At 66.9% G+C, this 56093-nt stretch carries 52 protein-coding genes, 2 tRNA genes, 2 other RNA genes and 1 pseudogene (1 of these 57 running past the window's edge); 39 read left to right on the forward strand and 18 right to left on the reverse strand.

The features are described from left to right. Positions 1-548, forward strand: a pseudogene (locus LY44_RS17765) (sialate O-acetylesterase); the annotation flags it as partial. Between the two features lie 657 nt (positions 549-1205). On the opposite strand, the gene LY44_RS00010 reads toward LY44_RS17765, so the two are convergent. Continuing rightward, positions 1206-1281, reverse strand: a tRNA-Phe gene (locus tag LY44_RS00010). Between the two features lie 654 nt (positions 1282-1935). Between LY44_RS00010 and LY44_RS00015 the strand changes: the two genes are divergently transcribed. The 5 genes from LY44_RS00015 (at position 1936) to LY44_RS00035 (ending at position 9249) form a co-directional block, all read left to right on the forward strand. After that, positions 1936-3051 (forward strand): sulfate ABC transporter substrate-binding protein, encoded by a 1116-nt coding sequence (locus tag LY44_RS00015; RefSeq protein ID WP_055209408.1) that lies wholly within the window; start codon positions 1936-1938, stop codon positions 3049-3051. Positions 3052-3250: 199 nt separating this feature from the next. Further along, positions 3251-4330 (forward strand): efflux RND transporter periplasmic adaptor subunit, encoded by a 1080-nt coding sequence (locus LY44_RS00020; RefSeq protein ID WP_055209406.1) that lies wholly within the window; start codon positions 3251-3253, stop codon positions 4328-4330. Further along, complete coding sequence (locus LY44_RS00025; RefSeq protein ID WP_055209404.1) at positions 4327-5385, forward strand: efflux RND transporter periplasmic adaptor subunit; 1059 nt, start codon at positions 4327-4329, stop codon at positions 5383-5385. Before LY44_RS00020 ends, LY44_RS00025 begins: the two co-directional genes overlap by 4 nt. Beyond that, positions 5382-8465: an efflux RND transporter permease subunit gene (locus LY44_RS00030; protein ID WP_055209402.1), complete on the forward strand. Its 3084-nt coding sequence runs from the start codon at positions 5382-5384 to the stop codon at positions 8463-8465. The genes LY44_RS00025 and LY44_RS00030 overlap by 4 nt, the downstream gene beginning before the upstream one ends. 274 nt (positions 8466-8739) lie before the next feature. Further along, a complete protein-coding gene (locus LY44_RS00035; protein ID WP_146707183.1) occupies positions 8740-9249 on the forward strand; it encodes a hypothetical protein in 510 nt (169 codons plus the stop codon). Positions 9250-9314: 65 nt separating this feature from the next. Here the strand turns inward: LY44_RS00035 and rpmG are convergent, their stop codons facing one another. From rpmG to gatC, 7 genes are all read right to left on the reverse strand, one after another. Continuing rightward, positions 9315-9482, reverse strand: coding sequence for a 50S ribosomal protein L33 (gene rpmG / locus LY44_RS00040; protein ID WP_011750518.1), 168 nt, complete (start codon positions 9480-9482; stop codon positions 9315-9317). Between the two features lie 130 nt (positions 9483-9612). After that, on the reverse strand, positions 9613-10323 hold the full coding sequence (locus LY44_RS00045; protein WP_055209398.1) for a DUF533 domain-containing protein: 711 nt from the start codon (positions 10321-10323) through the stop codon (positions 9613-9615). A 178-nt stretch (positions 10324-10501) separates the two neighbouring features. After that, positions 10502-10906, reverse strand: an RNA gene (gene rnpB, locus LY44_RS00050) — RNase P RNA component class A. 161 nt (positions 10907-11067) lie between these two features. Then, positions 11068-11757, reverse strand: coding sequence for an N-acetylmuramoyl-L-alanine amidase (locus LY44_RS00055; protein ID WP_055209396.1), 690 nt, complete (start codon positions 11755-11757; stop codon positions 11068-11070). Next, the gene (locus LY44_RS00060) at positions 11754-12431 is read right to left on the reverse strand and encodes a hypothetical protein (protein ID WP_065118339.1); all 678 of its coding nucleotides are present in this window, start codon (positions 12429-12431) and stop codon (positions 11754-11756) included. The genes LY44_RS00055 and LY44_RS00060 overlap by 4 nt, the downstream gene beginning before the upstream one ends. A gap of 12 nt (positions 12432-12443) precedes the next feature. Next, positions 12444-13922 carry an Asp-tRNA(Asn)/Glu-tRNA(Gln) amidotransferase subunit GatA gene (gene gatA, locus LY44_RS00065; protein ID WP_055209392.1) on the reverse strand — a complete coding sequence of 493 codons (1479 nt, stop codon included), beginning with the start codon at positions 13920-13922 and terminating at the stop codon, positions 12444-12446. Continuing rightward, positions 13919-14206 carry an Asp-tRNA(Asn)/Glu-tRNA(Gln) amidotransferase subunit GatC gene (gene gatC / locus LY44_RS00070; protein ID WP_055209390.1) on the reverse strand — a complete coding sequence of 96 codons (288 nt, stop codon included), beginning with the start codon at positions 14204-14206 and terminating at the stop codon, positions 13919-13921. Before gatC ends, gatA begins: the two co-directional genes overlap by 4 nt. A 114-nt stretch (positions 14207-14320) precedes the next feature. On the opposite strand from gatC, the gene LY44_RS00075 reads away from it, so the two are divergent. Continuing rightward, on the forward strand, positions 14321-15013 hold the full coding sequence (locus LY44_RS00075; protein ID WP_055209388.1) for a metal-dependent hydrolase: 693 nt from the start codon (positions 14321-14323) through the stop codon (positions 15011-15013). Between the two features lie 304 nt (positions 15014-15317). Further along, positions 15318-15416: signal recognition particle sRNA small type (ffs, locus tag LY44_RS00085), an RNA gene on the forward strand. A gap of 42 nt (positions 15417-15458) precedes the next feature. On the opposite strand, the gene LY44_RS00090 is transcribed toward ffs, so the two are convergent. Beyond that, positions 15459-16583, reverse strand: coding sequence for a hypothetical protein (locus tag LY44_RS00090; RefSeq protein ID WP_055209384.1), 1125 nt, complete (start codon positions 16581-16583; stop codon positions 15459-15461). 266 nt (positions 16584-16849) lie between these two features. Here LY44_RS00090 and LY44_RS00095 point away from each other — a divergent pair, with 266 nt between their 5' ends. The 8 genes from LY44_RS00095 to LY44_RS00130 all read left to right on the forward strand — a co-directional run bounded on the left by LY44_RS00095 (position 16850) and on the right by LY44_RS00130 (position 23208). Then, a complete protein-coding gene (locus LY44_RS00095; protein WP_055209382.1) occupies positions 16850-18619 on the forward strand; it encodes a DNA polymerase III subunit gamma/tau in 1770 nt (589 codons plus the stop codon). Positions 18620-18708: 89 nt separating this feature from the next. Further along, positions 18709-19053 (forward strand): YbaB/EbfC family nucleoid-associated protein, encoded by a 345-nt coding sequence (locus LY44_RS00100; protein WP_023922022.1) that lies wholly within the window; start codon positions 18709-18711, stop codon positions 19051-19053. 14 nt (positions 19054-19067) lie between these two features. After that, positions 19068-19667, forward strand: a complete 600-nt coding sequence (gene recR, locus LY44_RS00105) for a recombination mediator RecR (RefSeq protein ID WP_055209380.1) — start codon at positions 19068-19070, stop codon at positions 19665-19667. Beyond that, a complete protein-coding gene (locus tag LY44_RS00110) occupies positions 19667-20014 on the forward strand; it encodes a TfoX/Sxy family protein (protein ID WP_055209378.1) in 348 nt (115 codons plus the stop codon). The genes recR and LY44_RS00110 overlap by 1 nt, the downstream gene beginning before the upstream one ends. Before the next feature lie 74 nt (positions 20015-20088). Next, complete coding sequence (gene fzlA, locus LY44_RS00115) at positions 20089-20754, forward strand: FtsZ-binding protein FzlA (RefSeq protein ID WP_055209376.1); 666 nt, start codon at positions 20089-20091, stop codon at positions 20752-20754. Between the two features lie 159 nt (positions 20755-20913). Next, the gene (gene queG, locus LY44_RS00120; protein WP_111395935.1) at positions 20914-21930 is read left to right on the forward strand and encodes a tRNA epoxyqueuosine(34) reductase QueG; all 1017 of its coding nucleotides are present in this window, start codon (positions 20914-20916) and stop codon (positions 21928-21930) included. Positions 21931-21967: 37 nt separating this feature from the next. Next, the gene (locus tag LY44_RS00125; RefSeq protein WP_055209372.1) at positions 21968-22918 is read left to right on the forward strand and encodes a DMT family transporter; all 951 of its coding nucleotides are present in this window, start codon (positions 21968-21970) and stop codon (positions 22916-22918) included. Positions 22919-23013: 95 nt separating this feature from the next. Next, positions 23014-23208 (forward strand): hypothetical protein, encoded by a 195-nt coding sequence (locus LY44_RS00130; RefSeq protein ID WP_055209371.1) that lies wholly within the window; start codon positions 23014-23016, stop codon positions 23206-23208. Positions 23209-23548: 340 nt separating this feature from the next. Here LY44_RS00130 and LY44_RS00135 read toward each other — a convergent pair whose 3' ends face one another. Then, positions 23549-24418, reverse strand: a complete 870-nt coding sequence (locus LY44_RS00135; protein ID WP_055209369.1) for a branched-chain amino acid aminotransferase — start codon at positions 24416-24418, stop codon at positions 23549-23551. A gap of 148 nt (positions 24419-24566) precedes the next feature. On the opposite strand from LY44_RS00135, the gene LY44_RS00140 reads away from it, so the two are divergent. The 5 genes from LY44_RS00140 (at position 24567) to LY44_RS00160 (ending at position 28733) form a co-directional block, all read left to right on the forward strand. Then, positions 24567-25067, forward strand: a complete 501-nt coding sequence (locus LY44_RS00140) for a MarR family transcriptional regulator (RefSeq protein ID WP_055209367.1) — start codon at positions 24567-24569, stop codon at positions 25065-25067. Further along, positions 25067-25777: a response regulator gene (locus LY44_RS00145; RefSeq protein ID WP_055209365.1), complete on the forward strand. Its 711-nt coding sequence runs from the start codon at positions 25067-25069 to the stop codon at positions 25775-25777. Before LY44_RS00140 ends, LY44_RS00145 begins: the two co-directional genes overlap by 1 nt. Positions 25778-25971: 194 nt before the next feature. Next, positions 25972-26547, forward strand: a complete 576-nt coding sequence (gene petA / locus LY44_RS00150) for a ubiquinol-cytochrome c reductase iron-sulfur subunit (RefSeq protein WP_055209364.1) — start codon at positions 25972-25974, stop codon at positions 26545-26547. 12 nt (positions 26548-26559) lie between these two features. Continuing rightward, positions 26560-27873 (forward strand): proton-pumping cytochrome bc1 complex subunit PetB, encoded by a 1314-nt coding sequence (petB, locus tag LY44_RS00155; protein WP_055209356.1) that lies wholly within the window; start codon positions 26560-26562, stop codon positions 27871-27873. A gap of 17 nt (positions 27874-27890) precedes the next feature. Next, a complete protein-coding gene (locus LY44_RS00160; protein ID WP_081024419.1) occupies positions 27891-28733 on the forward strand; it encodes a cytochrome c1 in 843 nt (280 codons plus the stop codon). Between the two features lie 99 nt (positions 28734-28832). Here the strand turns inward: LY44_RS00160 and LY44_RS00165 are convergent, their stop codons facing one another. Next, positions 28833-29459 (reverse strand): TetR/AcrR family transcriptional regulator, encoded by a 627-nt coding sequence (locus LY44_RS00165; protein WP_055209354.1) that lies wholly within the window; start codon positions 29457-29459, stop codon positions 28833-28835. A gap of 139 nt (positions 29460-29598) precedes the next feature. On the opposite strand from LY44_RS00165, the gene LY44_RS00170 reads away from it, so the two are divergent. From LY44_RS00170 to LY44_RS00215, 11 genes are all read left to right on the forward strand, one after another. Further along, positions 29599-30042: a tellurite resistance TerB family protein gene (locus tag LY44_RS00170; RefSeq protein ID WP_055209352.1), complete on the forward strand. Its 444-nt coding sequence runs from the start codon at positions 29599-29601 to the stop codon at positions 30040-30042. Between the two features lie 131 nt (positions 30043-30173). Continuing rightward, the gene (locus tag LY44_RS00175) at positions 30174-30971 is read left to right on the forward strand and encodes an ABC transporter ATP-binding protein (protein ID WP_055209350.1); all 798 of its coding nucleotides are present in this window, start codon (positions 30174-30176) and stop codon (positions 30969-30971) included. Between the two features lie 35 nt (positions 30972-31006). After that, positions 31007-31726, forward strand: coding sequence for a transporter substrate-binding domain-containing protein (locus tag LY44_RS00180; protein ID WP_055209348.1), 720 nt, complete (start codon positions 31007-31009; stop codon positions 31724-31726). A 90-nt stretch (positions 31727-31816) separates the two neighbouring features. After that, positions 31817-32698: an ABC transporter permease gene (locus LY44_RS00185; RefSeq protein ID WP_055209346.1), complete on the forward strand. Its 882-nt coding sequence runs from the start codon at positions 31817-31819 to the stop codon at positions 32696-32698. Next, on the forward strand, positions 32695-33528 hold the full coding sequence (locus tag LY44_RS00190) for an ABC transporter permease (RefSeq protein ID WP_055209344.1): 834 nt from the start codon (positions 32695-32697) through the stop codon (positions 33526-33528). The genes LY44_RS00185 and LY44_RS00190 overlap by 4 nt, the downstream gene beginning before the upstream one ends. 4 nt (positions 33529-33532) lie before the next feature. Then, complete coding sequence (locus LY44_RS00195) at positions 33533-34864, forward strand: glutamine synthetase family protein (RefSeq protein WP_055209342.1); 1332 nt, start codon at positions 33533-33535, stop codon at positions 34862-34864. 197 nt (positions 34865-35061) lie between these two features. Further along, positions 35062-35748, forward strand: coding sequence for a type 1 glutamine amidotransferase (locus tag LY44_RS00200; RefSeq protein ID WP_055209340.1), 687 nt, complete (start codon positions 35062-35064; stop codon positions 35746-35748). A 2-nt stretch (positions 35749-35750) separates the two neighbouring features. Further along, positions 35751-35921, forward strand: a complete 171-nt coding sequence (locus tag LY44_RS17770; protein WP_160320028.1) for a hypothetical protein — start codon at positions 35751-35753, stop codon at positions 35919-35921. 38 nt (positions 35922-35959) lie between these two features. Then, complete coding sequence (locus tag LY44_RS00205; RefSeq protein WP_055209338.1) at positions 35960-37327, forward strand: glutamine synthetase family protein; 1368 nt, start codon at positions 35960-35962, stop codon at positions 37325-37327. A gap of 3 nt (positions 37328-37330) precedes the next feature. Further along, positions 37331-38638, forward strand: a complete 1308-nt coding sequence (locus LY44_RS00210) for an NAD(P)/FAD-dependent oxidoreductase (RefSeq protein ID WP_055209336.1) — start codon at positions 37331-37333, stop codon at positions 38636-38638. A 92-nt stretch (positions 38639-38730) separates the two neighbouring features. Further along, entirely contained in the window at positions 38731-39915 is a 1185-nt protein-coding gene (locus tag LY44_RS00215) for a DegT/DnrJ/EryC1/StrS family aminotransferase (RefSeq protein ID WP_055209334.1), read from the forward strand. 157 nt (positions 39916-40072) lie between these two features. Here LY44_RS00215 and LY44_RS00220 read toward each other — a convergent pair whose 3' ends face one another. Both LY44_RS00220 and rlmB read right to left on the reverse strand, forming a co-directional pair. Further along, positions 40073-40492, reverse strand: coding sequence for a CoA-binding protein (locus tag LY44_RS00220; protein WP_055209332.1), 420 nt, complete (start codon positions 40490-40492; stop codon positions 40073-40075). 202 nt (positions 40493-40694) lie between these two features. Beyond that, positions 40695-41489: a 23S rRNA (guanosine(2251)-2'-O)-methyltransferase RlmB gene (gene rlmB, locus LY44_RS00225; RefSeq protein WP_055209330.1), complete on the reverse strand. Its 795-nt coding sequence runs from the start codon at positions 41487-41489 to the stop codon at positions 40695-40697. A 107-nt stretch (positions 41490-41596) separates the two neighbouring features. Here rlmB and LY44_RS17775 point away from each other — a divergent pair. The 5 genes from LY44_RS17775 to LY44_RS00245 all read left to right on the forward strand — a co-directional run bounded on the left by LY44_RS17775 (position 41597) and on the right by LY44_RS00245 (position 49494). Further along, a tRNA-Tyr gene (locus LY44_RS17775) sits at positions 41597-41680 on the forward strand. Between the two features lie 93 nt (positions 41681-41773). Next, entirely contained in the window at positions 41774-42751 is a 978-nt protein-coding gene (locus tag LY44_RS00230) for a hypothetical protein (RefSeq protein WP_055209328.1), read from the forward strand. A gap of 178 nt (positions 42752-42929) precedes the next feature. Beyond that, the gene (locus LY44_RS00235) at positions 42930-44213 is read left to right on the forward strand and encodes an O-acetylhomoserine aminocarboxypropyltransferase/cysteine synthase family protein (RefSeq protein WP_055209326.1); all 1284 of its coding nucleotides are present in this window, start codon (positions 42930-42932) and stop codon (positions 44211-44213) included. A 166-nt stretch (positions 44214-44379) separates the two neighbouring features. Continuing rightward, on the forward strand, positions 44380-47451 hold the full coding sequence (locus LY44_RS00240; protein ID WP_111395936.1) for a hypothetical protein: 3072 nt from the start codon (positions 44380-44382) through the stop codon (positions 47449-47451). Between the two features lie 147 nt (positions 47452-47598). Then, on the forward strand, positions 47599-49494 hold the full coding sequence (locus LY44_RS00245) for a cation:proton antiporter domain-containing protein (protein ID WP_055209777.1): 1896 nt from the start codon (positions 47599-47601) through the stop codon (positions 49492-49494). Between the two features lie 84 nt (positions 49495-49578). Here the strand turns inward: LY44_RS00245 and LY44_RS00250 are convergent, their stop codons facing one another. The 5 genes from LY44_RS00250 to LY44_RS00270 form a co-directional block, all read right to left on the reverse strand. Beyond that, positions 49579-50088 carry a CarD family transcriptional regulator gene (locus LY44_RS00250; RefSeq protein ID WP_055209778.1) on the reverse strand — a complete coding sequence of 170 codons (510 nt, stop codon included), beginning with the start codon at positions 50086-50088 and terminating at the stop codon, positions 49579-49581. A gap of 377 nt (positions 50089-50465) precedes the next feature. Beyond that, positions 50466-50804, reverse strand: a complete 339-nt coding sequence (fdxA, locus tag LY44_RS00255; protein WP_055209779.1) for a ferredoxin FdxA — start codon at positions 50802-50804, stop codon at positions 50466-50468. 340 nt (positions 50805-51144) lie between these two features. Next, positions 51145-51441 carry an RNA-binding S4 domain-containing protein gene (locus tag LY44_RS00260; RefSeq protein ID WP_055209780.1) on the reverse strand — a complete coding sequence of 99 codons (297 nt, stop codon included), beginning with the start codon at positions 51439-51441 and terminating at the stop codon, positions 51145-51147. Positions 51442-51444: 3 nt separating this feature from the next. Continuing rightward, entirely contained in the window at positions 51445-54339 is a 2895-nt protein-coding gene (locus LY44_RS00265; RefSeq protein ID WP_055209781.1) for a helicase-related protein, read from the reverse strand. An 18-nt stretch (positions 54340-54357) separates the two neighbouring features. After that, positions 54358-54918 (reverse strand): tetratricopeptide repeat protein, encoded by a 561-nt coding sequence (locus LY44_RS00270; RefSeq protein ID WP_055209782.1) that lies wholly within the window; start codon positions 54916-54918, stop codon positions 54358-54360. 63 nt (positions 54919-54981) lie between these two features. Between LY44_RS00270 and LY44_RS00275 the strand changes: the two genes are divergently transcribed. Both LY44_RS00275 and LY44_RS00280 read left to right on the forward strand, forming a co-directional pair. Beyond that, entirely contained in the window at positions 54982-55269 is a 288-nt protein-coding gene (locus tag LY44_RS00275) for an SCP2 sterol-binding domain-containing protein (RefSeq protein WP_013068502.1), read from the forward strand. Beyond that, positions 55266-56093, forward strand: the 5' portion of a protein-coding gene (locus LY44_RS00280; protein WP_223230696.1) for an alpha/beta fold hydrolase. Its footprint extends 111 nt past the window's final position; only the first 828 of its 939 coding nucleotides appear in the window; it begins with the start codon at positions 55266-55268; the stop codon falls past the right edge of the window. Before LY44_RS00275 ends, LY44_RS00280 begins: the two co-directional genes overlap by 4 nt.

Genomic DNA, 56093 nt, shown 5'->3' on the forward strand with positions numbered 1-56093 from the left:
CGAACTTGCTGCCGCAGGTGTTTTGGGATCCGACGGACGCCTACATCCACATGACGGGGGCGGGATATTGGGAGGCCTCCGATCTTGCCTGGGACGCCTACGCAAACGGTGGCGGCTCGGCGGCTGTGGGCGAAGGATGGCAATATGACCGCGAAAACACCGGCGGGTTCGTTTTCGGCCAGTCCCTGCCGCTGGCCGGGTATTTCGGCGCCTTCGTCAAGGACTGGGCGGGGGCATCGTTGCTGGCGATCGTCAACAACAGCACCGACGGCGCTGCCCGCGCCCGATTGCAGGCGCGGGTTGGCGCCAAGTCGGTCAACCTCGAATGCGATCCCGGCAGTGGCGGGCGCCTTGTCTCGACGGACGATTACTGGGAGCTGATCGCCGCGGGTCTGACGCTGGCGGTGTTTCAGGCTCCGGCGGCCGACAACCAGACCAGTGCCACGCTGCTGACGAAGATCGGAGGGGTCACCGTGACCAAGAAAGTCAAGATCGGCGCGGCGGACAGTGGCGGCGCCGGGTATCGCATGCTGCGCATCGACAACTGAGGGGCATGTCTGGCGGTGGCGCCTGATGGCAGGTCTGGGCGGTACCCGCAAGGCTATGCGGCGGGCGCATAGCTTGAACGCATTGCCCGTTTCCGGTGCCAGGCGCGGCCAAAGCGCCGCCTCTGCATGGATTCACCGCGTAAGCCACTGATATTAAATAACTTTGCACTAGGCGCAACAAGATGCGTCAAAAGTGCAAAGTTTCCGCCGCGCCAATGTCGCGACCGCAACGCAAAATCCCAATAAAATAAGGCTTGAATGGGGTTTGCACCGGAGCGTACCGAAGTGACGTGGATAGGAGATCAAGCCTCATGTAGCGATGGCACCGTCATCACCGCGCGGCACAAAGTGCAAAGTTCGAGCGCACGCTGGAAGCCCATAGCAATCATAACGCTATGATCTATCGACACAAATCGTCTGTTACCGGCTATTCCCAGCTGTTCCCGGTTTTTGTCCGATGTACCGGGTGTTTTTGTCGGGTGACAAGACGGCGCAGGCGCACCACGCTACCATCTGCCTATCGAGAGGTATCCGCACATGACGCAAGAAGACCTAGCGAGCGCGGAATGTAGCCCAGATGTAGCCCAGAACCCGGTGAGCACAATAATGCAGCCTCAGCGCTAAAAAAAATTTTGCTTTGTTTTCGTGGGTTTAAAGTGGTGCCCAGAGCCGGAATCGAACCAGCGACACGCGGATTTTCAATCCGCTGCTCTACCAACTGAGCTATCTGGGCACCGGGCCTGCTCGACAAGATCATCAAGCCGGTGTTGGTGCCGGGTTACTAGACGAGGGCGCCGGGACTGTCCAGAGGGTATCGTCACTTTCTTGTGCAAAAAATCGACCGCTCTCAACCGCGCGCGGGCGAAACCGGGACGGAACCTGTCGGAGGTGGCAATGGCGGCTTCCGGGTCGTCACGCCCCCATGTCGTCAAGTCCCAAAGCCGCGTGGAAGATCGCTTCTGCCCCGCCCCCCTTCCGGCGTCTCGCCGTTGCCCGACGCCCCGGCCCCCGCCATCGCGGCCTGCGGGAGGTTCACCGCCCTGAGGCCCGACCTCGCCACCTCCGTTGCCAGATGGTCCCGACCCGTCGTCGCGTCGGGCCAGAGCCCCTCAGGGCGGAGAATAAAATTCCAAAAGCACGACAAAATAAGGCGTGATTATTCCCTTGATAATCACGACTTCACCGGTGGATATTATACGCATCACGCCGATCACCCGCCGGAAAGGAGATGCCGATGATCCGTCCTGTTCAGACCGCTCCCGCCGCAAGCCTGCGCGCGCCGATGCGGGAAATGACCTGCCTCGGCCCGCGCCATCCGGGCCCCCACGCTCCGGGTCCGATCCCGTCCCGCCCGCTTCCGCACCCCCTTTCCTGATCGAGAGACCCCATGCTCACCACGATTTCGCTGTCCCGTCACATCACCGCCCAGGGCCAAAAGACCGCCGACCATGCCGATGGCCGCGTCACCATCGCCGATGGCGCCCGCCGCCTGACCGGCTGGCCGATCGCCCGGATCGCCCGCACCACCAGCGCGCTGGTGGCGCTTTTGCTGGCGGGCCTTGCCGGGGCGCCGCAGCTGCAGGCCGAAACCCTGCTCAACGTCAGCTACGACCCGACGCGCGAACTTTACCGCGAGGTCAACGAGGCCTTCACCGAACACTGGACCGCCGCAGGCCATGACGCGCCGAAGATCGAGACCTCGCATGGCGGCTCGGGGGCGCAGGCGCGCGCGGTGATCGAGGGGCTGAACGCCCAGGTCGTCACCCTGGCGCTGGCCTCCGACATCGACAAGATCGCCAAGGCGGGCAAGCTGCCCGCGGACTGGCAGGGCAAGCTGCCGCACAATTCCTCGCCCTATACCTCGACCATCGTGTTTCTGGTGCGCGAGGGCAATCCGAAGGGGATCACCGACTGGGGCGATCTGGTCAAGGAGGGGGTCGAGGTGATCACGCCCAATCCGAAGACCTCGGGGGGCGCGCGGTGGAACTATCTGGCCGCCTGGGCCTGGGCGGAAAAGAACGGTCAGGATCCGAAGGCCTTCCTGCAGGATCTTTTCGCCCATGTGCCGGTCCTTGACAGCGGCGCGCGGGGGGCGACGACGACCTTTGCCCAGCGCGGCATCGGCGATGTGCTGCTGGCCTGGGAAAACGAGGCCTACCTGTCGCTGAAGGAACTGGGCGAGGATCAGTTCGACATCGTCGTGCCCTCGGTCTCGGTTCTGGCCGAGCCGCCCGTGGCGCTGGTCGAAGGCAACATCGCCAATGACGCCCAGAAGGAACTGGCGACGGCCTATCTGGACTTCCTTTACAGCCCCGAGGGCCAGGCGATCGCCTACAAGAACTTCTACCGCGCCTGGGATGCCTCGAAAGCCGATCCGGCCGATGTGGCGCGGTTCCCGAAGCTCGAACTGGTGGACATCGCGCATTTCGGCGGCTGGGCCAAGGCGCAGCCCGAGCATTTCGGCGACGGCGGCCTCTTCGACCAGATCTACACCGCGAAATAAGCCCGGCCCCGGCCCGGCTTGCGGCCCGGCTTGCGGCGCCCCTTGGGGGGCGCCTTCGGTTTTGTCGCAACGGCATGGGGGCTTGCGCGCATCAACGCTTCCTTGTCGGTTTTCCTGCCCTATGATCGCGCGAACGTTCGGCAAGAGCGTCCCGAATCAATCCGTCCGACGCCCGGAACCGCGACAAAAGGGAGAGACGATGCGCAAGACGGCGTGGCAAGGCCCCGCCCTTCCGGTCCTTGTGCTGGCAGGCCTGATCCCCTTCGCCCCTCCCCTGTCCGCCGAAACGCCGCTGGCGGTCGAGGTCGTGACCGCCCATACCGCGCCGGTCTTCGTGCATTTCGAGCTGTCGGGCAGCATCGAGGCGGCCGAGGCGGTGCCCGTGGGCTTTCGCGCCGGCGGGCGGATCGTCGCGCTGAAGGTGCAGGTGGGCGATCAGGTGCAGGCAGGCCAGGTGCTGGCCGAGCTGGACCCGACCCAGGCCGCCGCGACGCTGCGCGGCGCCAAGGCGCAGGCCGATGCGGCGGCGGCGATGCTGACCCAGGCGGAACAGGCGCGGAGCCGGGCGGCAGAGCTGACCCAGCGCGGCGCGGCGACCCAGGCCGCGCTGGATGCCGCGACCGAGGCGGCGCTGTCCGCCCGCTCGGCCCAGGATCAGGCCCAGGCCGCGCTGGCCAAGGCCCGGCAGACGCTGACCGATTGCACCCTGACCGCCCCCGCCGCGGGGATCGTCACCGCCCGCTCGGCCGAGCCCGGCCAGATCGTCGGCGCGGCGCAGACGGTGCTGACGCTCGCCCGCGACGGCGCCCGCGAAGCCGTGCTGTACGTTCCCGATTTCCCCGCGCTCGACCGCTTTCGCGACCGCCGCGTGACGCTGCGCCCGGTCGAGGGGACCGGCCCCGTCATGGAGGCGGTGGTGACCGAGATCGCGCCCCTCGTCGCGGGCGCCACCGGCACCGTGCGGGTCAAGGGCAAGCTGCGCGAGGACGCCCCCGCCCCGGGGCTGGGCACCGCGATCGTCGCCGTGCTGGATCTGCCGCTCGGCTCGGCGATGGGGCTGCCCTGGACGGCGCTGGTGACGAAGGATGGCGGCCCCGCGGTCTGGACGATCGATCCGAAAACCCGGCGCGCCACGCTGCGCCCGGTGCGGATCTCGCGCTATACCGACCGCGGCATCGATGTCGCCGAGGGCCTCTCCGAAGGGGCGCTGGTCGTCGCCCGCGGCGCGCATCTGCTTTACCCCGGCCGCGCCGTCCGGCCGACGGAGACGACGCCATGATCCGCCCGCTCTCGCTTCTCCTGCTGGCGCTTGCCCCTGCCATCCCCCCTGCCCCCGCGCTTGCCGAGGCGCTGGTCCGCCCGGTGGTGTCGGAAATCGTCACCGGCTCGGCGATCGCCACGCGCGATTTTCCCGGCGTGATCGCGGCCGAGGTGGAAACCACGCTCGGCTTTCAGACCGCGGGCCGGATCGAGACCCGGCCGGTCAATCTGGGCGATGCGGTCACGGCCGGGCAGGTGCTGGCGACGCTCGATCAGGTGACGCTGGCCGAGGATGTCGCCGCCGCCGAGGCCGGTCTGCGCGCGGCCCGGGCCGAGGCGGATTTCGCCCGGCAAAGCCTTGAGAGGGCACAGGAATTGCAACGCCGCGGGGTGGCGCCGCTGGCCACGCTCGAAGCCGCCGCGGCCAAGGCCGCCGCCGCCCGCGCCGCGGTCGACCGCGCCCGCGCCGATCTGAGCCGGGCGCGCGATGCCGAACGTTTCGGCCGCATGAGCGCGCCTTCGGCGGGCGTCGTCAGCCAGATCCTGGCCGAGCCCGGCGCCGTCGTCACCCCGGGCACGCCGGTTCTGCGTCTGGCCACCGCCGCCGGGCGCGAGGCGGTGATCGACGTGCCCGACGAGATGCTGGCCGTGCTGCCGAAAGACGCCCGCTTCACCATCGAGACCCGCGGCGACGGCCCGCAGACCCTGCCCGGGCGGCTGCGGCTGATCGAGCCGGTCGCCGATGCCTCGACCCGGGCGCATCGGCTGCGGATCTCGCTGGAGGGCGGCGGTCAGGCGCTGCGGCTGGGCACGCTGGTCACCGCGCGGCTCGATCTGCCCGAGGCGCCGCTTCTGACCCTGCCCTTGGCCGCGATCCGCCCCGACACCGACCCGCCGCAGGTCTGGCGCCTTGGCCCGGACCGGCGCGCCGAAGCGGTGCCGGTGACGCTTGGCCAACGCCTTGACGACCGTGTCGTGATCACCTCGGGCCTGACTGCGGGCGACGAGGTGGTGATCCGCGGCATCCGCTCGATCACGCCGGGCCAATCTCTCGGACCAAGGGTATCGCCATGAAGTTCAACCTGTCCGACTGGGCTTTGCGGCATCGCTCGATGGTCTGGTATCTGATCCTCGTCTCGCTTGTGGCGGGGGTTCTGGCCTATCGCGACCTTGGCCGCGAGGAAGACCCCTCCTTCACCATCAAGATCATGATCGTCACCGCGATCCTGCCCGGCGCCGCCGCCGAGGAGACGCGCGAACAGGTCACCGACCGGATCGAGAAGAAGCTGCAGGAACTGCCGAACCTGAAGTTCACCCGCTCGGAAACCTTTCCGGGCCGCGCCGTGGTGCAGCTGGAACTGACCCCCGAAACAAGGGGCGAGGCGGTGACGCGCACCTGGCAGAAGGTGCGCAACATGATGGCCGACATCCGCCCGGATTTCCCGGCGGAATTCGCGGGGTTCTATTTCAACGACAGTTTCGGCGATGTCTATGGCTCGATCTATGCCTTCACCGCCGACGGGTTTTCGCCGCAGGAGGTGAAGACCCGGGTGGAAAAGGTCCGCTCGGCGGTGCTGACGCTGAAGGCGGCGGGCAAGGTCGAGCTGATCGGCACGCAAGACCCTGTTGTCCATGTCGAATTTTCCGCCCGCAAGCTCGCCGCGCTGGGGCTGGATCAGGCGCAGGTGCTGGGAACCCTTGCCGCGCAGAACGCCATCGTGCCCTCGGGCGTGATCCGCACCGCCGACGAGCTGATCGCGGTGCGGATGTCGGGGCGCTTTGCCGATGCCGCCGAACTGGCCGCGGCGCCCTTGCGGGTGGGCGAGATCTTCTTTCGGCTCTCCGATGTCGCCACCGTCCGCGCGGGCTTTGCCGACCCGCCCGACACCCTCTTTCGCTACAACGGCCAGCCCGCAGTGGGGCTGATCATCGGCATGAAACAGGGCGCCAACATCCTTGAGTTCGGCGCCGAGCTGACCGCGGTGATGGACCGGGTGGCGGCCGAATTGCCGGTCGGCATCACCCTGCACAAGGTCGCCGATCAGCCGCAGGTGGTCGAGCAATCGGTGAACCATTTCCTGCGCGCGCTGGCCGAGGCGGTGGCGATCGTGCTTCTGGTCTCGTTCGTCTCGCTCGGCTGGCGGGCGGGACTTGTGGTGACGATGTCGATCCCGCTGGTGCTGGCGCTGACCTTCGTCATTCTGGAGGCGATGGGGGTGACGCTGCAGCGGATTTCGCTGGGCGCGCTGATCATCGCGCTGGGGCTTCTGGTCGATGATGCGATGATCGCCATCGAAACGATGATCGCGCGGCTGGAGGCCGGGGACACGATCGCGAAAGCCGCCTCGCATGCCTGGACCTCGATCGCCTTTCCGATGCTCTCGGGCACCTTGGTCACCGTCGCGGGCTTCATTCCGATCGGGCTGAATTCCAGCCAGGCCGGGGAATACACGCTGTCGCTCTTTTACGTCATCGCGATTTCGCTGATGCTGAGCTGGGTCGTCGCCGTGCTGTTTGCGCCCTTGATCGGCGCCAGTTTCCTGCCGAAGACGATGCCGCATCACGACGCCACCCCGGGTCGGCTGCGGCGCGGCTTTCACGCGCTGTTGCGGGGCGCGATGCGGGCGCGCTGGCTGACCATCGTGCTCACCGTCGCGCTTTTTGGCGCCTCGCTTTACGGCATGCGCCAGATCGAGCAGCAATTCTTCCCCGCCTCGGACCGGCCGGAATTGCTGATCGACGTGACGATGCGGCAGAATTCGGCGATTGCGGCGACCGACGGCGCGATGGCAGAGCTTGACCGCTGGCTCGCCACCCGCCCCGAGGCCGCCTATTGGACAACCTATGTCGGCCGCTCCGCGCCGCGGTTCCTGCTCTCGCTTGACGCGCCGACGCCGGTGCCCTTCATCGGCCAGATCGTGGTGATGACGACGGGGCTCGAGGAGCGCAACGCACTGCGGCAGGCGCTGGCGGATCATGCCGCGAAACTGCCCGGGGTCGATGTGTTCTCGAAGCTGATCGAGCTGGGGCCGCCGGTCGGCAAGCCGGTGCAATACCGTCTGATGGGGCCGGACCGCGGCCTGTTGCTGACCGAGGCGCGGCGGCTGGCCGAGCGGCTGGCGCAGGATCCGCGGCTGTCGAACATCACGCTCGACGAGGGCGAGCCGGTGCGGGTTGCCCGCGTCGTGCTGGATCAGGAGCGGCTGCGCCAGCTTGGTCTGACGCAAAAGGACGTGGCGCAGGCGCTGCAGACGCTGTTCGAGGGCGTCACCATCACCGAATTGCGCGACGGTCAGACGCTGGTCGATGTGCTCGCCCGCGGCGCCGAGGCGGACCGCTCGCGGGTGGGCTCGCTCGCCTCGCTGCAGCTGCCCTCGCCCTCGGGGGTGCCGGTGCCGCTGCTCAGCTTCGCGACGCTCGATTGGCAGATGGAGGCGCCGGTGCTGCATGCCCGCAACCGGGTGCCGACGATCACCGTCAAGGCCGCGGTGGTGGGGGCGAACCAGCCCGCCACGGTGACCCGCGATCTGGCCCCGGCGATTGCCGAGCAGATGGCGCGGCTGCCCGCCGGAACCACGATCGAGCCGGGCGGCGTCGCGGAATCCAGCGGCGAAAGCCAGGCGCCGATCGTCGCCGTCGTGCCCTTGATGGTGCTGATCATCCTCACCCTTGTGATGGTGCAGATGCAAAGCTTCCGGCTGATGTTCATCGTTCTGGCGGTGGCGCCCCTGGGCCTGATCGGCGTCGTCGCGGCCATGCTGCCCTCGGGGCAACCGCTTGGCTTCGTGGCGATTCTGGGCGTGCTGGCGCTGGTCGGCATCCTGATCCGCAATTCGCTGATCCTGATGGCCGAGGTCGAGGTGCTGATCGGCGCCGGGAAAAGCCGCTGGGACGCGGTCTTCGAGGCCTCCGACAGCCGGGCGCGGCCGATCCTGCTCACCGCCGCCGCCGCCTCGCTGGCGCTGATCCCGATCTCGCGCGAGGTGTTCTGGGCGCCGATGGCCTTTGCGATGATGGGGGGGATCATCGCGGGCACGCTGGTGACGCTGGTCTTCGCACCTGCGCTTTATTGCGCCGTGTTCCGCGTGCCCGCGCCGCCGCGACCGCCCCGCCCGCCGCGTCCCGAACCCGAGGCGCTGCCCGGGCGGCCTTAACACCCCGTTCACCAATTCCTGTCATCCTCGGGCATGTTTTGCCCGAGGCCCGCTCATGCTGACGCCCCTGCCTCTGCCCACCGCCCCCAGCCCGCTGCCCGCGGGGACGCACTCCCTGCCGCTGCCGCACGGGGCCCAGACCGTCCGACAGGGGCCGATCCCCCTGCCCGATCTGCCGGACCTGCCTGATGCGGCCCCGACGCCCCAGCCCCGCCCGGGCCCCGCGGCCGAGATGCCGCTGCCGGGCGCCACAGCAGACCGCGCGGCATCCCTGATGGCGCGGGCCACCGCGCTCTCGGCCGAGGCGCTGGCCACCGCCACAACCACCGCCACCACGGCCCCGCAAGGCGGCGCCGCCACGCCGATGTCGCTGGTGGCGGCACAGATGCTGGTCGACCCCACGGCGCTGCAGGCGGTTCTGGCGCAACAGGCGGCCACCCGCGCCCTGCCCGGCGCGCAGCACCGCCGCGCGCCCCATTCCGACGATCCGCCCGCGCCGCTGCTGGCCGCCACGGACGACAGTTTCGATCCCCATGCCCCGCATCCGCCGCCGGTCCCGCCCGGCGCGCAGGGCACCCGGGCCCCGCCCGACAGCGACGGGCCCGAAGCCATCGCCCAGCCGACCGGGCGCAAGCGTCAGCAGGATCCGGCGCCGCTTCCGGCGCATCGGACCGATCTTGCCGCGCCGCCGCCCTTTGGCGATCTGGCCGCGCGCCCAACCCTCTGGGTGCTGGCGGGGGCGGTCTTCACCGGCGTCTTCGTGCTGGCGCTGCTCCTGATCTGACCGCCGCGCGGCAAAGCAAAAGGCCGCCCCGAAGGACGGCCTGAACCCTTGCGGTCCGCAAGATCTTACTTGATCTTGCCTTCCTTGTATTCGACGTGCTTGCGCACGACCGGGTCATATTTGTTCACCGTCATTTTCTCGGTCATGGTGCGGGCATTCTTCTTGGTCACATAGAAGTGCCCGGTGCCCGCCGTCGAGTTCAGACGGATCTTGATCGTCGTCGGCTTCGCCATTCTCAGTCTCCCAGAGTCGGATGCGCCTGCATCCGCGAAATCCTTGAAGCCTGCCTTTTAGTCAGCCGCCGCGCGGAGTCAACCGCAAAGGCGCGCGACGGCGCGTTTTTTCGCAGCCTCCCGGGCCGGATCACACCGCGGGCTTGCCCATGCCCAGATGCACCTGCGCCACGGTCTCGGGATCGAGCGCCAAAGCCGCCGCAAGGCTGCGCAGATAGGTCTTTTCCGCCTCGGTATCGACGGTGATCGCCATCAGCGCGGCGGAATAGACCTGCACCCGCGCCGCCTCGTGGACATCGCTCGCCAGCCCGACAATGTCGATCGGCCGATCCAGCTCGGCCTGCACGAAGGCCACTTCCTCCGCGCTCGCCTCGCCCAGATGCGCCAGGATCTGCGCCCGTTCCGCGTCATCGATCGTGCCATCGGCCTTGGCGGCCTGAATCATCGCGCGGATCATCAGCTTGGCGTGCTCCTCGGCGCCCGCCGCCACCGCCGGATCGGCCAAAGCCGTGCTCAGCATGTCGCCCAGCCCCTTCGCCCCGGTCCCCGCCGCCGCACTCATCGAGCCCAGCATCGCGCCGATATTCGTCTGCGCCGTCTCGGTCGCCGCCGCGGCCTGGGTGCCGAAATTCGCCAGCATCCGGCTGACCGTCTCCTTGCCGCCCGGAACGCCCATCCGGACCGCCCAGTCGCCCATCTGCTCGGCCATGCCGCCGGGCTTGCCCGCATCGCGCAGCGCGCCCTTCATCGCGTCGATCCCGCCCGCCTGCTGGAATTTCTGCACGCCCTTGGCGGCGGCGAAACCCACCGCCAGCGTGGCCAATGTCTTGACGAAACTCATCCCGTTCCTCCCGGTTTGATGGTGTCGATCCGGCCCGGATCGCGCCCGGAGGCGACCGATCGCGTCGCTCTGCCGCCGCTTGCCTTCGGCTCTCAATCTCGGGGCACATCCGCCGCGGTTCAAGAGGAATCACGCCAAAGCGAAAAGACCCGCAGGCCGCCGCCCCGAAAGGCGGCAGGCGCGCGGAAGACCTGTAAGCCGGATTTTGTCCGGGGTTGCCCCCTGGATGACCATTCCTCTGGGTCTGCGGTCACCCGCAGCCTCAAGCCGCCAACCCGGACACCTCGGGGCGAAGCTCCCCTGCCGTCCCCCGTTTCCGGTTGCGGCGCGGCATCCCTATTCGGCGTTGCTCCCGGTGGGGCTTGCCGTGCCGGTCCTGTTGCCAGTCCCGCGGTGGGCTCTTACCCCACCGTTTCACCCTTACCCTGCAAGCAGGGCGGTCTCTTCTCTGTGGCGCTTTCCCTGGGGTTGCCCCCGCCGGGCGTTACCCGGCACCGTTGCTTCATGGAGTCCGGACTTTCCTCGGCCGCCCAGCTATCCGCGAAACGGAGCTATGGGCCGCCGCGGTCATCCGGTCTTCCGCGCCCGGCCCTGATACGCCGCGCCCCGGACAAAGGTCAATGGGGGCTCCGCCCCCATACCCCCGGGATATTTGGAGCAAGATGAAGGGAAGGCCGGGTTTGGCTTTCATCTTGCCGCAAATATCCCGGGGGGAGGCGCAGCCGGGGGGCAGAGCCCCCCGCCTCAGCTGGACCGCCAGGCGCCGCCATCCGAGCCGAAGCGCAAGGCCAGATCGTTGATCATCGCGATGTCGGTGGCGTCAAGCGGGCCTTCGTGCCGCGGCCGGAAGCGCAGCCGGAACGCCGCAAGCAGCACCTCGACCTGCGCCTCGGGATAGCCGAAGGTCTCGGCCAGAGCGAGGAAGGCGTCCGGCGTGACGGGTGGCAGACGGCCTTCAGGCGCGGGCCAGATCGCCAGATCCTGCCGGGCAAGCCGCGCCCAGTCGAACCGCGGGCCGGGGTCGATCTTGCGCCCGGGCGCGCAGTCGGAATGGGCGATCACCGCCTCGGGGCCAAGGCCCCAGCGCGCCATGATCTCGGGCAAGAGCCGTTCCAAAGCCGCCATCTGCGGCTCGGGGAAGGGCGCGTCGCCGGAATTGGCCAGTTCGATCCCGATCGAGCGGGAATTGATGTCGCCCTGCCCCATCCAGCCGCCCGCCCCGGCGTGCCAGGCGCGAAAGCGTTCCGGAACAAGGGCTTGCACACTGCCATCCTCGGCGATCAGCCAATGCGCCGAAACCTCGGCCGCCGGATCGCAGAGCCGGGCCCGCGCCGCGGCGCAGCTTTCCATGCCGGTGTAATGCAGAACGATCAGCTCGGGCTGCGCGCCGCCGCGCCGCTCTCCGAAATTCGGAGAGGCGGGGGCCTCGGTCACTTCCGCGCCGCCTGGAAGGGGCGCGGATCCCAGGCGCAGGCAAAGCCGTCGCCATCGGGATCAAGGTTGCCCGGGTCCTTGACCGGGCCGCCCTTTTCCAGAAACGCCCGCTGCGCCAGATCGGAGGAGACGAATTTCGCGCAGGCCTTCTCGGTCGAGGTCATCTTGAAGCCGTTGCGCTCATAGACCTTCTGGCCAAGCCTGTTCGTTGCGGCCAGCGCATAGGCGGCCAGGTTCGGCCCCGCCGCGCCCTGCGTCGTCATGTCGGTGACCGGCGCGGGCCGGGTGCCATCGAAATGCGACATCGCATCCATCGGCAGGCCGGGCGCGCGCGGCTGGCCGTTCACGCCAACATATTCGCCGGTCGCCGGATTGACCGGGGCCGGGCCGGGGCTTGAGGGCGCGGTGGCGCGCAGCGCGGCGATCGCATCGGCGCCGATCGTGCCCTGCGTCGTCTTTGCCGCCGCCGCATCGAGCGCCGCGGTCGAGCTTGCGGGCGCCCCGGGCGCGGGCAGGGTGGTGGCGCTCAGCGGCGCCCCCTGCAGGGCGGCTTCGCGCTGCTGCTGATAGCTTTGATAGTCGCCAAAGCCCACGCCCGCCGCCGAATTCGGCACCGAGGGCTCGCAAGCCGCCAGCGCCAGCCCCATCAGAACGAACCCGCCTGCCCTGCGCATCGCCTTATCTCCTTACCACCATTTCACCGGTTTCGCGGCAAAGCCCGCGGCTTTTTCCAGCACCAGCGCCTGATTGAGCAGATCGCCCTCTTCCCAGGGACGGCCGATCAGCTGCAGCCCCATCGGCAGGCCCTTGGCATCCAGCCCCACCGGCACCGAAATGCCGGGCAGACCGGCCAGGTTCACGGTGACGGTGAAGACGTCATTGAGATACATCTCGACCGGGTCGGCATCCTTCATCTCGCCCAGCCCGAAGGCCGAGGACGGCGTCGCGGGCGTCAGGATCGAATCGATCCCGGCGGCAAAAGCCTGATCGAAGTCCTGCTTGATCAGCGCCCGCACCCGGCGCGCGCGGTTGTAATAGGCGTCATAGAAGCCGGCCGACAGCACATAGGTGCCGATCATCACGCGGCGCTGCACCTCGGGGCCAAAGCCCTCGGCGCGGGTCTTTTCATACATGTCGACGATGCCCTCGCCCGCCGACAGCTTCGCGCGGTGGCCGTAGCGCACGCCATCATAGCGCGCGAGGTTCGAGGAGGCCTCGGCGGGCGCGATGACATAATAGGCGGGCAGCGCGTATTTCGTATGCGGCAGCGAGATTTCAACGATTTCCGCGCCCGCATCGCGGAGCATCGCCGCGCCGTCAGACCAAAGCTTTTCGATCTCGGCGGGCATGCCCTCCATGCGGTATTCGCGCGGAATGCCGATCTTCTTGCCGCGGATGTCGCCACTCAGCGCCGCTTCGAAATCCGGCACCGGGATATCGGCGCAGGTCGAATCCTTGGCGTCGTTCGAGGCCATGGTGGAGAGCATGATCGCCGCATCGCGCACCGATTTCGTCATCGGCCCGGCTTGGTCGAGCGAGGAGGCGAAGGCGACGACGCCCCAGCGCGAGACCCGGCCATAGGTCGGCTTGATGCCGACGATGCCGGTGAAGGCGGCGGGCTGGCGGATCGAGCCGCCGGTGTCGGTGCCGGTCGCGGCCAGGCACAGATCGGCGGCCACCGCGGCGGCCGAGCCGCCCGAGGAGCCCCCCGGCGTCAATTGCCGGTCATCAACTTTCCACGGGCTGACGACGGGACCATAGCAGGCGGTTTCGTTGCTCGACCCCATGGCGAATTCGTCCATGCTGAGTTTCCCCAGCATCACCGCGCCCGCATCCCAGAGGTTCTGCGTCACGGTCGATTCATATTCCGGCTTGAAGCCCTCGAGGATGCGCGAGGCGGCTTGCGAGGCAACGCCCTTGGTGCAGAACAAGTCCTTGATCCCAAGCGGAATCCCGCACATCGCCGGGGCATCGCCCGCCTTGATCCGGGCATCGGCGGCCTTCGCCTGCGCCAGCGCGATCTCGGGGGTTTTCGCGCAAAACGCATTCAGCGCGCCCGCGGCGTCGATCTCGGCCAGGCAGGCCTCGGTGATCTCGACCGAGGTCACTTCGCCCGCCTTCAGCGCATCGCGGGCGGCGGCGATCGTCAGTTTGTTCAGGCTCATTCGACCACCTTCGGCACGGCAAAGAAACCCTCGCGGGCATCGGGGGCGTTTTTCAGCACGGCTTCGGGATAGTTGCCGTCCGTGACCACATCCGCGCGCCGTTTCAGCCGCATCGGCGTGACCGAGGTCATCGGCTCGATGCCGTCGACGTTCACTTCGTTGAGCTGTTCCATGAAGGTGAGGATGCCCGAGAGCTGCTCGGCCAGTTTCGGCAGGTCGGTTTCGGGCACGCGGATCCGCGCCAGATGCGCCACCTTGCGGGCGGTGTCGATGTCGATGGACATGGGTTGCTCCGGTTGACTTGGGCCGGGTTTAGCGTCCGGGGGCGGGTGATTCAAGCGCCGCTTCCCTTTGGGCGCGCCTGCGCTAGACTTTGCGCGGAAAATGGGAGGAGCGGCATGAAACTGACATGGTTCGGGCATTCCGGGTTCCGGCTTCAGATCGAGGGCGCGGTGATCCTGATCGACCCCTGGCTGAGCGGCAATCCGATGTTCCCGATGGACCAGCGGGCCGAGGCGCTGGCGGGGGCGACGCATATCTTGCTGACGCATGGGCATGGCGATCATTCCGCCGACACGCTTTCGCTGGCGCGCGAGCTGGGCGTGCCGGTTGTGGGCATCTATGACACGATCAGCCATTGGGAAGCGGCCGAGGGGATCGCGGGCGTGGGTTTCAACAAGGGCGGCACCGTCGATCTGGCGGGCGCCAGGGTGACGATGGTGCCCGCCTCGCATTCCTCTTCGATGAGCGGTCCGACGGGGCCGGTCTATGCCGGGACCGAGTCGGGCTACATGATCGCGGGCGAGGGTCGGATGATCTATCTCTCGGGCGACACCGGGATTTCGGCGGACATGGGCTGGATGGGGGACTATTTCCGCCCCGACATCGGGATTCTCTCCTGTGGCGGGCATTTCACCATGGACATGAAGGCCGCCGCCTGGGCCGCGAAGAAATACTTCGATTTCAAGGTGGTGGTGCCGTGTCATTACCGCACTTTCCCGCTTCTGGAGCAATCCGCCAAGGTGCTGGCCGAGGGCCTGCCCGGCGTGCAGGTGATCGAACCCGAGGTTCTGCTGCCGATCGCGCTGTGAGCGCGCCGCCGGATCGGGCGGACCAGGAAACGCACGGCGTTTCCCCGCCCGCCGCGACCACGGTTCATCACGACCGTTTCCCCAAGCACACCAGAGGCCGGTGCCCGGCCCGGCGGGCGAGAAGCGCCCGCCATGGGCGGGACGGGCGCTGGCCGGGGGCCTTTGCCCCCCCGACCGGCTCGGGGTCAGTGTGCCGCGTGACCTCGGCGATGGCCTCGGTCAGATCCAAGGTCAGATCGGACACCATTTCGGCCCGCTGCACAGCCCGCTTGCAAGCGCCGTCATCCGCCCTTATATGAGCCCTTGAGAGGTTGGCGCGGGCGAGCGCCTCGCCAACCCGGTCAGGTCCGGAAGGAAGCAGCCGCAACGAGCCCCGCTTGGGTCGATGTCCAGCCTCTCACCCCTCCCCCCTTCAGCGAAATTCAGACGCCCCGCCCGGGCGCGATCAGCCGTAGCTCTGCCTGATCCGGCACAGGACCTCGGCCACCGCGCGCGGATCGGCGGAGAGATCGGCGGTGGAAATCCCGAACTCGGCCGCATGAGCGGAGAGTTTCGCCAGCTCCTCGTCGCTGAAGCGCAGCAGATCCGCCTCGCTCCGAATCCCGGTCCCGGCTTTGGCCTCCGGTTCGGGGAAGGGACGGCCCAGCCGCGCCTCGGCCCAGCCGAAGATGTGGCTGTTCACCGCACGCGCCTTGTCGCGCAACTCCGGATGCAGCTCGAAGGGCACATCCTGCAGACGGCCCAGATCTTCGGCAAACTTGTGCTCAACCCTCCGCGGCCCGCGGTTGGCAAAGGGACAGTCGCCGAGGCGGCGATAGGTGTAAAGCAGCTTGACCGCCAGTTGCGACATGCCTTGGTTGCTGTCGATCCGCGTGAACGCGCCCGGATCGACCCCCAGCAGCGAGAAGAAATGCCGGACCACGCTGCCCTCGGGAAAGCTTGCCCGGTCATAGATGAAGACCTGCACCCGCTCCCGCCCGACGCGGCGATCCAGCGTCTCGACGACGGCGTGATGGGTCAGGGGCAGCACGGTCGCTTCGGCAGGCGCGAACACTGGATTGGGCGGCATCCGGAGCTTGAGAATCTCCTGATAGCTGGAGCGCAGATAGGCGGCGGGCTCGCGGATATAGCCGATGAACTCCGGCTCGACCGGCAGATCCTGAAAGAACGCGAGCATCATGTCGACCTCTTCCGGCACGAAGGAAGAGATGGATTCGGCCGACAGGATCAACGGCCCCTCGGGACGGGCCGCGATCCCCTCGAGGATGATCCGGCGCAAATGCGTCCGCGCCCAGTCCCGCATCGCGGGCAGATCCGCGCGGGTCGCTTCGCTGGCGCGGATCGAGAGCAGCTTCTCCGGCAGCAGGAAGGCGTTTTGCATCATCGCAGAGCTGTTCGGATGCCCGCAAAAAAGAAAGACGAACCCGTTCTTCGGGTCATTGCCCGCCTGCAGCGTTTCCTGAATCGAGGAACTGCCGGTCTTGTGGCCGCCAAAATGCACGACAAGTCGGGTGCGGCGGCCGGACGGCGCGCTGCCCTCGTGCAACCCGAAGGTCGTGGTATCCGTCATGCCAGCTGTCCCCGATCACGAATGTCGACGCCAATGTCGCTTTTCCCGAGCGATCGATGCCGCCCCGATCCCCGGAGCCCCCCGGGCGGAAGGCATCGACCGCCCTGAGCCGGAGTCTTGAGCAAGAGGCGGCCCGTTTCAAGCGACATCTGGCCTTGCGCGTCCGCAGGACTGCGAGGGCGCGGGGCAATGCCTCGCTTCGGGGCGGGGATCGGTTTGACTTGCGCGCCCCCGCGGGTAGAGTGGCGCCGAACCGAGGAGACCCCATGACCGACGCCGACAGCCCCGCCGCGACCTCTTCGGGCTATCAGGTCCTTGCGCGCAAATACCGCCCCGCCACCTTCGCCGATCTGATCGGGCAGGAGGCGATGGTGCGCACGCTGAAAAACGCCTTTGCGGCGTCACGGATCGCGCAGGCCTTCATCATGACCGGCATCCGCGGCACCGGCAAGACGACGACGGCGCGGATCATCGCCAAGGGGCTGAACTGCATCGGCCCCGACGGCACCGGCCAGCCGACGACCGAGCCTTGCGGGGTCTGCGAACATTGCCGCGCCATCGCCGAGGGGCGGCATGTCGATGTGCTGGAGATGGACGCGGCATCCCGCACCGGCGTCGGCGACATCCGGGAAATCATCGAAAGCGTGAACTACCGGGCGGCCTCGGCGCGCTACAAGGTCTATATCATCGACGAAGTGCACATGCTCTCGACCTCGGCCTTCAACGCGCTGTTGAAGACGCTCGAGGAACCGCCCGCGCATGTGAAATTCATCTTCGCCACCACCGAGATCCGCAAGGTGCCGGTGACGGTTCTGTCGCGCTGCCAGCGGTTTGATTTGCGCCGGATCGAGCCCGAGGTGATGATCAACCACCTGTCCAAAGTCGCGACGCAGGAAAACGCCCAGATCGCCCCGGACGCGCTGGCGCTGATCACCCGCGCCGCCGAGGGCTCCGTCCGCGATGCGATGTCGCTGCTCGATCAGGCGATTTCGCACGGCGCGGGGGAGACCACGGCCGATCAGGTCCGCGCCATGCTGGGGCTGGCCGACCGCGCCCGGGTGCTGGATCTCTTCGACATGATCCTCAAGGGCGACGCGGCGGGGGCGCTGACCGAACTGGGCGCGCAATACAGCGACGGCGCCGATCCGATGGCGGTGCTGCGCGATCTGGCCGAGATCACGCATTGGGTCTCGGTCATCAAGATCACCCCCGAAGCCGCCGAAGACCCGACCGTGCCGCCCGAGGAACGCACCCGCGGTCAGGCCATGGCGCTGGCGATCCCGATGCGGGTGCTGTCGCGGCTGTGGCAGATGCTTTTGAAGGCGATCGAGGAGGTGTCTTCCGCGCCAAATGCGATGATGGCGGCGGAAATGGCGCTGATCCGGCTGACCCATGTCGCCGATCTGCCCGATCCGGAAACGCTGATGCGTAAGGTGATGGCGGGCCCCGGGGTGTCTGGCGGTCATGGCCCGTCGCAGGGCGGCGGGGGCGGTGGCGGTCCGCGCGCCGAGGCGACGACGCGGCACCTGCTGGGCGGGCGGCCGCTTTCCACGCAGGGATCGGCGGCGCTGGCACTGTCGCCCGCGGCCTCGGCCTTGGCGAAATATGCGCGCTTTGAGGATGTGGTGGCGCTGATCGGCCGGATGCGCGACGTGAAACTGCTGGTCGAGGTCGAAAAAGGCGTGCGGCTGGTGCATTACGCGCCGGGCCGGATCGAATTCGAACCCGCGCCGGGCGCGCCGCGCGATCTGGCGCAGACCCTGGCGCAACGGCTGCAGGGCTGGACCGGCGCGCGCTGGGGGGTCTCGGTCGTCTCCGAGGGCGGCGCCGCCACGATCGACGAGACCCGCAATGCCGCGACCCTTGCCGCCGAGGCGGAGGCGCGGGCGGAAAACCGCGTCGTGCAGGCGATCTTCGCCGCTTTCCCGCAGGCGAAATTCGAAGAGATCGTGCTCTCCGACGCGCTCGAGGCCGAACAGGCCGCCGAGGCCCTGCCCGAGGTTGAGGACGAATGGGACCCGTTCGAGGACGGCTGAGCCCCTGCACCACCCTGCGGCGCTGACCGCCTTGCCGCGGCCGCAAGCGATGCTTATCTGTGACCCGCGAAACCGATCGGAGGACCACGATGTTCAAGGGACTGGGGCAGCTTGGCGACATGGCCAAGATGATGAAGGCGGCCAAGGAAATGCAGGAGCGGATGCTGACCCTGCAGGAAGATCTGGGCCGGATGATCGTCATCGGCGAGGCCGGCGGCGGTCTGGTCAAGGCGCGCGTCACCGCCAAGGGCGAGCTGACGGGCCTTGATATCGACCCGACGATTCTGGTCGCCTCGGAAAAGGAAGTGGTCGAGGATCTGATCGTCGCCGCGGTGAAAGACGCGCAGGCGCGCGCGCAGGACAAGGCGGGCGAGGAACAGCGCAAGCTGATGACCGAGCTTGGCCTGCCCGCCGACATGGGCCTGCCCGGCTGAGATGACTACCTGAAATGACAGCCCCCCGCGACGAGATCGAGGCGCTGATCGCGCTGATGGCGCGATTGCCGGGGCTTGGGCCCCGCTCGGCCCGGCGCGCGGTGCTGCATCTGCTGCGCAAGCGCGAGGGGCAGATGGCGCCCCTTGCGGCGGCGCTGGCGCGGGTGGCCGAAACCGCCCGCGATTGCCCGATCTGCGGCAATATCGCGATGGGCGCCAGCTGCGAGATCTGCGACAGCCCCGCCCGCGCCACCGGCGAAATCTGCGTGGTCGAGGATGTCGCCGATCTTTGGGCGCTGGAACGCGGCGGCGCCTTCAAGGGCCGCTATCACGTGCTGGGCGGCACGCTTTCGGCGCTCGATGCCATCGGCCCCGAGGAATTGCGCCTCCCGCAGCTGATCGCCCGCGTCCGTGATGAGGCGGTCAGCGAAGTGATTCTGGCGCTGAACGCCACGGTCGAGGGGCAGACGACGGCGCATTACATCGCCGAGGCGCTGGAGGGCACGGGCACCCGGGTCACCTCGCTGGCGCAGGGCGTGCCGATCGGCGGCGAGCTGGATTATCTCGACGACGGCACGATCTCGGCGGCGCTGCGGGCGCGGCGGGCGCTGTGATGGCGACCAGCGCGGAAACCGTTGAATTCTTTCTGGAACAGCTCGACGGCCGCGGCGTCAGCGCGCGCAAGATGTTCGGCGAATACGGCATCTATGCGGGCGGCAAGATGGTGGCGCTGATCTGCGACGACACGCTGTTCGTGCGCCCGATCCCCGAGGCCGCCGCCTATCTGGGCACTCCGGTCGAAGGCCTGCCCTACCCCGGCGCGAAGCCGCATTTCCGCATCGAGGCCGACCTTTGGGAAGAGGCGGACTGGCTTTGGGGCCTGATCGCGCTGATGGCGCGCAGCCTGCCCGAGCCGAAGCCGAAAGCGCGTAAACCCGCCAAACCAAAGGGGAATGGTTAACGCCCTCGCATGAAGCATTGATCCCACCCCCCGCCGGGTCTATCAGGGGGAAAAGCTTGCAGCGGGTGTTGCCGATGAACCGCCTATATCACGTTGCTCTGTCGCCCTTTTGCCGCAAGGTGCGGTTGACGCTCGCCGAAAAACGCATCGAGGTCGAGCTGGTCGAAGAGCGCTACTGGGAAAAAAGCACCGATTTCCTGCGCCGCAACCCGGCCGGGAAAGTGCCGGTGCTGCGCTATGACAACCGGCTGTTTTCGGAAAGTCAGGCGATTTGCGAATATATCGACGAGGTGGTGCCCGGCCCGCCCCTGATGCCGCGCGACGCCGATGCGCGCTACGAGGTCCGCCGCCTCTGCACCTGGTTCGACGACAAGTTCAACACCGAGGTCACCGCCAAGGTGATGGGCGAACGGGTATGGAAGAAGGTGCAGAAAAAGGGTTACCCGGACAGCAAGACGGTCAAGGAAGGCCTGGGCGCGATCAAGTATCACATTGATTACATGGCCTGGCTTCTGGACAGCCGCCGCTGGCTCGCGGGCGACGTGATGACCTTGGCCGATTTCGCCGCCGCCGCGCATCTGAGCTGCCTTGACTATATCTCGGACGTCGACTGGCACCGCTCCGAAGCGGTGAAGGAATGGTATGCGAAGATCAAGTCGCGCCCGGCCTTCCGCTCGCTGCTGGCGGACCAACTGCCCGGGGTGCCGCCCTCGCCGCAATATGCGGAACTTGATTTCTGAGGCAAGCCGGGGGCTCCGCCCCCGGACCCCCGAGGTATTTGAGGCAAGATGAAACACGACCCTTTCATCTTGCCCGAAATACCTCGGGGGTGAATTTGCCGTCAGGCAAAGAGGGGGCGGCGCCCCCTGCCCCGGCCGAAGGAGGCGGAACTGGAAACGTTGAAGACCCGCCTGATTGACGAAGCGCTGGCGATCGGGTTCGCGAAAGCGCGGATCACCCGCCCCGACGCCTGTCCCGACCTGCCCGACCGGCTTTCGGCTTTTGTCGCGGCCGGGTATCACGGGCAGATGTCTTGGATGGCCGAACGGATGGAGTGGCGGGGCAACCCGGCAGCGCTTTGGCCTGAGGCGCGTTCGGTCATCCTGCTCGCCGAAAGCTACACGCCCGAGCTCGACCCGCGCGCGGCGACGCGCCATCCCGACCGCGGCGCGATTTCGGTCTATGCGCAGGGCAAGGATTACCACGATCTGGTGAAGCGGCGGCTGAAGCGGCTCGGGCGCTGGCTGATCGAGAATTCCCCTTGCGAAATCAAGGTTTTCGTCGACACCGCCCCGGTGATGGAAAAGCCGCTTTCGCAGGCCGCGGGGCTGGGCTGGCAGGGCAAGCACACCAATCTTCTGGCGCGCGATCTGGGCAATTGGGTGTTTCTGGGCGCGATCTTCACCACGGCTGATCTGCCGCCCGATGCGCCCGAGATCAGCCATTGCGGCAACTGCACCGCCTGCCTCGACGCCTGCCCGACCGGGGCCTTTGTCGCGCCTTATCAGATGGATGCGCGGCGCTGCATTTCCTATCTGACGATCGAGCACCGCGGTCCGGTCGATCCCGCGCTGCGGCCGGGGCTGGGCAACCGGATCTATGGCTGCGACGACTGTCTGGCCGCCTGCCCCTGGAACAAATTCGCCGTCACGGCGCGCGACATCGGTTACACGGCGAAACAGGGCACGCCCGCGCTGACCGAGATTCTGGCGCTTGACGACACGGCCTTTCGCGCACGTTTCGCGGGCAGCCCCATCAAGCGCATCGGCCGCGACCGGATGATCCGCAACGCGCTTTATGCGCTGGGAAATTCCGGGCGCCGGGATCTGGCCGCAGCCGCCCGCCCGCATCTGCACGACCCCGATCCCGCCGTGGCCGAAGCCGCCGCCTGGGCGCTGGCGCGGCTTGGCCTTTGACCCTTTCCTTCGGCCCGCAAAGGCGTAAGCTGGCCGCATGTCTGCCCCCTTTGCCGCCGCCAGCCTGACCCCCAACCCGGTCACCGGGATCACTTTGAAGATCCTGTCCGTTCTTGTCTTCATCGCCATGTCGACGGTGATCAAGGTTCTGGCCCCGCATGTCCCGCCGGGCGAAACCGTCTTCTTCCGCTCGCTCTTCGCCATTCCGGTCATTCTGGCCTGGCTTTTGTGGCGGCGCGAACTGTCCGTCGGGCTGAAGGTGCGCGCGCCCATGGGCCATGTCTGGCGCGGCGTCGCGGGCACCTCGGCGATGGGGCTGGGCTTTGCGGGGCTCGCCTTCCTGCCCCTGCCCGAGGTCACGGCGCTGGGCTATGCGGCCCCGCTCCTCACCGTGATCTTCGCCGCGATGTTTCTGGGCGAGGAGGTGCGGGCCTTTCGTCTGACGGCCGTCAGCCTGGGGCTGATCGGCGTCCTGATCGTGCTTTGGCCGCGGCTGGGCGATTTCGAGGGCCGCGACCCCGCCGCGACGCTGGGCGCGATGCTGGTGATCATGGGCGCGACATTCGCCGCGCTGGCGCAGGTCTTCATCCGCAAGATGGTGGCGACCGAGCGCACCTCGGCCATCGTGTTCTGGTTTTCCGTCACCTCGACGGTGCTGTCGCTGATCTCTGTGCCCTTCGGCTGGGTCCTGCCCACGCCCCATGAGGCCACGCTCTTGATTTCCTGCGGAATTCTGGGCGGGATCGGGCAGATCCTGCTGACCTCGTCCTATCGCTTCGCCGATGCCTCGATCGTGGCGCCGTTCGAATATGTCTCGATGCTGTTCGCGCTCGGCATCGGCTACTGGATGTTCGCCGAGGTGCCGACGGTCTGGATGCTGGGCGGGGCGGGGCTGATCATCGCGGCTGGCGTGATGATCATCTGGCGCGAACGGCGGCTGGGGCTGGAACGGCAGCGCGCGCGCAAGGCGGTGACGCCGCAGGGCTGAAACCCGCGCGAGATTCCGCCCGACCATGATCCTGAGCAAAGACAGGGCGGTGATTCTGTGCTAATCTTTTCTCAGATGAAGCGAAGGAGGCAACCATGACCCGTTCCATCATCGACCATGCCGAACAAGCGGCCGAAGGCACGCGGATGCGGCAATTCCTTGAAATCGACCGGCGTGGCGGCGTGCATCCGGCTGTGGATGCGCTGGTGCGGCGCCCGGCGGAGCGCTCGGAAGCTAAGGTCCGGGAGTTCCTGCGGATCGATCGCGAGGAAGCCCGGAGGGACGAGTGAACCGGACTTGCTGAAACCCGGGGGCCGAAACGGTGATGGGCATGTCTCCGGCGTGCCACCGTAGCGGCGGCATGAAAAAGACCAAGGCGGGCCGTCAGCAGATGGCCCGCCTTGGTCTTTTCGGGGTCGCGATCTCTGAAGGCGCCTGCCTTGGCCGCGGCCATGCGAGACACCTGCAGCAACCACCGCCGGGGACCAAAGTCCCCGGCCAGCGCCCGCCCCGCCCACGGCAGGCGTCGGCCTCTGCTGCGCGCGGGGCAGACGGTCTTGGTGCAAGCGATGTCCGAACGGGCGGGGAAAGGCGGTGCCTTTCCTGTTCCGCCCGAACCGAGGGGCAGGGTCAGGCCCGCACCAGCTTTTCGTAGCTTTCCGCCACGTCGCGGGTCAGCGCGCCGACCTCGAAGTGGAAATCACCGATCTTCCCCACCGGGGTCACCTCGGCCGCGGTGCCGGTCAGCCAGCACTGCTCGAAGCCCGCCAGTTCCACCGGCTCGATGTGGCGCTCATGCACGGTGATGCCCTTGCCCTTCAGCATCTCGATCACCGTCTGCCGGGTCAGACCGTTCAGGAAGCAATCCGGCAGCGGCGTGTGCACTTCGCCGTTCTTCACGAAGAACACGTTCGCGCCGGTCGCCTCGGCCACATAGCCGCGGTAATCCATCATCAGCGCGTCCGAGCAGCCCTTGGCCTCGGCGGCGTGTTTCGACATCGTGCAGATCATGTAAAGACCGGCGGCCTTCGCGGCGGAGGGGATCGTCTTCGGATCGGGGCGGCGCCATTTCGAGATGTCGAGCTTGGCGCCCTTCATCTTCGCATCGCCGTAATAGTTGCCCCATTCCCAACCGGCGATCGCCAGCCGCACCGGGTTCCTGCGCGCCGAGACCCCCATGTCGTCGCCCGCCCCGCGCCAGGCGATGGCGCGCACATAGGCGTTCGTCCAGCCGTTCGCGGCCAGCATCGCGTATTTCGCCGCCTCGATCTCTTCCACGCTGTAGGGGATCTCGAAATCCAGCAGCTCGGCCGATTTGCGCAGCCGGATCGAATGTTCCACGCCCTTGAAGATCTTGCCGTCATAGCAGCGCTCGCCCTCGAAGACGGAGGAGGCATAGTGCAGCGCATGGGTCAGGATATGGACCTTGGCATCGCGCCACTCGACCAGTTTCCCGTCCATCCAGATCTTGCCGTCACGATCGTCGTAAGCCCCGGCCATCACGCCCTCCTTGGCTGCTTCGTTTTCACAAGTTGCGCCATCTAGGTCCGTCTCGGACATAATATTGCGCAAAATCTGCGCTTCGGTAACAATTGATTCTTGGAAAGTCAACAAGGCTGACATAAAGTCGCGCAAAAGCGAGGATCACATGGCCGATACCGGAGCCCCCGGGGGCGAAACGCTCCTGTTTCTGACCGACGAACAGCTGCGCAAGGGCATCGAGGCGATGTTCTTCGCCTATCGCGGCTTCACCGCCGATCCGGACCGGATCCTGGATCAGCACGATTATGGCCGGGCGCATCACCGCGCCATCCATTTCATCAACCGCGAGCCGGGGCTGACGGTGACGACGCTGATCTCGGTTCTGGGGGTGACGAAGCAAAGCCTGAACCGGGTCTTGCGCACGCTCATTGACGACGGTCTGGTCGAAAGCCGCGTCGGTCGGCGCGACAAGCGCGAGCGGCATCTGCACCTGACCGAAAAGGGCGCGGTGCTGGAACGCGCCTTGTCCGAGGCGCAACGGGTGCGGATGCGCGCCGCCTATCGCGCGGCGGGGCCGCAGGCGGTGGCGGGCTTCCGGCAGGTGCTGGAGGCGATGATGGATCCGGCGATGCGGCGCCATTACCAGATGCTGAAGGATGCCGAATGATGTCGGCCTCGCCCCCGCATCTCTTGATCGTCGATGATGACGAACGGATTCGTGGACTTCTGCAGAAGTTCCTGATCCGCAATGGTTTTCTGGTGACTGCCGGGCGCGACGCGGCGCATGCCCGCCGCCTGCTCTCGGGGCTGGAGTTCAACCTGATCGTGCTCGACGTGATGATGCCGGGCGAGGACGGGCTTTCGCTCACCCGCGATCTGCGCACGAAGATGACGACGCCGATCCTGCTTTTGACCGCCCGCGGCGAGACCCGCGAGCGGATCGAGGGGCTCGAGGCCGGGGCCGATGATTACCTGCCCAAGCCCTTCGAGCCCAAGGAACTTCTGCTGCGTATCAATGCGATCTTGCGGCGCGTGCCCGAGGCGGTGACGGCGGGGCCGAAATATCTGTCGCTCGGGCCGCTGCGCTATGACCTCGACCGCGGCGAACTGAGCCAGGGCGATCAGCCGGTGCGCCTCACCGCGACCGAGGCCGCCTTGATGCGAATCTTCGCCGCCCATGCGGGCGAGGTGATCGGTCGGACCGAACTGATCGAGGAGCTGGGCCGGGACCGTTCCGCCAGCGCCGAGGATGCCGCGGGCGACCGCGCCGTCGACGTGCAGATCACCCGTCTGCGCCGCAAGATCGAGCCCGACCCGCGCGAGCCGCGCTACCTGCAGACGGTGCGCGGACTTGGCTACATGCTTGCACCCGATTGAGGCCTGCAAGCGCCTGCCCCAGCGACAAAAAAGCGCGAATCGGGCCGAGCCGCGGCTTTTCGCCTCACCCGCTTGTGAATGTATGCTGGACTGCGGGTTTCCCGGACGCTAAACGGGCACTGTCCGGCCGCATTCTGTGTGGCCCGCAAAGGCGCATCGACTTGAATTTCAAGTTCGGGGAAGGGAGAAGACACGTGTCCCACGCAGAAGACAACGCAGGCACTCGGAGGGATTTCCTCTATCATGCCACCGCAGCCACCGGGGTGGTGGTGACCGGCGCGGCCGTCTGGCCGTTGATCAACCAAATGAACGCTTCGGCCGACGTCAAGGCGATGTCATCGATCTTCGTCGATGTCTCGGCGGTCGAAGTGGGCACCCAGCTGACCGTGAAATGGCGCGGCAAGCCGGTGTTCATCCGGCGTCGCGACGAAAAGGACATCGAGCTGGCCCGCTCGGTGCCGCTTGGGGCGCTGCGCGACACCTCGGCGGAGAACGCGAACAAGCCGGGCGCCGAGGCGACCGACGAAAACCGCTCTCTGGCGGCGTTCGACGGCACCAACACCGGCGAATGGCTGGTGATGCTTGGCGTGTGCACCCACCTCGGCTGCGTGCCGATGGGCGACAAGTCCGGTGATTTCGGCGGCTGGTTCTGCCCCTGCCACGGCTCGCACTACGATTCGGCGGGCCGTATCCGCAAGGGTCCCGCGCCGCGCAACCTCGACATTCCGGTCGCGGCCTTCGTCGACGAAACCACGATCAAGCTGGGCTGAGGGGAAAGACACATGTCCGGAATTCCGCACGACCATTACGAGCCCAAGACGGGCATCGAGAAGTGGCTGCACGACCGCCTGCCGATCGTCGGCCTTGTCTATGACACCATCATGATCCCGACGCCGAAGAACCTGAACTGGTGGTGGATCTGGGGGATCGTCCTCGCCTTCACGCTGGTGCTGCAGATCGTCACCGGCATCGTGCTGGCGATGCACTACACGCCGCATGTCGACCTGGCCTTCGCCTCGGTCGAGCACATCATGCGCGACGTGAACGGCGGCTGGGCGATGCGCTACATCCACGCCAACGGCGCCTCGCTGTTCTTCCTCGCCGTCTACATCCACATCTTCCGCGGTCTCTACTACGGCTCCTACAAGGCCCCGCGCGAGATCACCTGGATCGTCGGCATGGTCATCTACCTGCTGATGATGGGCACCGCCTTCATGGGCTACGTGCTGCCGTGGGGCCAGATGTCGTTCTGGGGCGCCACCGTGATCACCGGCCTCTTCGGGGCGATCCCGGGCATCGGGCCGAGCATCCAGGCCTGGCTTCTGGGCGGACCGGCGGTCGACAACGCGACGCTCAACCGCTTCTTCTCGCTGCACTATCTGCTGCCCTTCGTGATCGCGGCGCTGGTCGCCATCCATATCTGGGCCTTCCACACCACCGGCAACAACAACCCGACCGGGGTTGAAGTCCGCCGCACCTCGAAAGCCGATGCCGAGAAGGACACCCTGCCCTTCTGGCCGTATTTCGTGATCAAGGACCTGTTCGCGCTGGCCCTCGTGCTGCTCGGCTTCTTCGCCGTCGTCGCCTACATGCCGAACTACCTCGGCCACCCGGACAACTACATCCAGGCCAACCCGCTCTCGACCCCGGCGCATATCGTTCCGGAATGGTACTTCCTGCCGTTCTACGCGATCCTGCGCGCCTTCGCCGCCGACGTCTGGGTGGTGATCCTGGTCGACGGTCTGACCTTCGGCATCGTCGATGCGAAGTTCTTCGGCGTGATCGCGATGTTCGGCGCCATCGCCGTGATGGCTCTGGCCCCGTGGCTCGACACCTCGAAGGTCCGTTCGGGCGCCTATCGTCCGAAGTTCCGGATGTGGTTCTGGTTCCTCGTGCTCGACTTCGTCGTGCTGACCTGGGTGGGCGCGATGCCGACCGAGTATCCCTATGACTGGATCTCGCTCATCGCCTCGACCTACTGGTTCGCCTACTTCCTCGTGATCCTGCCGCTTCTGGGCGCGACCGAGAAACCGGAACCGATCCCGGCCTCGATCGAGGAAGACTTCAACAGCCACTACGGCAATCCGGCCGAGTGAGGAAAGGAACCGACATCATGAAAAAACTTCTGATCTCTGCGGTTTCGGCCCTGGTTCTCGGTTCCGGCGCGGCCCTGGCGAACAGCAACGTGCAAGACCATGCCTTCAGCTTCGAGGGGATCTTCGGCAAGTTTGACCAGGCACAGCTGCGCCGCGGCTTCCAGGTCTACAGCGAAGTCTGCTCGACCTGCCACGGCATGAAGTTCGTGCCGATCCGCACGCTGTCGGATGACGGCGGCCCGCAGCTCGACCCGACCTTCGTGCGGGAATATGCGGCCGGGCTCGACACGATCATCGACAAGGACAGCGGCGAAGAGCGTGACCGCAAGGAAACCGACATGTTCCCGATCCGCGTCGGCGACGGCATGGGCCCGGACCTGTCGGTGATGGCGAAGGCGCGGGCGGGCTTTTCGGGCCCGGCCGGCTCCGGCATGAACCAGCTCTTCAAGGGCATTGGCGGTCCGGAATATATCTATCGCTACGTGACCGGCTTCCCCGAAGAAAACCCGGCATGCGCCCCCGAGGGCATCGACGGCTACTACTACAACGAAGTCTTCCAGGTCGGCGGCGTGCCGGACACCTGCAAGGACGCCGCCGGGATCAAGACCACCCATGGCAGCTGGGCTCAGATGCCTCCGGCGCTGTTTGACGACCTCGTGACCTACGAGGACGGCACCCCGGCGACCGTGGATCAGATGGGCCAGGACGTGGCGTCCTTCCTGATGTGGGCGGCCGAGCCGAAACTGGTTGCCCGCAAGCAGATGGGTCTGGTCGCGGTCGTCATGCTCGGCCTTTTGAGCGTGATGCTTTACCTGACCAACAAGCGTCTGTGGGCGCCCTACAAGCGCCAAAAGGCCTGAGGTCTGCCGGACAGTGAAACCGAAACGCGCCCCACGGGGCGCGTTTTGCTTTTCGGCACGGGGGGAAGACGACCGGCCGCCCGGGGGGGCCCTGCCCGCTCAGCCGCGGGCGCCGTAGCGGGCGAGGAACATCTCGATCGCGCCCTCGATCACCCGCGCGCGCCGCGCGGGCGGATAGTCCGAGGTCACGCCGCAGATGAAGCCGTGATAGGCATCGACCTTGCACAGCTCAGCGAACTGATCGGCGGCCAGCTCGAAATCCTCGATCTGCAGCTCGCCGCGCGCGACGGCCTTGCGCAGGTAGTCGACCATGCGCGACCGCACCAGAAGCGGCCCCGAGGCGTAGAACTGCTGGCCGAGTGCCGGAAACCGGTCGGTCTCGGCGACGCAAAGCCGGTAGGTCTGCAGCCCCAGCGGCGAGGTGATGTAATCGATCAGCTTGTTGGCCGCATAGCGCAGCACCTCGCGCACCGGCCTGTCGCCCTCGTTGATGAATTCCAGCGCATCATCGGCCTGACGCTGGCATTCGCCCGTCGCGATCGCCATGAACAACAGCCGCTTGTCCGGGAAATAGCTGTAAAGCGTCGCCTTGGAGACCCCGGCCTCGCGCGCGATGTCATCGACCGAGGCGCCCTCGAACCCGTCGCGCAGAAACACTTTTCGCGCGCCGTCAAGGACCTGGTCGAACTTGCGTCCCTTCTTGATACCGATTTGAACCTGCGTCATGACAAGCCCGCCTCCACGGGCGTCTCACCTTAGACCCTGGCCGGAATCCGGGCAAGCGGCGCGGGCGCGGAAAACCCCGGTTTCGATCGCCGATCCATCGCGCCCTTGCCCCCGGCCCCGGGCGCGCTAGACTGCAGCCATGTTCAAATTCCTGACGGGCCTTCTGGCCGATCCGCATCCGAAGCCGCTGACCGCGGATGACGCCGACCTTGCGCTGGCGGCGCTGCTGGTACGGCTGGCGCGGTCGGATGAACACTATGACGCGGACGAGCGTTTCCATATCGATCAGGTGCTCGCCGCGCGCTCAGGCCTGTCGCCGGCCGAAGCGGCCGAGCTGCGCGCCCGCGCCGAGGCCCTTGAAGCCGAAGCCCCCGACACCGTGCGCTTCACCCGCGCGCTGAAGGACAAGATCGCCTATGAGGACAGGATCGGCGTGATCGAGGCGCTGTGGCAGGTGGCGCTGGCCGATGACGCGCGCAACCCCGAGGAGGACGCGCTGATCCGCCTCGCCGCCCGGTTGCTGGGCGTCTCCGACCGCGATTCGGGTCTGGCGCGGCAAAGGGTGGCGGCCGGGCAGCGCTGAGCGCGGCTGTGCCCAATCCCGCGCCATCTGCCGGTAGTTTTGGCGCTTGCCCCGTGACAGACCAACTCGCCCGTTGCATTTGCCCCCGAAATCGCGCCAACTTGACTGACCGGACAAAGAGAAGCCGCAAAGTGACCAACAGCCAGACTGCCCCGAGCCCAACCGCGCCCGTCATCGAAATCAGGGATCTGCACAAGAGCTACGGCGCCCTTGAAGTGCTCAAGGGCGTGTCGGTCCGTGCCGAACGCGGCACGGTCGTGTCGCTGATCGGCTCTTCGGGCTCGGGCAAATCCACGCTTTTGCGCTGCTGCAACCTGCTTGAGGACAGCCAGTCCGGCGAGGTGATCTTTTCCGGCGAGGCGGTGACATGGACCGGCACCGGCCTTGCGCGCCGCCCCGCCGACCGCGCGCAGGTGGTGCGGTTTCGCACCAATCTCTCGATGGTGTTCCAGCAGTTCAACCTCTGGAGCCACATGACGATCCTGCAAAACGTGATGGAGGCGCCGGTGACGGTGCTGGGCCGCGACCCGAAACAGGTCGAGCCGCTCGCCCGCAGCCTTCTGGCCAAGGTCGGCATCGGCGACAAGGCCGACGCCTGGCCCGCGCAGCTCTCGGGCGGCCAGCAGCAGCGCGCCGCCATCGCGCGGGCGCTCTGCATGCAGCCGCAGGCGCTTTTGTTCGACGAGCCGACCTCGGCGCTCGATCCCGAATTGCAGCAGGAAGTGGTCAGGGTGATCAGGGATCTGGCCGCCGAACACCGCACGATGATCCTGGTGACGCATGACATGCGGCTTGCGGCGGATGTGTCGGACCATGTCGTCTTCCTGCATCAGGGCCGGATCGAGGAAGAAGGCCCGCCCGAGACCCTGTTCGGCGCGCCGAAATCCGAACGGCTGCAACAATTCCTGTCGGCGACGCTGCCGGCGTAAGCAAGAACAACAAGACCCCAACCGTGGAGAGAGCCATGAAGAAGCTGATCCTGACCGCCGCAGCGCTGGCGCTGAGCGCAGGCACCGCCCTTGCGGGCGATGTCGTGCGCATGGGCACCGAGGGCGCCTATCCGCCCTACAACTTCATCAACGACAAGGGCGAAGTGGACGGGTTCGAACGCGAACTGGGCGACACGCTTTGCACCAAGGCCACGCTGAAATGCGAATGGGTGACGAATGAATGGGACAGCATCATTCCGAACCTTCTGTCCGGCAACTATGACACGATCATCGCCGGGATGAGCATCACCGACGAGCGCAAGCAGACGATCGACTTCAGCGACAATTACAACCCGCCCGCCGCCTCGGCCTATGTGGCGACCAAGGCGGATGCCGATCTCAAGGGCGTCGTCGCGGCGCAGGTCGGCACGATCCAGGCCGATTACGTGGCGAAATCGGGCGCGACGCTTTTGGAATTCCCGACGCTCGATGACACGATCGCCGCGGTGAAGAACGGCGAGGCCGATGCGGTCTTTGCCGACAAGGACGCGCTCAAGCCCTTCGTCACCGAGGGCGGCGAGATCATGTGGACCGGCGCCGATGTGCCGCTGGGCGGCGGCATCGGCATCGGCCTGCGCAAGTCGGACACCGAGCTGAAGGCGAAGTTCGACACCGCCATCGCCGCGATGAAGGCCGACGGCTCGCTCAATGCGATGATCAAGAAGTGGTTCGGCGACGACGCGCCGGTGTTCTGAGAAAGAGCCTCCGGCGGGCGTATTTGCACCAGGAGAAGCCCCGGTTTCTTCTTGGCCCAAATACGCCCCCGCCGGAGGCGCCCCTGACCCATGTTCGACATCTGCGCCGATCCGAAATCCCTCGAGGGCCTGGCCTGGGCTCTGTGCTACCTGACCACGGGCAAGCACCTGCTGTTTTATGGCTCGTTCTTCGTGGTTCTGGCGCTGATGCTGATCGTGGCGCCGATCGCGCTGGCCTTCGGCTTTGGCGGCGCCATCGCCGCGCGCTCGGCCTTTCTGCCGCTGCGGCTGTTCGGCAAGGCCTATACCGCGATGGTGCGCGGCGTGCCCGACATCATCTTCTTCCTGTTCGTGCCCGTGGCGATGGACCAGGGGCTGGAATATCTGCGCCATCTCTGGCTCTGCCCGCCCTCTGACGCGCCGCTCTGGTCAAAGGGCGAATTCGCCGTCTGCGCCGCGGCAAAGCTGCCGCTCTCGAGCGCGCCGCAGATCTGGCACGAGATCTACGGCTTCTTCCTTGCCGTGATCGCCTTTTCCGTCGTCTTCGGCGCCTTTGCCGCCAACGTGCTTTACGGCGCGATGAACGCCGTGCCGCGGGCGCAACTCGAAACTGCCGAGGCCTACGGCATGACCACCGCGCAGGTGCGCCGTCGCATCCTGATCCCGCAGATGTGGACCTATGCGCTGCCGGGGCTGTCGAACCTGTGGATGATCCTGATCAAGGCGACACCGCTTCTGTTCCTGCTCGGCGTCGAGGATATCGTCTATTGGGCGCGCGAACTTGGCGCCACGAAATCCGCCCTTTACGACTATCCGCATGGCGACTGGCGCGTCTGGTATGTGCTGGCGCTGCTTGTCTATTACCTCGGCATGACCAAGATCTCGGAACGCGTGCTGGACCGGGTGACCAGTCGGCTGTCCAAGGGACAGGCGACGATGGCGGGCGAAGCGCAACGGAAGGCCGCGGCATGACCGACAGCTGCACGCAGATCATCGCGGATTACGCCTTCCGCTCGCTGGGCTATGGCGAGCGCGTGCTGCCGCGCTCCGACTTCACGCTGTGCCATGAATTCACCCTGATCGGCTCGGGGCTGATCTGGAACGTCTATTTCGGCACGCTGGCGCTGTTCTTCGGCTTCTTCGCCGCCACCGCGCTTGCGCTTGCGAAAGCCTCGCCCCGGGCCTGGCTGCGCCGCCCGGCCGAGGCCTTCATCTTCGTCTTCCGCGGCTCACCGCTCTTCATCCAGTTCTTCCTCGCCTACGAGATCCTGGTGCAGCTGCCGAAGGCGGGGATCACGCTGGGCGGGCTGCTGATCCCGACCGACTGGACCACCTCGGCTTGGGCGGGGGCGCTTCTGGTGCTCTTCCTCAACACCTCGGCCTATTCGGCGGAGATCTTCCACGGCGCGCTGATGGCGGTGCCCAAGGGCGATATCGAGGCCGCCGACGCTTACGGCCTGACCGGCTGGCAGAAGTTCCGCCGCATCCTGTGGCCCACCACGCTGCGCCTTGCCTGGCCCGCCTATACGAACGAGGCGATCTTTCTGTTTCACGCGACGACGATCGTCTTTTTCTCCGGCTTTCCGGCGTATCAGCAGCGCGGCGACGCGCTTTATTACGCCAAGTTCTTCGCGGACAAGACATTCAACCCATTCATCCCCTACCCGATTGCCGCCTTCTACTTCATTCTGGTCACGTTGACGCTGATCGGGTTGTTCGGGATGATCAACCGCCGTCTGAACCGGCATCTTCCGGGGCAATCCCGCCCCAAGCTGAGGATCAGACCGCAAATCATCAGGTGAGGACATGGACTGGCTGAAGGAGCATCCCGAGGTGCGCACCATTCGCGTGGCTGCGGCGGACCTCAACGGGGTGGCACGGGGTAAGCGCATACCCGCACGTTTCGCAAGCAAGGTTTTTTCCGAGGGAACACGATTTCCGTTCTCGGTGATGAACCTCGACATCTGGGGCGAGGACATCGAGGAAAGTCCGCTGGTCTTCGAGACCGGCGACTGCGATGGCCTGTTGCGCCCGACAGAACGGGGCTTCATGCCGATGCCCTGGCTCGAGGCGCCGACGGCGCTTTTGCCGATCTGGATGTTCCACATGGACGGCCGCCCCTATGCGGGCGATCCCCGGCAGGCGCTGGCGCGGGTCAAGGACCGCTACACCGCGCTTGGCCTGAGGCCCGTGGTGGCGACCGAGCTTGAATTCTTCCTGATCGACGACAGCGGCACGAAGCTGCGCGTGCCGCCCTCGCCCCGCTCGGGCAAGCGCCGCACCGGGGGGGAAATCCTGTCGCTGCGGGCGCTTGACGCCTTTGACGGCTTCTTCACCGCGCTTTACGAGGCCTGCGAGGTGATGGACATTCCCGCGGATACGGCGATTTCCGAAGCCGGCCCGGGGCAGTTCGAGATCAACCTGGTGCATCAGGCCGATCCCTTGAAGGCCGCCGATGACACCTGGCTGTTCAAGATGCTGGTCAAGGGTCTGGCGCGCCAGCACGGCTTTGCCGCCTCGTTCATGGCGAAACCCTATGACCTGTGGTCCGGCAACGGCATGCACACGCATTTCTCGATCCTCGATCGGGACGGCCAGAACATCTTCGACGACGGCACCGAGAAGGGCTCGGACAATCTGCGCCATGCGGTGGCGGGCTGTCTGGCCGCGCTGCCGGGGTCCACGCTGATCTTTGCGCCGCATCAGAACAGCTACACGCGGCTGGTGCCGAATGCCCATGCGCCCACGGGCATCGGCTGGGCCTATGAGAACCGCACCGCGGCCTTGCGGATCCCGTCTTCGGGGCCCTCGGCGCGGCGGATCGAGCATCGGGTGGCGGGGGGGGACGTGAACCCCTATCTGATGATCGCGGCGATTCTGGGGGCGGCGCTGGTCGGCATCGAGGACAAGATGGTCCCCGACGAGCCGATCGTCGGCAATGCCTATGCGCAATATCTGCCGCAGCTGCCGGGGACGTGGAATCTGGCGATCAACCAGTTCGACAGCTGCCCGCTGATCAAGCGCATCTTCGAGGAAGAGCTGATCGAGAACTTCCTGATGACCAAGCGTCAGGAGATCCACTACATGGCGGAACTGTCCGAGGAAGAGCAGACCGAGCTTTATCTCGACACCGTGTAAGAAGGGGGGCTCTGCCCCCCGTCCCTGCGGGCCTCCCCCCAAAATATTTGGCCGGGATATTTGGACCAAGGTGAAACAACAGGCATCTGCTTTCACCTTGGATCAAATATCCGCGGGGGGGCCGGGGGGCAGCCAGCCCCCCCTTGCCCGGGCGGCGCGGCAGGGCTACCGTCAAAGAACCCAATCACGAGACTTTCATGCGCATCGGCATCCTGCAGACAGGCCAGTCCCCCGACGTGTTGCGAGGGGAGGCGGGCGATTATCCCGACATGTTCGTGGCGCTTTTGCGCGATCACGGGCTGACGTTTCAGACCTTCAATGTCGAGGCGATGGAGTTTCCCGCCTCGGTGCATGATTGCGAGGGCTGGCTGATCACCGGCTCGCGGCATGGCGCCTATGAGAGCCACCCGTTCATCGCGCCGCTTGAGGATTTCATCCGCAAGGCGATCGCGGAAAAGGTGCCGATGGTGGGCATCTGCTTTGGCCATCAGATCATCGCCCAGGCGATGGGCGGCAAGGTCGAGCGCTTTCCGGGCGGTTGGGCGGTCGGGCCGCAGACCTATGATTTCGGCGGCGATCCGGTGGTCTTGAACGCCTGGCACCGCGATCAGGTGACGGCGCGCCCCGAGGCGGCAAAGGTCATCGCCTGCAACGAGTTTTGCGAAAACGCCGCGCTGGTTTACGGCGATACCGCGCTGACGATCCAGGCACATCCCGAATTCCGCGATGCCTTTGTCGAGGGGCTGATGGCGGCGCGCGGCCCGGGTCTTGTCCCCGATCCGCTGATGGCCGAGGCGCGGGCAAAGATGGCCACGGGCCGCGGCACCGATTCCGCCCGCGTGGCCGAGCGCATCGCCGCATTCTTCCGCGCGAAACGGGGGTAACCATGTGCCTTGCACCGCAGCCCTGCCCCTCTCCCTTCACCGCCCCCGCGGCGATGGAGGGGCGGCGCGCGGCGGCGGCGCATCGCAAGCCGATCCTGACCGGCTGTGCCGATCCCGAATTCTTCTCCGAAGGCGTGCCGCTGGCCCGCCTGATGCCCGACCCCGAGGCGTGACGTCCGACTTCCCTCAAACATTTTGGAAAGCGAAAGACATGTCACGCAAATCCCCGGACTGGACCGCCCTTATCCCGAAAGCCGCCCGCGACTACATCGCCGGGCGCCGCCTTGACGAGGTGGAATGCATCGTCGCCGACATCGCGGGTGTCGCCCGCGGCAAGGCCATGCCCGCCTCGAAATTCGCCTATCAGGACCGCTTCTACCTGCCGAATTCGATCTTTCTGCAGACGATCACCGGCGAATGGGCCGACAACCCGATGGGCGCTTTCACCGAGCCCGACATGGTGCTGACCCCCGACTGGACCACCACCTCGGCCGCGCCCTGGACCGCCGACATCACGTTGCAGGTGATCCACGACGTCTTCGACCAGAACGGCGAACCGATGCCGGTGGCGCCGCGCAATGTGCTCAAGCGCGTCGTCGCGCTTTACGAGGCCGAGGGCTGGAAACCGATCGTCGCCCCCGAGATGGAATTCTTCCTTGTCGCGCGCAACATCGACCCGAACCAGCCGATCATCCCGCCGATGGGGCGGTCCGGGCGGCGGGCGGCGGCGAAACAGGCCTATTCGATGAGCGCCGTCGATGAATATGGCCCGGTGATCGACGACATCTACGACTTCGCCGAGGCGCAGGGCTTCGAGATCGACGGCATCTTGCAGGAAGGCGGCGCGGGGCAGGTCGAGATCAACCTCGCCCATGGCGATCCGGTGGCGCTCGCCGATCAGATCTTCTACTTCAAGCGGCTGATCCGCGAGGCCGCGCTGCGCCACGATTGCTTCGCCACCTTCATGGCGAAACCGATCGAGGGCGAACCGGGCTCGGCCATGCATATCCACCAGTCGGTGATCGATGCGAAGACCGGGCGGAACATCTTTTCAAACCCCGATGGCGGCGAGAGCGAGGCGTTCTTGCATTTCATTGCGGGCATGCAGACGCATCTGCCCGCGGTGGTGGCGCTGCTTGCGCCTTATGTGAACAGCTATCGCCGTTACGTCCCGGATTTCGCGGCGCCGATCAACATCGAATGGGGCCGCGACAACCGCACCACCGGGCTGCGGGTGCCGATCTCGGACCCCTCCGGGCGGCGGCTGGAAAACCGGCTCGCGGGGATGGATTGCAACCCCTATCTCGGCCTCGCCGCCTCGATGGTTTGCGGCTATCTGGGGCTGAAGGAGAAAAAGATGCCGCGGGCGGAATGTCAGGGCGACGCCTATATGGGCGAGACCGACCTGCCCTTCAATCTGGGCGACGCGCTGGATCTGTTTTCCGACAGCGGCCCGGTGCGCGAGGCTTTGGGGATCGAGTTCTGCACCGTGTATGAGGCGGTCAAACGCAACGAATACAAGGAGTTCCTGCAGGTCATCAGCCCCTGGGAACGCGAACACCTGCTTTTGAACGTGTGACGCATGGATCTGTTGCATGTGAATGACAAGGCGGGGGAATACCCCGCCAGCTTCTACGCATCGACCCGCGATCCCGCGCCCGAGCGGCCCGCGTTGGCGGGCGAGGTTCGCGCCGATGTCTGCGTGGTGGGCGGCGGCTATACCGGGCTTTCCGCGGCGCTGCATCTGGCGCGGGCGGGGCGGCGCGTCGTCGTACTGGAAGCACACCGGGCGGGCTTTGGCGCCTCGGGCCGCAACGGCGGGCAGATCGGCTCTGGGCAGCGGCTCGATGTCGGCACGCTGGAAAAGCTGGTGGGCAAGGAAACGACGCGCAGGCTGTGGGACATGGCCGAGGAGGCGAAGGCGCTGACCTATGCGCTCTCCGATCAGGCGGGCGTGCCCACGCGGCGCGGCGTCGCGCATCTGGGCCGCAAACGGTCCGAGGTCGCCTGGCTGCAGGACGAGGCCGCGCATCTGGCCGCCCATTACGGCTATGACCAGATCGAGACCTTGGACAAGGCGGCGGCGCAAGCGCTGGTGCCCTCGCCCGTCTATACCGGCGGCGACCTCGATCATGACGCGGGCCATGTGCATCCGTTGAACCTCTGTCTGGGTCTGGCGCGTCTGGCCGAGGCGGCGGGCGCGGTGATTTACGAGCGTTCGGCGGTGGTGAAGATCCGCCACGGGCAGCGCGCGGGCGACACCAGCCGGATCGAGACGGCGCAGGGCCATGTGATCGCGGATCACGTGGTTCTGGGGGCGAACGGCTACCTTGACCGGCTCGAACCGCAGATCGCCGCCCGCGTCATGCCGATCAACAATTACATCGTCGCGACCGAGCCTTTGGGCGCGCGTGTGCGCGAGGTGCTGACCCGCGACATCGCCGCCCATGATCTGAAATTCGTGGTCAATTACTGGCGTTTGCACGAAGACCGGCTGATCTTTGGCGGCGGCGAGACCGTCAGCTATCGCTTTCCTACTGACATCGCCGCAAAGGTGCGCAAGCCCTTGGAAGAGGTCTATCCGCAGCTGAAAGGCGTGAAATTCACCCATGCCTGGGGCGGCACGCTGGCGATTACCGTGAACCGGATGCCCTGCTTTCGGCGTCCGGCGCCGAATTGCCTCTCGGCCTCGGGCTATTCCGGCCATGGGGTGGCGCTGGCGATCCATGCGGGCAAACTCATGGCCGAGGCGATCACCGCGACGGGCGACGGTTTCGACGTGATGGCGAACCTGCCGCAACCCAGCTTTCCGGGGGGTACGGCGCTGCGGTTTCCGTTGCTTCTGGCCGGGATGACCTGGTTTTCGCTGCGCGACCGGCTGGGCCTCTAGGCGGCGCTTGGCCGCGTCGCGAAACTTTCACTTGGCGGGCGCGGGGCACGGGTCTAAAGCGTTTCTGAATGTCACATTCAGGAAAGCTGAACATGCCCCGCGACGGTCAGACCCCTCCGAATTGCTATGATGCCGAACCGATCCCCGAGGCCGCCCGCGCCGAGATCGAGCGGCTGCTCGCCACCGGGGATCTGTTCCGCTACACCTCCGAGAATGCGCCGGTGGCGCAGCTGGAAGCCGAATTCGCCGCGTTGATGGGGGTGCGCTATGCGGTCTGTGTCGCCTCCTGCTCCGCCGCGCTGTTCCTGTCGCTGAAAGCTTTGGACCTGCCGCGCGGCGCGCGCGTGCTGGTGCCCGCCTTCACCTTTGCCGCCGTGCCCTCGGCGATCGTCCATGCCGATTGCGAGCCGGTGCTGGTCGAGGTGGGGTCGAATTTCCGCATTGATCTGGACGACTTCCGCGCCAAATTCGACGACACGATCGCGGCGGTGATGATCAGCCACATGCGCGGCCACACCTCGGACATGGATGTGATCCTGGAACTGGCCGAGGCCAAGGGCGTGCCGGTGATCGAGGATGCGGCGCACAGCTTGGGCACGCTCTGGCACGGGCGCAAGATCGGCACGATCGGGAAGATCGGCTGCTTCAGCTTCCAGAGCTACAAGATGGTGAATGCGGGCGAAGGCGGCGTTCTGGTGACCGACGATCCCGAGCTTGCTGCCCGCGCGATCATCATGTCGGGCGCCTATGAGCAGAACTGGAAGAAGCACCCGGGGTTGCAAAACAGCTTCGTGCATTGGCAAAACAAGCTGCCGCTTTACAACACGCGGATGCAGAACCTGTCCGCCGCAGTGATCCGCCCGCAACTGCCCGAGCTGGAGCGGCGCGTCAGCGCGGGGCTGGCGAACCACGACTATGTGGCTGAAAAGCTGAACCAAAGCCCCTGGCTCGATGTGCCGCCGCCGCTGGGCCCGGAAACCCGCGCGCCGGACAGCCTGCAGTTCAATCTGGTGGGCGACTGGACCGATGCCGAGGCGATCCGGCTGCAGGACGAGGCGAAAGCCCGCGGCGTTTCCGTGCAGGTTTTCGGGCTTTCCCCCGACAATGCCCGCGCCTTCTGGAACTGGCAGTTTCTGGGCGCGCAGCCCGATCTGCCGAAAACCCGCGCGATGCTGATGCGCGCCTGCGACACCCGCCTGCCCGCGCGGCTGACCCGCCCCGAGCTTGATTTCATCGCCAGCGCGATCGTCGAAGCCGCCGCAGCGGTGAAGGGCTGAGGCAAGGGGGGGGGCGCTGCCCCCTCTTTGCGCTGACGCGCAAATTCACCCCCGGGATATTTGCACCAAGGTGAAAGCAGCCCCGGGGTTCATTTCACCTTGGCTCAAATATCCCGGGGGGTGAATGCGAAGCAGAGGGGGGCAGAGCCCCCCTTTCTCACATTCCCAGCCGCGCGATCTCGAGTTTCGGGCAGCGGTCCATCACCACCAGCTTGCCCGCCGCCCTGGCCCGCGCCGCCGCCTCGGGGTGGATCACGCCCAACTGCAGCCAGAGCACACGCGCCTCGGGGCGATGGGTCAGCATCTGGTCGACCACCCCGGGCACGGCTTCGGGGGCGCGAAAGACATCGACCATGTCGATGACAATCTCTTGCGGGATCGCCGCCAGATCGGGATAGACCGTCTCGCCCAGCGCGCTTTGCCCGGCCAGCCCCGGATTGACCGGAATCACCCGGTAGCCGCGCGCCTGCAAAAAGGCCGCCACCGCCTGCGCGGGGCGGTCGGGATTGGCGGAATAGCCTACAAGCGCAATCGTGCGGGTCGTGGTCAGGATCTCGCGTAGCTCGGCATCACGCATCGGCGCCTCCGGTCAAGAAAAAGCGCCCGGACCACAGGGGGCACCGGGCGCGAAAGTGCGGAACGAGGGACAGTGACAGTCAACGCGGAGGTTCCGGCTCCGCGTCTCACCACTGAGACATAGGGATGTGAAAGCCGCGTTAAAGGGTCGCAGCAAAAGATTCCGCGAAAATCGCCCTTTCGTGATCTTCCCCTCCTGTCGGTCAGCCGCCGTTGCGGGCGCTGGTCGCGGCATAAAGCGCCACCGCCGCCGCATTCGACACGTTGAGCGAGCCGAAGGCCCCGGAAAAGGGCACCCGCACCAGATGATCGCAGGTCTCGCGGGTCTTTTCGCGCAGCCCCGGCCCCTCGGCGCCCAGAACGATCGCCACCGGCCGCGTGCCCACCTGCGCCAGCCCCTCGGCAAGCGTCATCGTGGCCTCGCCCGCCAGACCGATCAGCACATAGCCCATGTCGCGCAGCTCACCCATCGCGTCGGAAAGATTGGTGATGCGCAGATAGGGCTGGCGCTCCAGCGCCCCCGAGGCGGTCTTCGCCAAAGCCCCGGTTTCGGGCGCGGAATGGCGCGCGGGCGCGACGACGGCGCGGGCGCCGAAGACCTCGGCCGAGCGCAGGATCGCGCCGACGTTATGCGGATCGGTGACCCGGTCCAGCAGCACGATCAAGGGCAGCCCCGCGCCGGTCAGCGCGACATCGGAAAGCTTGCCCCAGTCGAGCGGCTTGACCTCCAGCGCGGCGCCCTGATGCACCTGATCGGGGCCCAGCGGCACCTGCGCATCGAACTTGCGCGGCTCGATGATCTCGGGCTCCAGCCCGCCGGCCGCGATCGCCTCGCCCAGCTTGTCGGCGGCGTTCTTCGTCAGCACGAGCCGCAGCTTGACCCGATCGGGGTTCATCAGCGCGTCGCGCACCGCATGCAGACCGAAGAGCCACAGCGTTTCCGCCGCCGCGGCCCGCTTGGCGCGTTCCTTCTCGATCACCCAGTCCGGTTTCTTCATCTTGCACCTCTGTTTCGATCTTCTGTGCGCTGCAGGACCCGCTTTGGCAAGGGGGCGCAAAATGCTGCTTGACGCCCCCCGCCCCCTTCGTTACATCGCCCCACGTCGGGTGACGAGCTGCAAGGTGCGGCAGCGGACTGTAACTCCGCCGGGGAGACCCACGCCTGGTTCGATTCCAGGGTCACCCACCACTTTCCCGAAGTGGTGAGGATGCCGACAGGCCCGCTTGTGCCGGGCGCGAATCCCGCTACTGTGGCGCCATTGATTGCAGCGGGCGCGAGCAGATGCAGCCGGATTACAACGTTTTCTTCATCGTGCAGGCGGGGCGGCTTGAATACGAGGCGCTGATCTTTGCAGCTTCGTTCCGCGACGCGAATCCCGATTTCAAGGGCCGTCTGATCGCCGCCGAACCCACGGGGGCGAAATGGTCCACGCCCGTCGCGATCTCGGATCCGGTGCGGCGTTTCCTGACCGATCACGGCGTCGAAATCCTGCCCTTCGAGAACCGGCATTTCGGCGAAAGCTACCCGCAGGGCAACAAGATCGAGGCGATGGCCGCCCTGCCCGCGGGGCCCTTTGTCTTTTTCGACACAGACACGCTGTTTCTCGGGCCGCTGTCGCAGGTGGGATTCGATTTCAACCGCCCCTCAGCCTCGATGCGGCGCGAGGGCACCTGGCCCGAGCCGCAGCTTTACGGCGCCGATTACACCACGATCTGGAAAAGCCTTTACGACAAGTTCGGGCTCAATTTCGACAGCTCGCTGGATAAAAGCCAGTATGAAAACTACTGGCAGCGCTATCTTTATTTCAATGCGGGCTGGTTCTTTGGCGCCGATGCCCAGGCCTTCGGCAAGCGCTTTATGCAGTATGCCCATGCGATCCGCTGGGACACGCCCGACGAACTGGCCAGCCAGTCGCTTGATCCCTGGCTCGATCAGGTGGCGCTGCCGCTGGTCATCCACAGTTTCGGCGGCGGACGGCCGGGGCCGGAGCTGGCGGGGCTTGATGGCGAGGTGACTTGCCATTACCGCGCCCTGCCGCTGCTTTATGCGCGCGAAAGCGATGCCGTGGTGGCGCGGCTCGAGGCGATCTGCGCGCCGCAAAAGATCAAACGGATCTTGCGGCTGCACGAACCGGCAAGGAAGCTGATCTATCAGCGCAAGGGGGTGAAACTGCGCGCAAAGATCGACCGGAACGCGCTGCCGCGGCGGGAATCGATGCTGCGCAATGCGATCCGGCGCGAGAAGCTCTGGCTGCGCTGAGCCTCGGCAAGCGGCAGCTCTGTCGATCGCGGCGGGCCATGGCTTGCGCCGCAAGACCCTGCGCCAAGGGGACCCGCAGACCCTTTCCGCAGCTGCGCCCATATCTGCGAAGGCGAATGTGTTTGAAGGCGCCCGGGCGGGCGGATAGGCTTGCCCGCGACCATTCAGGGAGACCCCGATGACCGACCAGGCCTTTGACACGCTGCAAATCCATGCGGGCGCCGAGCCCGATCCCGCGACCGGCGCGCGGCAGGTGCCGATCTACCAGACCACGGCTTACGTGTTCAAGGATGCCGACCATGCGGCGCGGCTCTTCAACCTGCAGGAAGTCGGCTACATCTATTCGCGCCTGACCAACCCGACCGTTTCGGCGCTGGCGGCACGCGTCGCGGCGCTCGAAGGCGGCGTGGGGGCGGTCTGCTGTTCCTCGGGCCATGCGGCGCAGATCATGGCGCTGTTTCCGCTGATGGGGCCGGGGCTGAACATCGTCGCCTCGACCCGGCTCTACGGCGGCACGATCACCCAATTCGCCCAGACGATCAAACGCTTCGGCTGGTCCTGCAGCTTCGTCGATTTCGACGATCTGGCGGCGCTGGAAGCGGCGGTCGACGACAACACCCGGGCGATCTTTTGCGAATCGATCTCGAACCCGGGCGGCTACATCACCGACCTGCCCGCCGTCGCCGCCGTGGCGAACAAGGTCGGCCTGCCGCTCATCGTCGACAACACGCTGGCCTCGCCCTACCTGTGCCGCCCGATCGAGCATGGCGCGACGATCGTGGTCCATTCCGCCACGAAATACCTGACCGGCAACGGCACGGTGACGGGCGGGGTGATCATCGATTCGGGCAAGTTCGACTGGTCGGCCAGCGGCAAGTTCCCCAGCCTTTCGGCGCCCGAACCGGCCTATCACGGGCTGAAATTCCACGAAGCGCTGGGGCCGATGGCCTATACCTTCCATTCGATCGCCGTCGGGTTGCGCGATCTGGGCATGACGATGAACCCGCAGGGCGCGCATTACACGCTGATGGGGATCGAGACGCTCAGCCTGCGGATGGACAAGCATGTCGCCAATGCGAAGACCGTGGCGGAATGGCTGGCGAACGACCCGCGCATCGACTTCGTCACCTGGGCCGGGCTGCCCTCCTCGCCCTGGCACGAACGCGCCAACCGGCTTTGCCCGAAGGGAGCGGGGGCGCTCTTTACCGTCGCGGTCAAGGGCGGCTATGAGGCCTGCGTGAAATTGGTCAACAATCTCAAGCTGTTCAGCCATGTGGCGAACCTTGGCGACGCGCGCTCGCTGATCATCCATTCGGCCTCGACCACGCACCGCCAGCTGACCGAGGAACAGCAGATCAAGGCGGGGGCGGCGCCCAATGTGGTGCGGCTCTCGATCGGCATCGAGAATGCCGCCGATCTGATCGCCGATCTCGATCAGGCCCTGGCCGCCGCCACCGCCTGAGGCCTGCAGCGAAAAGCCGCCCTCACTTTCCGGTGGGCGGCTTTTCATGCGCGGTTTTCTGCTTTACCTAGCTTTCAGCGCTGCGGCGCCGGTATCGGCGCCCCTTTCCCTGTGTTACTGCTGCGGCGCGTCCTGACGCGCCCTGCCCCTGTGTTGAAGCCAAGGCATGAAACCCAACTTCGCCCTCAATCTCTCGCATGACGGTATCGGATTGCTTCACCGCGGCAAGAGCGGCTGGGAGCGGGTGGGCGAGGTGGCGCTGGACGCCCCCGATTTCGGCGAGCGGCTGACCGCGCTGCGCCGCGCCGCGAAGACGCGCGCCCCCGAGGGCGTGACCACGAAGATCGTCGTGCCCGCCTCGCAGATCCTTTACACCGAAATCACCGCCCCCGGGCCGCAATCCGCCGTGCGGCGTCGGCAGATCGCCGATGCGCTGGAGGGGATGACGCCCTATGCGGTGCCGGATCTGATCTTCGACTGGTGCGGTCAGGGCGAGGTGGTGCAGGTCGCCGTCGTCGCGCGTGAAACGCTCGCCGAGGCCGAGGCCTTTGCCGATGATTGCGGCTTCTTCCCGGTGTCCTTCGTGGCCGCCCCCGATCCGGCGCAATTCGCGGGCGAGCCCTGGTTCGGCATCACCACCACCGCCCCCGCGCATCTGCCGCAGGGCGGCCGCATCGAACGCGACACCGAGGCGCTGCCGCCGGATCTGCTGCGCGCCGCCGCGGCCCCCGCCGCGCCAGTCGCCGAGAAACCCGCGCCCGCGCCGGAAGCGCCCGCCGCGGTGGCCGCGCCGCCCGAACCGGCAGCAGAGCCCGCGCCGGTGGCAAAACCTGCACCGGAGGCAAAGCCCGCGCCCGTCGCAAAGCCCGAAGCTGTGACGCCCCCCAAAGCGGCGGCGCCGATCCCGGCCGAACCGGCACCAAGCCCGGCCGCCGAAACGCAACCGGCGCCGCAACCCGAACCGGCTGCCGCCACCACGCCGCCCGCGGACAAGCCCGCCGCGGAAGCTCCGGCTGCCGCGCCGAAACCGGCCAAGCCGCAGCCTGCCGAACCGCAAAAGCCTGCCGCGCCGCAAAAGCCTGCCGAACCGGCGCCCTCCAAGCCGAAAGCGGCGGAACCGGCGCAGGCCGACCCGTCGCCCGCCGCGCCGAAGGCCAAGCCTGCCGACCCGCAAAAGCCCGAGGCCGCAGCGAAAGCGCCGCCGAAACCGCCCGCGCCCAAGGCCGAGGCCCCGATCGCGGCGCGCAAACCCGTCGATCTGCTGGCGGCGCTCGACGAGACGCAGCTGAGCGGCATCGACACGGTTCCGCCGCTGAAGATCGACATGCCCGAGCCCGCCGCGTCGCCGCGCCCGGGCGAGGCCGCCGGGGCTGCGGCCCGCAAGCCGCTGCCGGGCGCCGCCCGCCCCGGGGCTGCCGGTGCGGATCAGGACGACCCGAAACCCGCCCCGCGCAAGCCGCTCGTGGCCGAGACCGAGCGCCCCGTGGCCGTTCCTGTGCCCTCGGCTCCGACCGTGACAGCCAAGCAACCGCTGCCGACGCCGGACCGGCCCGACGCCGCGGCGACCGAGCCCCCCGTCCCGACCGAGCCCCCCGCCCCGACCGAACCCCTGCGCAAGATCGCCGAGGACGGGCGCCGTCTGGCGGCGCTTGGGGCCGCGGCGCTGGAAACGACCGCCAGCAAGGCGCTGGCCAAGGCGCGCGACCTGCGTCCGGGCCCCGGCACGGCCGAGCCCAAACCAGCCGGGGACAGGCCCGAGGCTGACAGGCCCGAGGCGGGGGCCGCCGAGACGCGGACCGTTTTCGGCACGCGCAAGACGCCCCGGATCGGCGGCAAGCCGAAGTACATGGGTCTGGCCCTGCTGGGCGGGCTGATCGCCTTTCTGGCCATTGCCGCGCTCTGGTCGAGCTTCCTGATCGAGCCGGATGCCCCGGCCCCGACCGATCCGATCGCCGCCGCGACGCCCGAAGCGGCCGCGCCCGCCGCGCCCGAAACACCCGCCCCGCAAGCGCATGCCGCGACGGTGCCCGCGATGCCGCCGCAAGACGGGACGCCCGAACCGGCGGCGCCCACCGCCACGCCCGCCCCCCAAACGCCCGCCCCCCAAACGCCCGTGCCGGAGGCCGGGGCGCCGTTGACGCTGCCCGCGCTGCCGACCCTGCCGCCGCTCTCCACGCCGCCTGCGGCAACCGCGACGACACCGGCACCGGCCGCCCCGCCGCCCGTGCCCGGCGCTCCGGCCGCGGCACAGGCGACGCCCAGCCGCGACGGCACGTTGACCGCCGAGGGCTTCACCCTGTTCGAGGGCACGCCGCCGTCGAAATCGAAACCGCGCCCCGCCTCGGTCAGCCGTGCCGCGACCCGCGCCGCCGCCGAAGCTGCCGCCGAAGCCGCGGCCCCGCCCGCCGATCCGGCGCTGAAAAACGCCCGGCCGAAAGCCCGCCCCGCCTCGGTGGCGGCGGCTGCGGCCAAGGCGGCCGAGACCCCGCCGCCCGCCGCCACACCGCCCGCCGCCACACCGGACGCCGCCGCGCCGACCGCCAGCCCCGACGACGGCGCGCTGCTGGCCCCCGGCCTCTCGCCCGATCTGGCGCGGGTGCTGCGCCGGGCGCAACCGAAGGCACGCCCCGGCGCGGTCGAACGGACCGCCGCCGCCGCGCTTGCCGAGGAAGCCGCGGCGAAAGCCGCTGCCGAGGCGGCGCTTGCCGCCGAAACCGCCGCAGCGGAAGCCGGGCTGGCCTCCTCGCGCCGTCCGATGACGCGGCCGCGCAATTTCGACGCCTCGGTGCAAAGCGCGCTGGCCGCCGCCATCGCCGCGGAACCGCCGCCCCCGGCGCGGATCGCCGCGGTCGAGCCCGACCCCCTGCCCGTCGCGCCGCAAAAGCCGGTCCGCGCCAAGCCCTCGCCGCCGCCCGAACCGACGGTGGTTTCGGGTCCCGACATCGAGACCGGCGAGGTCGAATCCGCTGCCGTGGTCCCGCGCGGCCCCACCGCCGCCTCGGTCGCGCGCGAGGCGACGCAGAAGAACGCGCTGGATCTGAACAAGATCTCGCTGATCGGGCTTTATGGCACGCCCTCGAACCGGCGCGCGCTGGTGCGGATGCCGAACGGGCGGTTCTTCAAGCTGCAGGTCGGCGACCGGCTCGACGGCGGGCGCGTCACCGCGATCGGCGACAGCCAGATGACCTATCAGAAGGGCAACCGCCCGATCACGCTCAAGCTGCTCAAGGGCGGTTGAGCCGTTCACATCCGGTAACAGGGCTGAAACCTCGGGCTTTTGCGCTTGGCGCAAAGGCCCTTTCTGGTTAGGGTCGCGCCATCCCCCGCGTTTGACGCCGTGCCGCCGCTGCCCCGCAGCCGGGCGCCCTTCTGTGAATGGAATTGCATGGAAAGCTTTCTGCTCCAGGCCACTCTGTATCTTGTCGCCATGGTCGTGGCGGTGCCGCTGGCGACGCGGGCGGGGCTGGGCTCGGTGCTGGGCTATCTGATCGCCGGGGTCTGCATCGGGCCGGTGCTGGGGCTGGCGCAGGGCGAGGCGCATGATCTGCAGCATTTCGCCGAATTCGGCGTGGTGATGATGCTGTTCCTGATCGGGCTCGAACTCGACCCGAAGGCGCTGTGGTCGATGCGCGACAAGCTTCTGGGCCTTGGCGGGTTGCAGGTGCTGATCACCACGACGGCGGTGGCGCTGGCGGCGCTGGCGGTGGGGCAGCCGCCACGGGCGGCGATCGCGCTGGGGGCGATCCTGTCGCTCTCCTCGACCGCGATCGTGGTGCAGATGCTGACCGAAAAGCGGCTGATGCAGACGGCGGGCGGGCGGTCGGCCTTTGCGGTGCTGCTCACGCAGGATATCGCGGTGATCCCGATGCTGGCGCTGTTGCCGCTGCTCGCCCTGCCCGGCGCGCGGGAACTCGCCCGGGCCGAGGCCTCGGGCCATGGCGCGGCGGCCTTCCTCCATGCGCTGCCCGCCTGGGGGCTGACGCTGGTGACGCTGGCCGCCGTCGTGCTGGTGGTGGGGATCGGGCATTTCCTGGTGCAGCCGCTGTTTCGCTTCGTGCAGGGCTCGAAGCTGCGCGAGATCCATACCGCCGTCGCGCTGATGCTGGTCGTCGGCATCGCCTCGCTGATGAATCTGGTCGGGCTGTCGCCGGCGCTGGGGACCTTTCTGGCGGGCGTGGTGCTGGCGGATTCCGAATTCAAGCATGAACTCGAAAGCAGCCTCGAGCCGTTCAAGGGCCTGTTGATGGGGCTTTTCTTCATCGCCGTCGGCGCGGGGATCGATCTGGACGTGCTTTACGCCGGGCCGCTGAAGATCGCCGGGCTGGTGCTGGCGCTGGTGCTGGTGAAATCGGCGGTGCTTTACGGGCTGGCCCGGCTCTTCGGGCTATGGGGCACGGACCGCTGGCTGTTCACCTTTGGCCTGGCGCAGGCGGGGGAATTCTCGCTGGTGCTGGTGTCCTTTGCCACGATGCAGCGGATCCTGCCGCAGCCGGTGGCGGAAAAGGTGCTGCTGGTGATCGCACTCTCGATGCTGCTCTCGCCGATGCTGTTTTTGCTGCATGAACGGTTGGCGCGGCGGCTGAAACCGGCCGCGACGCGTCCCGCCCCCGACCAGATCGACGAGGAACAGCCGATCATCATCGCGGGCGCCGGGCGCTTTGGCCAGGTGGTGAACCGGATGGTGACGATGTCGGGCTTTCGCACCACGGTTCTCGATGCCGATCTGAAGACGGTGCAGATGCTGCGCACCTTCGGCTTCAAGGCCTGGTATGGCGATCCGGCGCAGCCGCAGCTGCTGGCGGCGGCGGGGCTCTCGCGCGCCCGGGTTCTGGTGGCGGCGCTCGATGACAAGGAGGCGACGAACCGGCTGGTGGCCTATGCCCGCAAGGCGCGGCCCGACCTGCATATCATCGCCCGTGCCCGCGACCGCTATCACGTCTATGATCTTTACGCCGCGGGCGCCGATGACATCGTGCGCGAGATGTTCGACAGTTCCTGCCGGGCGGCGCGCTATGTGCTGGAAAACGTGGGCCTGAGCGAATTCGAGGCGCATGAGCTGGAACGGCTGTTCTGGAAGCTCGACCGTTCGGCGGTGCGCGATCTGGCCGAGGTCTGGAAACCCGGGCTCGAGCCCGAGAAGAACGCCGAATATGTCGAACGCACCAAGGCGCTGAACACCGAATTCGAGGCGCAGATGCTGGCGCATTTCACCGAGCGGCGGCGGCAGTCCGACGCGCAGGGCAAGGCGCCACAGGACCGCGACGTGATCGAGGAGGGCTGAGCCCCCTGCCCCGTCCCACCTGTGCGCCCCCCCAAATGAAAACGGGCCCCCGCGGGGACCCGTTTTCTGCTGTACCGTCAAGGATCAGGCGGCGCGGCCGACCAGAACCTCATCGACCTTTTTCGCGGCCCCGGCTTCGTCGGTGCCCGAGACGGCCGCCACTTCGCGGGTCAGCCGCTCCAGCGCGGCTTCGTAAAGCTGACGTTCGGAATAGGATTGTTCGCGCTGATCATCGGCGCGGTGCAGGTCGCGCACCACCTCGGCGATCGACAGAAGGTCGCCCGAATTGATCTTCTGCTCGTATTCCTGGGCCCGGCGCGACCACATCGCCCGCTTGACCTTGGCCTTGCCCTTCAGGGTTTCCAGCGCCTTGGACACGACATCGGGGCTCGACAATCCGCGCATGCCGATATCCACCGCCTTGTGGGTGGGAACGCGGAGCGTCATCTTGTCCTTTTCGAACGAGATCACGAACAGTTCCAGCCGCAGACCGGCGATTTCCTGTTCCTCGATCGAGATGATCTTGCCGACGCCATGAGCCGGATACACAACGAAATCGTCCGGACGGAATTCGGTCTTCTTCATTTTGGTCATTCAGTCGCTTCCTTGCACCCGGTTACGGCCCCACCACAAAAATAGACTCACGCAGCACGGAATGCGCTGCGAGGCCTGATTTTTCGCGAAAGAAGCCCCGTCAGACGAGCAGTTCTGGGCGGGGCATGGGGCGTTCTCCTTTGTAACGACTTTATAGCATAAAAATCAGCCGATTCATAGCTTCGCGCAGGGGAACATGCGCGTGAACGGCCGGAATTTGAGGAAAAATTCAGGTTTTGCCTTAATCTTGCGGCCCGCCGCGCAGCGACGAATCCGCGCAGGCGAGCTCGCCGCGCCATCGGGACCGGAAACCCGGTCACCGGGGCGACTCGACAGGGCAGGACGCGGCTGCGCGCCCCGGCCCGAAAGCGCCGCGATCAGTCGCCGGTGCCGGGATTGGGCGAGAAGTATTTCTCGCGCTTGCCGGTCTCGCCGTCGCGCTCCTTGTGATCCGGCAGCGGGTCTTTCTTGATCGTGATCACCGGCCATTGTTGGGCATAGGTGCGGTTGAACTCGACCCAGTCCTCCATGCCCGGCTCGGTGTCCGGACGGATCGCGTCGGCCGGGCATTCCGGTTCGCAGACCCCGCAGTCGATGCATTCGTCGGGATGGATCACCAGCGTGTTCTCGCCCTCGTAGAAGCAGTCCACCGGGCAGACTTCCACACAGTCGGTATATTTGCAGGCGATGCAGTTGTCGGTGACGACATAGGTCATTCTTGAAACCCCAATCTTTGGCGCAGGGATGTCCTAGCCCTCCGGGGGCGATCAATCAAGAGCAGGAGATATACAAAAACCGGGTGCGGCGAAGTGCCGGGGGGCGCGGGGCGCGTTGGATCGGGCGGAACAGGAAAGGCACCGCCTTTCCCCGCCCGCTTTGCAACCGATGCAACGGGACCGTTTCCCCAAGCACACCATAGGTCGGCGCCCGTCCCGGCGGGCGAGAAGCGCCCGCCATGGGCGGGGCGGGCGCTGGCCGAGGGCCTTTGGGCCCCCGGCGGTCGCGGGGCAAGTGTCCCGCATGACCTCGGCAATGGCCTCGGCCACGGCAAATCCGTCAGCCTTCCCCCGCCGCCTCGATCAGCTCATACAGCGTCGCGGCTTCCGGCGCGGGGCCGCGGCGGGTGCCACAGGCCAGGATGCGCAAGACCCGCACCTCTGCCCCCAGAACCAGCGTCAGCACGTCGCCCGGGCCGACCGCACGGCCCGGCTTTTCCAGCTTCTGCCCGTTCAGCCGCACCCGGCCCGCGGTGACCAGATCAACAGCCAAGGCGCGGCTCTTTGCGAACCGCGCCTGCCAGAGCCATTTGTCGATGCGGATGCGCCCCGCCTCGGATGCGTTCGCGTCAGACAAGGATCAAAGCTTGCCCTTGAGCCCCATCAGCGCCGCCGCAAACGGGTTGTCGGGATCGATCGGCTTGTCTTTTTTCGGCGGATGCGATTCGAAACCGCGGCCGCGATCATCCTGCGGCTTGCCCTTGCCCCAGGGCTTGCCGCCCTTGGATCCGCCCTTGCCGCCGTCATTGCCGAACTTGCGCTCGCCGCGGTTGCCCTCGCCATCGCGAGACCGCGGCTTGCCACCCTCGGAGCGCTTCTCGCCGCCCTTGTGCTCGCCGCCGCGATCACCGCCGCGATCACCGCCCTTGTGCGGGCGATCGCCGCCCTTCTGCTCGCGCGGGCCGCGATGGCCCTCGCCACCTTCCCGCGGCTCGCGACGCGGGCCACGCTCGGCGCGCGGACGCGGCGCCCAGGTGAAGGTGTAAAAGCTCTCCATCTCGGCCGGGGCGGCAGCCACCTCGGCCTCGGCCTCGGCGATCGGCGAGGCTTCCTCGGGGATCGGATTTTCCGAGCCCGCCTCGGGCGCCTTCGCCTCGACCACGGGTTTCGCCTTTTCGCGCTCGCCCTTGTCGGCGCGATAGCCAAGCCCGCCCATCAGATCGGCGAATTGCTCCAGCGTCATGCCGGTGATCGACAGCATGTCCGGCGTGGCCTCAAAGCCCGCCTTGCTGTCTTGCGTGCGCAGCATGTCGGCCAGCCGCTCCAGCATGTCGATGCGGATCGCCCGCACCCCCGCCGGACGATAGCCCGAGCGCGTATAGGCAGAGACCGGCACTTCCGCGATATAGGGGATCGTCACCAGACCGGGCGGCGGGCTTTCGGGGAACTCGGACAGCCCCTCCCAGAGCGAGGCCAGCACCAGCCGCAGCCGGGTCGGCGCGGGTTTCAGCAGAAGCTGCTGGAAGATCGTGTATTGGCCAAAGCGCACGCCATGCTTGCGCAGCGCGCCGCGGGCCTCCTGATCCAGCTCCTTGACCTCGGCCGCGACGCTTTCGCGCGGCAAGATGCCCATATGCTCGACCAGACGGAAGGCGAAGCCGCGGGCCAGACCCGTCAGCGCCTCGTCACGGCTCATCGCCAGAAGCGGCTCGAACAGCGCGGCGATCTTGCGGTCGATGAAATGCTGCAGACGGCGGCGCACCTTTTCGGCGACCTCGGGACCGGCTTCCTCGTCGACGAAGGGCTCGACCGCGGGTTTCAGCGGATCGGCGCCCTTCACCAGCTTGCCCACCGCCTGCGTGCCCCACATCAGGCCACCTTGCTCGGTGAAATCCATCTCGGTGTCGGGGGCGTTGTAGAAGCGGTCGGACCGCAGGCTGAATTCGGGCTTCAGCGCCTCATAGGCGGCACGCGCCAGCATCTTCGCCTCGTCGGGCGAGGACGTGCTGTCCTGCCGGAAGCGGAAGCCCTCAAGACGGCCGGCGAATTCGCCTTCGACCATCACTTCGCCCTTGTCGTTCACCTCGGCCACGAGGGTCTCCTTCTGCTTGAGCCGCCGCAGCAGAACACTGGTGCGCCGGTCCACAAATCGTTGGGTCAGCGCGCCATGCAGCGCATCCGACAGGCGGTCTTCTACAGCGCGCGTCTCCTCGCGCCAATGGGTTTCGTCATCCACCCAGCCTTTGCGTTGCGCAACATAGGTCCAAGTGCGGATGAAGGCGAGACGTTTCGACAAAGTGTCGATATCGCCCGAGGTCCGGTCGATGCGTTCGATCTGGGATTTCAGCCAGTCCGAAGGCACGCCCTTGCCCGTCTGCAAAAAGCCGAAGATGCGCGCCAGAAGGGTCGCATGTTCGGTCTCGGAAATCGAGCGGAAATCGGGGATGCGGCAGGTCTCCCACAAAAGCCGCACATCGGCGGGGGCGCGGACCCGGTCGCGGATCTCGGGCATCTCGGACAGGCTTTTGAGCGCGCGCAGGTCATCGGCCTCGCGCCCGCGGCTGAGCCATTCGTTCTGCGGGCTTTCCTCGAGCGACTGGATCAGCCGCGGCACGGTGCCGAATTCCAGCCGCGGATTGCGCCATTGCAACCGCTGGATCGGCGCGAAGCGATGCTCCTCGATCGCCTCGATCACCTCTTCGGGCAAGGGATGCGCCTCCCCCGTAATCCCGAAGGTGCCATCCGTCGTGTGCCGCCCGGCGCGGCCCGCGATCTGGCCCAGCTCATGCGGGAACAGATGCCGCATCCGCCGACCGTCGAATTTCGCCGTGGCCGAGAAAGCGACATGCTCGATGTCCAGGTTCAGCCCCATGCCGATCGCATCGGTGGCGACCAGATAATCGACATCGCCGTTTTGATACATCGCCACCTGGGCGTTGCGGGTGCGCGGCGAAAGCGCCCCCATCACCACCGCCGCGCCGCCCTTTTGCCGCCGGATCAGCTCGGCAATGGCATACACATTTTCAACCGAAAAGCCGACAATCGCTGCCCGTGGCTTCATCCGGCTTATCTTTTTCGAACCTGCCCACGAAAGTCTGGACAAACGCTCGCGCCGGGCGAATTGCACTTTCGGAACCAGCGCCGCGATGGCGCCGCGCATCGCATCCGAACCCAGAAACAGCGTCTCGTGCAGGCCGCGCATGTACAAAAGACGCTCGGTGAAGACGTGCCCGCGCTCGGGATCGGCGCAAAGCTGGATCTCGTCGATGGCGACGAAATCGGCGCCGACCTCGGGCATCGCCTCGGTGGTGCAGACCCAATATTGCGCCCGTTCGGGAACGATCCGTTCCTCGCCCGTCACCAGCGCCACGACCGAAGGCCCCCGCGCCTTGACGATGCGGTCATAGACCTCGCGCGCCAGAAGCCGCAGCGGCAGGCCGATGACCCCGGTGCGGTGCGAGAGCATCCGCTCGATCGCGTAATGTGTCTTGCCGGTATTCGTCGGCCCAAGGACCGCGGTGATCCGCCCCGTCATCGCATTCCTCCTGCAGGCTCACAAGGTGATGCCCGCAAGCTCCTTTTCCAGCCGTGTGATCGAATCCTTCACATCCTGCTGATGCGGGTTCAAGGCGAAAGAGGCGCGAAAGGCCGAAAGCGCCCGCGCCTTGTCGCCCATGTCGGCGAAAATCATCCCCAGCCCCGACAGCGCGCCCCAGTGCCGCGGTTCCAGCCGCAGAACCTGCGCGACATCGGCCATCGCCGGGCCAAGTTCCCCCGCCATGTAATAGGCGCTTGCCCGGGCGTTCCAGCCCTCGGGGAAATCGGGGGCGTGATCGGTCAGCGCGGTCAGATGCTCGATCGCGGCGGTCAGATCGCCCGCATCCATCGCCTCTTCGCCGCGCTTCAAAAGCAGATCCATCGCGGCCGAGCCCGAGCGCGACCAGGCCCGGCGGATATCCGATTCGGCACTTTGCCATCCCGCATAGCCCGGATCGGCCAGCTCCGCGAATTGCCGATCAAGCCCCGTGGTTTCGGCCTGAACCGGAAAACCGAGGTTGACGAAGACGGCAACTGCCGCAACGATACATTTGTCTCTGATCGAAAGCGCCCGCATATTCGGAACTCTATCCCATATGCCGCGAAAATCGAGGGGGCGGCGTTCACAATCGGAGGCAACATGAGCAAAGTCATCGAAAAAGCCGTGGAACAACTGTCGGCGAAGCTGCCGAACGGCTTTTCATCCACCGCGAAATTCATCATCGAGGGCGAAGGCAGCATCATCTGCGACCCCGATGGCGTGCGCGCGGGCGATGACGCGGCCGAGGTCACGCTGACCGCCGACACCGACACCTTCCGCGGCATGATCGAGGGCACGGTGAACCCGACGATGGCCTTCATGTCGGGCAAGCTGAAGATCGACGGCGCCATGGGCGTGGCGATGCAGCTGGGCTCGGCGCTTTCGTGATCGAGGAAGCCCCCCTTTTCCACGCTCTGGCCGAAGGGCCCGCGGGCGGCAAGGCCTGGTGGCTGACCGCCTCTGATGGCGTGCGGCTGCGGCTGACACTGTGGGGCGGGGGGGCGAAGGGCACGGTGTTCCTGTTTGCGGGCCGGGCCGAATATGCCGAGAAATACGGTCCTGCGGCGGCGGATCTGGCGGCGCGCGGCTATGGCACGCTGGTGATCGACTGGCGCGGACAGGGGCTGTCGGACCGGCTGATCGCCGATCCGGTCAAGGGCCATGTCGAGAAGTTCAGCGAGTATCAGCGCGATGTCGATGCGATGCTGGCGGCGGCGGCGCGGCTGGATCTGCCGCGGCCCTGGGTCGTGCTGGCGCATTCGATGGGCGGCACGATCGCGCTGCGCCGTCTGATGGGGGCGCATCCCTTTGCCGCCATTGCCTTTTCCGCGCCGATGTGGGGGGTGGGCCTGCCCCGGGCGATCCGGCCTTTCGGCCCGATGCTGTCGCGGATGACCCGAACCAGCCCCTTCGCGCTGCGTTATGCGCCGGGCTGGGGGCCGGTCAGCTTCGTGCACCGGGCGGGGTTTCACGACAATTTCCTGACCACCGATCCCGAGATGTGGACGCTGCTGGTGCGGCAGGTGGCGAAGGCGCCGGAGCTGGCGATTGCCGGGGCCTCTCTGCATTGGGTGGCCGAGGCGGTGCTGGAATGCCGGGCGCTGGCGGCCCTGCCGACGCCCGATCTGCCGTGCTATTGCGCGCTTGGCAGCCGTGAACGCATCGTGCCGCAAGAGCCGGTCCGGACCCGGATGGCCAGCTGGCCGGGCGGG

Origin of the sequence: Rhodobacter capsulatus, from assembly GCF_003254295.1 — a bacterium.
GTDB lineage: Bacteria > Pseudomonadota > Alphaproteobacteria > Rhodobacterales > Rhodobacteraceae > Rhodobacter > Rhodobacter capsulatus.

Bases quoted from the DNA above. Each gene is read 5' to 3' on its own strand.
- LY44_RS00015 (WP_055209408.1), top strand. From the start codon at position 1,936: ATGCTCACCACGATTTCGCTGTCCCGTCACATCACCGCCCAGGGCCAA.
- LY44_RS00020 (WP_055209406.1), top strand. From the start codon at position 3,251: ATGCGCAAGACGGCGTGGCAAGGCCCCGCCCTTCCGGTCCTTGTGCTG.
- LY44_RS00025 (WP_055209404.1), top strand. From the start codon at position 4,327: ATGATCCGCCCGCTCTCGCTTCTCCTGCTGGCGCTTGCCCCTGCCATC.
- LY44_RS00030 (WP_055209402.1), top strand. From the start codon at position 5,382: ATGAAGTTCAACCTGTCCGACTGGGCTTTGCGGCATCGCTCGATGGTC.
- LY44_RS00035 (WP_146707183.1), top strand. From the start codon at position 8,740: ATGGCGCGGGCCACCGCGCTCTCGGCCGAGGCGCTGGCCACCGCCACA.
- rpmG (WP_011750518.1), bottom strand. From the start codon at position 9,482: ATGGCGAAGCCGACGACGATCAAGATCCGTCTGAACTCGACGGCGGGC.
- LY44_RS00045 (WP_055209398.1), bottom strand. From the start codon at position 10,323: ATGAGTTTCGTCAAGACATTGGCCACGCTGGCGGTGGGTTTCGCCGCC.
- LY44_RS00060 (WP_065118339.1), bottom strand. From the start codon at position 12,431: ATGCGCAGGGCAGGCGGGTTCGTTCTGATGGGGCTGGCGCTGGCGGCT.
- gatA (WP_055209392.1), bottom strand. From the start codon at position 13,922: ATGAGCCTGAACAAACTGACGATCGCCGCCGCCCGCGATGCGCTGAAG.
- gatC (WP_055209390.1), bottom strand. From the start codon at position 14,206: ATGTCCATCGACATCGACACCGCCCGCAAGGTGGCGCATCTGGCGCGG.
- LY44_RS00075 (WP_055209388.1), top strand. From the start codon at position 14,321: ATGAAACTGACATGGTTCGGGCATTCCGGGTTCCGGCTTCAGATCGAG.
- LY44_RS00090 (WP_055209384.1), bottom strand. From the start codon at position 16,583: ATGACGGATACCACGACCTTCGGGTTGCACGAGGGCAGCGCGCCGTCC.
- LY44_RS00095 (WP_055209382.1), top strand. From the start codon at position 16,850: ATGACCGACGCCGACAGCCCCGCCGCGACCTCTTCGGGCTATCAGGTC.
- LY44_RS00100 (WP_023922022.1), top strand. From the start codon at position 18,709: ATGTTCAAGGGACTGGGGCAGCTTGGCGACATGGCCAAGATGATGAAG.
- recR (WP_055209380.1), top strand. From the start codon at position 19,068: ATGACAGCCCCCCGCGACGAGATCGAGGCGCTGATCGCGCTGATGGCG.
- LY44_RS00110 (WP_055209378.1), top strand. From the start codon at position 19,667: ATGGCGACCAGCGCGGAAACCGTTGAATTCTTTCTGGAACAGCTCGAC.
- fzlA (WP_055209376.1), top strand. From the start codon at position 20,089: ATGAACCGCCTATATCACGTTGCTCTGTCGCCCTTTTGCCGCAAGGTG.
- LY44_RS00125 (WP_055209372.1), top strand. From the start codon at position 21,968: ATGTCTGCCCCCTTTGCCGCCGCCAGCCTGACCCCCAACCCGGTCACC.
- LY44_RS00130 (WP_055209371.1), top strand. From the start codon at position 23,014: ATGACCCGTTCCATCATCGACCATGCCGAACAAGCGGCCGAAGGCACG.
- LY44_RS00135 (WP_055209369.1), bottom strand. From the start codon at position 24,418: ATGGCCGGGGCTTACGACGATCGTGACGGCAAGATCTGGATGGACGGG.
- LY44_RS00140 (WP_055209367.1), top strand. From the start codon at position 24,567: ATGGCCGATACCGGAGCCCCCGGGGGCGAAACGCTCCTGTTTCTGACC.
- LY44_RS00145 (WP_055209365.1), top strand. From the start codon at position 25,067: ATGTCGGCCTCGCCCCCGCATCTCTTGATCGTCGATGATGACGAACGG.
- petB (WP_055209356.1), top strand. From the start codon at position 26,560: ATGTCCGGAATTCCGCACGACCATTACGAGCCCAAGACGGGCATCGAG.
- LY44_RS00160 (WP_081024419.1), top strand. From the start codon at position 27,891: ATGAAAAAACTTCTGATCTCTGCGGTTTCGGCCCTGGTTCTCGGTTCC.
- LY44_RS00165 (WP_055209354.1), bottom strand. From the start codon at position 29,459: ATGACGCAGGTTCAAATCGGTATCAAGAAGGGACGCAAGTTCGACCAG.
- LY44_RS00170 (WP_055209352.1), top strand. From the start codon at position 29,599: ATGTTCAAATTCCTGACGGGCCTTCTGGCCGATCCGCATCCGAAGCCG.
- LY44_RS00180 (WP_055209348.1), top strand. From the start codon at position 31,007: ATGAAGAAGCTGATCCTGACCGCCGCAGCGCTGGCGCTGAGCGCAGGC.
- LY44_RS00185 (WP_055209346.1), top strand. From the start codon at position 31,817: ATGTTCGACATCTGCGCCGATCCGAAATCCCTCGAGGGCCTGGCCTGG.
- LY44_RS00190 (WP_055209344.1), top strand. From the start codon at position 32,695: ATGACCGACAGCTGCACGCAGATCATCGCGGATTACGCCTTCCGCTCG.
- LY44_RS00195 (WP_055209342.1), top strand. From the start codon at position 33,533: ATGGACTGGCTGAAGGAGCATCCCGAGGTGCGCACCATTCGCGTGGCT.
- LY44_RS00200 (WP_055209340.1), top strand. From the start codon at position 35,062: ATGCGCATCGGCATCCTGCAGACAGGCCAGTCCCCCGACGTGTTGCGA.
- LY44_RS17770 (WP_160320028.1), top strand. From the start codon at position 35,751: ATGTGCCTTGCACCGCAGCCCTGCCCCTCTCCCTTCACCGCCCCCGCG.
- LY44_RS00205 (WP_055209338.1), top strand. From the start codon at position 35,960: ATGTCACGCAAATCCCCGGACTGGACCGCCCTTATCCCGAAAGCCGCC.
- LY44_RS00210 (WP_055209336.1), top strand. From the start codon at position 37,331: ATGGATCTGTTGCATGTGAATGACAAGGCGGGGGAATACCCCGCCAGC.
- LY44_RS00215 (WP_055209334.1), top strand. From the start codon at position 38,731: ATGCCCCGCGACGGTCAGACCCCTCCGAATTGCTATGATGCCGAACCG.
- LY44_RS00220 (WP_055209332.1), bottom strand. From the start codon at position 40,492: ATGCGTGATGCCGAGCTACGCGAGATCCTGACCACGACCCGCACGATT.
- rlmB (WP_055209330.1), bottom strand. From the start codon at position 41,489: ATGAAGAAACCGGACTGGGTGATCGAGAAGGAACGCGCCAAGCGGGCC.
- LY44_RS00230 (WP_055209328.1), top strand. From the start codon at position 41,774: ATGCAGCCGGATTACAACGTTTTCTTCATCGTGCAGGCGGGGCGGCTT.
- LY44_RS00235 (WP_055209326.1), top strand. From the start codon at position 42,930: ATGACCGACCAGGCCTTTGACACGCTGCAAATCCATGCGGGCGCCGAG.
- LY44_RS00240 (WP_111395936.1), top strand. From the start codon at position 44,380: ATGAAACCCAACTTCGCCCTCAATCTCTCGCATGACGGTATCGGATTG.
- LY44_RS00245 (WP_055209777.1), top strand. From the start codon at position 47,599: ATGGAAAGCTTTCTGCTCCAGGCCACTCTGTATCTTGTCGCCATGGTC.
- LY44_RS00250 (WP_055209778.1), bottom strand. From the start codon at position 50,088: ATGACCAAAATGAAGAAGACCGAATTCCGTCCGGACGATTTCGTTGTG.
- fdxA (WP_055209779.1), bottom strand. From the start codon at position 50,804: ATGACCTATGTCGTCACCGACAACTGCATCGCCTGCAAATATACCGAC.
- LY44_RS00265 (WP_055209781.1), bottom strand. From the start codon at position 54,339: ATGACGGGGCGGATCACCGCGGTCCTTGGGCCGACGAATACCGGCAAG.
- LY44_RS00270 (WP_055209782.1), bottom strand. From the start codon at position 54,918: ATGCGGGCGCTTTCGATCAGAGACAAATGTATCGTTGCGGCAGTTGCC.
- LY44_RS00275 (WP_013068502.1), top strand. From the start codon at position 54,982: ATGAGCAAAGTCATCGAAAAAGCCGTGGAACAACTGTCGGCGAAGCTG.